50 protein-coding genes, 1 tRNA gene and 1 pseudogene are annotated in these 57,671 nt (G+C 39.6%); 16 read left to right on the top strand and 36 right to left on the bottom strand.

The window, feature by feature from the left end; genetic code table 11:
• Window positions 1-1,115: 1,115 nt before the first annotated feature.
• The gene (locus ACWIUO_RS09505) at window positions 1,116-1,277 is read right to left on the bottom strand and encodes a hypothetical protein (protein WP_454177662.1); all 162 of its coding nucleotides are present in this window, start codon (window positions 1,275-1,277) and stop codon (window positions 1,116-1,118) included.
• 588 nt (window positions 1,278-1,865) lie between these two features.
• Here ACWIUO_RS09505 and ACWIUO_RS09500 point away from each other — a divergent pair.
• Window positions 1,866-4,988: an efflux RND transporter permease subunit gene (locus tag ACWIUO_RS09500; RefSeq protein ID WP_454177661.1), complete on the top strand. Its 3,123-nt coding sequence runs from the start codon at window positions 1,866-1,868 to the stop codon at window positions 4,986-4,988.
• A gap of 103 nt (window positions 4,989-5,091) precedes the next feature.
• Window positions 5,092-6,129 carry a type I glyceraldehyde-3-phosphate dehydrogenase gene (gene gap, locus ACWIUO_RS09495; protein ID WP_454177660.1) on the top strand — a complete coding sequence of 346 codons (1,038 nt, stop codon included), beginning with the start codon at window positions 5,092-5,094 and terminating at the stop codon, window positions 6,127-6,129.
• 253 nt (window positions 6,130-6,382) lie between these two features.
• Here the strand turns inward: gap and ACWIUO_RS09490 are convergent, their stop codons facing one another.
• Window positions 6,383-6,511, bottom strand: coding sequence for a hypothetical protein (locus ACWIUO_RS09490; RefSeq protein ID WP_454177659.1), 129 nt, complete (start codon window positions 6,509-6,511; stop codon window positions 6,383-6,385).
• A gap of 3 nt (window positions 6,512-6,514) precedes the next feature.
• Here ACWIUO_RS09490 and ACWIUO_RS09485 point away from each other — a divergent pair, with 3 nt between their 5' ends.
• Window positions 6,515-6,652 carry a hypothetical protein gene (locus ACWIUO_RS09485; RefSeq protein WP_454177658.1) on the top strand — a complete coding sequence of 46 codons (138 nt, stop codon included), beginning with the start codon at window positions 6,515-6,517 and terminating at the stop codon, window positions 6,650-6,652.
• 18 nt (window positions 6,653-6,670) lie between these two features.
• Here the strand turns inward: ACWIUO_RS09485 and ACWIUO_RS09480 are convergent, their stop codons facing one another.
• Window positions 6,671-6,817, bottom strand: coding sequence for a hypothetical protein (locus ACWIUO_RS09480; protein ID WP_454177657.1), 147 nt, complete (start codon window positions 6,815-6,817; stop codon window positions 6,671-6,673).
• Between the two features lie 319 nt (window positions 6,818-7,136).
• Here ACWIUO_RS09480 and ACWIUO_RS09475 point away from each other — a divergent pair, with 319 nt between their 5' ends.
• The gene (locus tag ACWIUO_RS09475) at window positions 7,137-11,036 is read left to right on the top strand and encodes a hypothetical protein (RefSeq protein WP_454177656.1); all 3,900 of its coding nucleotides are present in this window, start codon (window positions 7,137-7,139) and stop codon (window positions 11,034-11,036) included.
• Window positions 11,037-11,324: 288 nt separating this feature from the next.
• Here the strand turns inward: ACWIUO_RS09475 and ACWIUO_RS09470 are convergent, their stop codons facing one another.
• Both ACWIUO_RS09470 and ACWIUO_RS09465 read right to left on the bottom strand, forming a co-directional pair.
• Window positions 11,325-11,492, bottom strand: a complete 168-nt coding sequence (locus ACWIUO_RS09470; protein ID WP_454177655.1) for a hypothetical protein — start codon at window positions 11,490-11,492, stop codon at window positions 11,325-11,327.
• An 18-nt stretch (window positions 11,493-11,510) separates the two neighbouring features.
• Window positions 11,511-11,735 (bottom strand): hypothetical protein, encoded by a 225-nt coding sequence (locus tag ACWIUO_RS09465; protein WP_454177654.1) that lies wholly within the window; start codon window positions 11,733-11,735, stop codon window positions 11,511-11,513.
• Between the two features lie 407 nt (window positions 11,736-12,142).
• Here ACWIUO_RS09465 and corA point away from each other — a divergent pair, with 407 nt between their 5' ends.
• Window positions 12,143-13,102 (top strand): magnesium/cobalt transporter CorA, encoded by a 960-nt coding sequence (gene corA, locus ACWIUO_RS09460; RefSeq protein ID WP_454177653.1) that lies wholly within the window; start codon window positions 12,143-12,145, stop codon window positions 13,100-13,102.
• 66 nt (window positions 13,103-13,168) lie between these two features.
• Window positions 13,169-13,891, top strand: coding sequence for a TerC family protein (locus ACWIUO_RS09455; protein WP_454177652.1), 723 nt, complete (start codon window positions 13,169-13,171; stop codon window positions 13,889-13,891).
• 401 nt (window positions 13,892-14,292) lie between these two features.
• On the opposite strand, the gene ACWIUO_RS09450 is transcribed toward ACWIUO_RS09455, so the two are convergent.
• The 4 genes from ACWIUO_RS09450 to ACWIUO_RS09435 all read right to left on the bottom strand — a co-directional run bounded on the left by ACWIUO_RS09450 (window position 14,293) and on the right by ACWIUO_RS09435 (window position 17,277).
• Window positions 14,293-14,988: a YggS family pyridoxal phosphate-dependent enzyme gene (locus tag ACWIUO_RS09450; RefSeq protein ID WP_454177651.1), complete on the bottom strand. Its 696-nt coding sequence runs from the start codon at window positions 14,986-14,988 to the stop codon at window positions 14,293-14,295.
• A 109-nt stretch (window positions 14,989-15,097) separates the two neighbouring features.
• Window positions 15,098-15,174, bottom strand: a tRNA-Arg gene (locus ACWIUO_RS09445).
• 54 nt (window positions 15,175-15,228) lie between these two features.
• Window positions 15,229-15,516 carry an HU family DNA-binding protein gene (locus tag ACWIUO_RS09440; protein ID WP_454177650.1) on the bottom strand — a complete coding sequence of 96 codons (288 nt, stop codon included), beginning with the start codon at window positions 15,514-15,516 and terminating at the stop codon, window positions 15,229-15,231.
• A 315-nt stretch (window positions 15,517-15,831) separates the two neighbouring features.
• Complete coding sequence (locus ACWIUO_RS09435) at window positions 15,832-17,277, bottom strand: phosphomannomutase/phosphoglucomutase (RefSeq protein WP_454177649.1); 1,446 nt, start codon at window positions 17,275-17,277, stop codon at window positions 15,832-15,834.
• 256 nt (window positions 17,278-17,533) lie between these two features.
• On the opposite strand from ACWIUO_RS09435, the gene ACWIUO_RS09430 reads away from it, so the two are divergent.
• The 3 genes from ACWIUO_RS09430 to ACWIUO_RS09420 all read left to right on the top strand — a co-directional run bounded on the left by ACWIUO_RS09430 (window position 17,534) and on the right by ACWIUO_RS09420 (window position 20,683).
• Entirely contained in the window at window positions 17,534-17,755 is a 222-nt protein-coding gene (locus tag ACWIUO_RS09430; RefSeq protein ID WP_454177648.1) for a hypothetical protein, read from the top strand.
• A gap of 38 nt (window positions 17,756-17,793) precedes the next feature.
• Window positions 17,794-19,071, top strand: coding sequence for a phospholipase A (locus tag ACWIUO_RS09425; RefSeq protein ID WP_454177647.1), 1,278 nt, complete (start codon window positions 17,794-17,796; stop codon window positions 19,069-19,071).
• Between the two features lie 274 nt (window positions 19,072-19,345).
• Window positions 19,346-20,683, top strand: coding sequence for an MFS transporter (locus ACWIUO_RS09420; protein ID WP_454177646.1), 1,338 nt, complete (start codon window positions 19,346-19,348; stop codon window positions 20,681-20,683).
• A 146-nt stretch (window positions 20,684-20,829) separates the two neighbouring features.
• On the opposite strand, the gene ACWIUO_RS09415 is transcribed toward ACWIUO_RS09420, so the two are convergent.
• Window positions 20,830-22,071: a peptidoglycan DD-metalloendopeptidase family protein gene (locus tag ACWIUO_RS09415; protein ID WP_454177645.1), complete on the bottom strand. Its 1,242-nt coding sequence runs from the start codon at window positions 22,069-22,071 to the stop codon at window positions 20,830-20,832.
• 238 nt (window positions 22,072-22,309) lie between these two features.
• Between ACWIUO_RS09415 and ACWIUO_RS09410 the strand changes: the two genes are divergently transcribed.
• Together ACWIUO_RS09410 and ACWIUO_RS09405 are read left to right on the top strand one after the other, a co-directional pair.
• Window positions 22,310-22,729 (top strand): hypothetical protein, encoded by a 420-nt coding sequence (locus ACWIUO_RS09410; RefSeq protein ID WP_454177644.1) that lies wholly within the window; start codon window positions 22,310-22,312, stop codon window positions 22,727-22,729.
• A gap of 6 nt (window positions 22,730-22,735) precedes the next feature.
• Entirely contained in the window at window positions 22,736-24,718 is a 1,983-nt protein-coding gene (locus ACWIUO_RS09405; RefSeq protein WP_454177643.1) for a lipoprotein N-acyltransferase Lnb domain-containing protein, read from the top strand.
• Between the two features lie 87 nt (window positions 24,719-24,805).
• Here the strand turns inward: ACWIUO_RS09405 and ACWIUO_RS09400 are convergent, their stop codons facing one another.
• The 11 genes from ACWIUO_RS09400 to hisA form a co-directional block, all read right to left on the bottom strand.
• The gene (locus tag ACWIUO_RS09400; RefSeq protein WP_454177642.1) at window positions 24,806-25,468 is read right to left on the bottom strand and encodes a hypothetical protein; all 663 of its coding nucleotides are present in this window, start codon (window positions 25,466-25,468) and stop codon (window positions 24,806-24,808) included.
• A gap of 41 nt (window positions 25,469-25,509) precedes the next feature.
• Window positions 25,510-27,234 carry an ABC transporter ATP-binding protein gene (locus ACWIUO_RS09395; protein WP_454177669.1) on the bottom strand — a complete coding sequence of 575 codons (1,725 nt, stop codon included), beginning with the start codon at window positions 27,232-27,234 and terminating at the stop codon, window positions 25,510-25,512.
• A gap of 133 nt (window positions 27,235-27,367) precedes the next feature.
• Window positions 27,368-27,586 (bottom strand): heavy-metal-associated domain-containing protein, encoded by a 219-nt coding sequence (locus ACWIUO_RS09390; protein ID WP_454177641.1) that lies wholly within the window; start codon window positions 27,584-27,586, stop codon window positions 27,368-27,370.
• 21 nt (window positions 27,587-27,607) lie between these two features.
• Complete coding sequence (locus tag ACWIUO_RS09385; RefSeq protein ID WP_454177640.1) at window positions 27,608-30,502, bottom strand: heavy metal translocating P-type ATPase; 2,895 nt, start codon at window positions 30,500-30,502, stop codon at window positions 27,608-27,610.
• Window positions 30,503-30,548: 46 nt separating this feature from the next.
• A complete protein-coding gene (locus tag ACWIUO_RS09380; RefSeq protein WP_454177639.1) occupies window positions 30,549-32,243 on the bottom strand; it encodes a 2-isopropylmalate synthase in 1,695 nt (564 codons plus the stop codon).
• Between the two features lie 120 nt (window positions 32,244-32,363).
• On the bottom strand, window positions 32,364-33,101 hold the full coding sequence (gene pssA, locus ACWIUO_RS09375) for a CDP-diacylglycerol--serine O-phosphatidyltransferase (RefSeq protein WP_454177638.1): 738 nt from the start codon (window positions 33,099-33,101) through the stop codon (window positions 32,364-32,366).
• A gap of 169 nt (window positions 33,102-33,270) precedes the next feature.
• Window positions 33,271-33,870: a phosphatidylserine decarboxylase gene (locus ACWIUO_RS09370; protein ID WP_454177637.1), complete on the bottom strand. Its 600-nt coding sequence runs from the start codon at window positions 33,868-33,870 to the stop codon at window positions 33,271-33,273.
• A 163-nt stretch (window positions 33,871-34,033) separates the two neighbouring features.
• Window positions 34,034-35,857, bottom strand: coding sequence for an ATP-dependent zinc metalloprotease FtsH (ftsH, locus tag ACWIUO_RS09365; RefSeq protein ID WP_454177668.1), 1,824 nt, complete (start codon window positions 35,855-35,857; stop codon window positions 34,034-34,036).
• A gap of 192 nt (window positions 35,858-36,049) precedes the next feature.
• Window positions 36,050-37,291 carry a 50S ribosomal protein L11 methyltransferase gene (locus ACWIUO_RS09360; protein ID WP_454177636.1) on the bottom strand — a complete coding sequence of 414 codons (1,242 nt, stop codon included), beginning with the start codon at window positions 37,289-37,291 and terminating at the stop codon, window positions 36,050-36,052.
• Window positions 37,292-37,380: 89 nt separating this feature from the next.
• Complete coding sequence (locus ACWIUO_RS09355; protein WP_454177635.1) at window positions 37,381-37,755, bottom strand: chemotaxis response regulator CheY; 375 nt, start codon at window positions 37,753-37,755, stop codon at window positions 37,381-37,383.
• Between the two features lie 224 nt (window positions 37,756-37,979).
• Entirely contained in the window at window positions 37,980-38,714 is a 735-nt protein-coding gene (hisA, locus tag ACWIUO_RS09350) for a 1-(5-phosphoribosyl)-5-[(5-phosphoribosylamino)methylideneamino]imidazole-4-carboxamide isomerase (RefSeq protein ID WP_454177634.1), read from the bottom strand.
• Between the two features lie 206 nt (window positions 38,715-38,920).
• Between hisA and ACWIUO_RS09345 the strand changes: the two genes are divergently transcribed.
• Window positions 38,921-41,056 carry an N-6 DNA methylase gene (locus tag ACWIUO_RS09345; RefSeq protein ID WP_454177633.1) on the top strand — a complete coding sequence of 712 codons (2,136 nt, stop codon included), beginning with the start codon at window positions 38,921-38,923 and terminating at the stop codon, window positions 41,054-41,056.
• Complete coding sequence (locus ACWIUO_RS09340; protein WP_454177632.1) at window positions 41,046-41,636, top strand: acyltransferase; 591 nt, start codon at window positions 41,046-41,048, stop codon at window positions 41,634-41,636. The genes ACWIUO_RS09345 and ACWIUO_RS09340 overlap by 11 nt, the downstream gene beginning before the upstream one ends.
• A gap of 166 nt (window positions 41,637-41,802) precedes the next feature.
• Here the strand turns inward: ACWIUO_RS09340 and ACWIUO_RS09335 are convergent, their stop codons facing one another.
• The 14 genes and pseudogenes from ACWIUO_RS09335 to ACWIUO_RS09270 form a co-directional block, all read right to left on the bottom strand.
• On the bottom strand, window positions 41,803-42,192 hold the full coding sequence (locus tag ACWIUO_RS09335; RefSeq protein WP_454177631.1) for a hypothetical protein: 390 nt from the start codon (window positions 42,190-42,192) through the stop codon (window positions 41,803-41,805).
• 10 nt (window positions 42,193-42,202) lie between these two features.
• Window positions 42,203-42,616, bottom strand: coding sequence for a hypothetical protein (locus ACWIUO_RS09330; protein WP_454177630.1), 414 nt, complete (start codon window positions 42,614-42,616; stop codon window positions 42,203-42,205).
• Between the two features lie 46 nt (window positions 42,617-42,662).
• On the bottom strand, window positions 42,663-43,262 hold the full coding sequence (locus tag ACWIUO_RS09325) for a hypothetical protein (RefSeq protein WP_454177629.1): 600 nt from the start codon (window positions 43,260-43,262) through the stop codon (window positions 42,663-42,665).
• Window positions 43,263-43,272: 10 nt separating this feature from the next.
• Complete coding sequence (locus tag ACWIUO_RS09320) at window positions 43,273-44,100, bottom strand: hypothetical protein (RefSeq protein WP_454177628.1); 828 nt, start codon at window positions 44,098-44,100, stop codon at window positions 43,273-43,275.
• 336 nt (window positions 44,101-44,436) lie between these two features.
• Entirely contained in the window at window positions 44,437-45,786 is a 1,350-nt protein-coding gene (locus tag ACWIUO_RS09315) for a peptidase U32 family protein (protein ID WP_454177627.1), read from the bottom strand.
• A gap of 101 nt (window positions 45,787-45,887) precedes the next feature.
• Window positions 45,888-46,583 carry a chemotaxis protein gene (locus ACWIUO_RS09310; protein WP_454177626.1) on the bottom strand — a complete coding sequence of 232 codons (696 nt, stop codon included), beginning with the start codon at window positions 46,581-46,583 and terminating at the stop codon, window positions 45,888-45,890.
• Between the two features lie 317 nt (window positions 46,584-46,900).
• Complete coding sequence (locus tag ACWIUO_RS09305) at window positions 46,901-47,341, bottom strand: methyl-accepting chemotaxis protein (RefSeq protein ID WP_454177667.1); 441 nt, start codon at window positions 47,339-47,341, stop codon at window positions 46,901-46,903.
• Between the two features lie 1,032 nt (window positions 47,342-48,373).
• Window positions 48,374-48,727: pseudogene (locus ACWIUO_RS09300) on the bottom strand (PDC sensor domain-containing protein); the annotation flags it as partial.
• Window positions 48,728-49,251: 524 nt separating this feature from the next.
• Window positions 49,252-50,475: a DegT/DnrJ/EryC1/StrS family aminotransferase gene (locus ACWIUO_RS09295; RefSeq protein ID WP_454177625.1), complete on the bottom strand. Its 1,224-nt coding sequence runs from the start codon at window positions 50,473-50,475 to the stop codon at window positions 49,252-49,254.
• Window positions 50,476-50,668: 193 nt separating this feature from the next.
• Window positions 50,669-51,385, bottom strand: coding sequence for a pilus assembly FimT family protein (locus ACWIUO_RS09290; protein ID WP_454177624.1), 717 nt, complete (start codon window positions 51,383-51,385; stop codon window positions 50,669-50,671).
• Between the two features lie 107 nt (window positions 51,386-51,492).
• Window positions 51,493-52,800 (bottom strand): hypothetical protein, encoded by a 1,308-nt coding sequence (locus ACWIUO_RS09285; RefSeq protein ID WP_454177623.1) that lies wholly within the window; start codon window positions 52,798-52,800, stop codon window positions 51,493-51,495.
• Between the two features lie 239 nt (window positions 52,801-53,039).
• Complete coding sequence (gene ilvA, locus ACWIUO_RS09280) at window positions 53,040-54,248, bottom strand: threonine ammonia-lyase (protein WP_454177622.1); 1,209 nt, start codon at window positions 54,246-54,248, stop codon at window positions 53,040-53,042.
• Window positions 54,249-54,361: 113 nt separating this feature from the next.
• Window positions 54,362-54,553, bottom strand: a complete 192-nt coding sequence (locus ACWIUO_RS09275; RefSeq protein WP_454177621.1) for a hypothetical protein — start codon at window positions 54,551-54,553, stop codon at window positions 54,362-54,364.
• Window positions 54,537-55,124 (bottom strand): bacteriohemerythrin, encoded by a 588-nt coding sequence (locus ACWIUO_RS09270; protein ID WP_454177620.1) that lies wholly within the window; start codon window positions 55,122-55,124, stop codon window positions 54,537-54,539. Before ACWIUO_RS09270 ends, ACWIUO_RS09275 begins: the two co-directional genes overlap by 17 nt.
• A gap of 320 nt (window positions 55,125-55,444) precedes the next feature.
• Here ACWIUO_RS09270 and ACWIUO_RS09265 point away from each other — a divergent pair, with 320 nt between their 5' ends.
• Together ACWIUO_RS09265 and ACWIUO_RS09260 are read left to right on the top strand one after the other, a co-directional pair.
• Window positions 55,445-56,029, top strand: a complete 585-nt coding sequence (locus ACWIUO_RS09265) for a DedA family protein (protein ID WP_454177619.1) — start codon at window positions 55,445-55,447, stop codon at window positions 56,027-56,029.
• 25 nt (window positions 56,030-56,054) lie between these two features.
• Complete coding sequence (locus tag ACWIUO_RS09260) at window positions 56,055-56,711, top strand: hypothetical protein (RefSeq protein ID WP_454177618.1); 657 nt, start codon at window positions 56,055-56,057, stop codon at window positions 56,709-56,711.
• 350 nt (window positions 56,712-57,061) lie between these two features.
• Here ACWIUO_RS09260 and ACWIUO_RS09255 read toward each other — a convergent pair whose 3' ends face one another.
• Window positions 57,062-57,220 (bottom strand): hypothetical protein, encoded by a 159-nt coding sequence (locus ACWIUO_RS09255; protein ID WP_454177617.1) that lies wholly within the window; start codon window positions 57,218-57,220, stop codon window positions 57,062-57,064.
• A gap of 31 nt (window positions 57,221-57,251) precedes the next feature.
• Between ACWIUO_RS09255 and ACWIUO_RS09250 the strand changes: the two genes are divergently transcribed.
• Complete coding sequence (locus ACWIUO_RS09250) at window positions 57,252-57,407, top strand: hypothetical protein (protein ID WP_454177616.1); 156 nt, start codon at window positions 57,252-57,254, stop codon at window positions 57,405-57,407.
• The last annotated feature ends 264 nt before the right edge of the window (window positions 57,408-57,671 follow it).

The following is a 57,671-nucleotide window of genomic DNA, read 5'->3' as shown; positions in this document are numbered from 1 at the left end:
CAAATGCAAAAAACTAGCGGGAATTTGGTGGGCTTTTTGCTGACATTTTTGATGATAATCTTAAGGGCTTTTGCAATCGCTAAAATGCGCTAAAACACGCTAAATGCCACGCTAAGCGGACAATGCCAAAATCAAAAAAAGCAAAATTTTACAAAAAATATTAAATGCGTATTTTAGGGGCTTTCAAGGCTTTGGGTTTGTGTTTTTGCAGTGCTTCAAAGTGCTAAGGCAAGGGCGTTTTAAGCGTGTTTTTTGCAGAGAAAAAAACTGCTATTGACAAAAATTGCAAAAAATGCTTAAATCGCAATCATAAAATCTTTGCAAAAAGATTGTGTTCTTTGATTTTTTAGATTTTGCAAGTTTGCAAATTCGCAATTTTTGTAAGTTCGCATTTATCGCGCTTTTATCGTGTTTTTTGGCTTGTTTTAGCCTGCTTTTTGTTTGCAGATTGCTTGCGTGTTTTTAGCGTTTTTGCCTTTTTGGCAAGACTTTTTAGCCCAAGCATTTGGCTTTTTTAGGGCTTTTGCTAGAGCTTATGCAGTTTGTAGCGATTTTTGCGTGGATTTTTTGCTAGATTTTCATTTTCTTTTTGTGTCAATTTTTGCAAAGAGTTTGAGGATTTGTGCTAAATATCGCAAAAAATTAAAAGCGTTTGTGTCAAAATTTGTGTCAATTTATGCAAAAACAAAAAATCTTACTCCCCATTTTACGCTACTTCAACCGCTTAAAAACCTTAAAAAGAATTATCTCTATCATTCTCCGCTTGTCGCAAGACAAACTAAGAATCTCTATTGTTTGATTTTTGAGATACTTCGGGCTACGCCCTCAGTATGACAAACTGCTTTTGTATAGGCAGAGTCATTGTTTGCAATGACAGAAGTTGCTTTGTAAGTCTTGTAATTTGACGATTGAGGGCTAGAAAGATTTAGCGCGTGAAAGCTGGAGAGTTTTAGCGCGGAGTTACTCTCTCTCTCTCGTTTTTGCGCTTGCGTGTTTGCTAAGCGCGACTTGCTTTACGCTTTGTGTGGTTGTCCTTGTGTTTTTCATCGTGTCTCCTTAGGATTTGCCTTAAGACTTTGACGCATTGTCAAAGTCTTAAGGTTTTTGGATTTTATCTATCTACCCCAAAATCTACAAAGTTTTTTGAAGTTTTTGTTTGCAAGGTTTTTTGGCAACATTTTGCAAGATTTTGCAAGATTGGCATAAAAATCTATACCAAAACTTTTTAAAACCTGCGTTATGCGTTTTTTTAAACCCTGCGTTTTTGAAACTTGCATTTAAAACCTTCGTTTTGAAACTTGCATTTAAAAACTCGGGTTTGAAAACTCACATTTAAAACCTGCAACTAAAAACTTCGCAAAAATCCTTTAGATTTTGCTAAAAGTAAATAGTGCGTAAATGTTAATTAAATCTTTCTTAAACAACCCTTAAATATTTTAAAACATAGTGAAAAAATGCAAAAAATTTGTGATTTTTACAAAAAAAAAAAAAACGGCACAAAAATGGGCGAAAAATGAGGGGTTTTGACACATTTGACACATTTGATACATTTTGACACATTTGACACAATAACGCAACTTTGCAAAATCGTTTTCATACAAAATCATTTTCATACAAAGGCTAAGTGATTTTGCAAAAATTTTTTTTGTTGGATTTTAGATTTTTTTCAATTTGGTAGATTTTGGTTTTTATATTTTAATAGATTTTAGATTTTTTAGCGATTTTTACGCTTAGCCCTTGACTTAGAGTTGCTATCAGGTTTTATAATTGCACTTGTAGATTTTATGCGTTGCACATTTGCTTCAAGCACCAAGACAGCGCAAATCTATCTCAACTATAAAACCAAGTAAGGAGAATCCACACAAATGTTTTCCAAATTTTTCATAAACCGCCCTGCGTTTGCGACCGTGGGGGCTATCATCATCATCATCGCGGGGCTACTTTGTATGCGCTCACTCCCCATCGAGCAATACCCCAAAGTCGTCCCCACCCAAATCACTATCCAAGCAAACTATCCGGGCGCAAGTGCCAAAACCCTCTCCACCAGCGTGGCAAGTATCATTGAGAGTAGCGTAAATGGCGTGGAGGATATGCTTTATATGAGCTCTAGCTCTAGCTCGGCAGGACAGCTTAGCATAAGCGTGTATTTTAGCAATGACGCAAACCCAGACATCGCGTTAGTGAATGTCAATAACCGCGTGCAAGCGGTGCTATCACAGCTCCCTAGCGAGGTGCAGAGACTAGGCGTAACGGTAGAGAGACGCTCTACCGCACCTATTGGAATGTATCATCTCTATTCGAGCAATCCCGTGCACGACCAGCTCTTTATCGCAAACTATGCCTTGCTCAATGTCATCGATGAGCTAAAGCGCATACAAGGCGTGGGAGGCGTGGAGCTGTGGAGCTTGCAAGATTATGCGATGAGGATTTGGCTAGAGCCAGACAAACTCCAGCAGTATAACCTCTCTCCGCTTGAAGTGCTAAGCAAAGTCCAAGAGCAAAACGCGCAGTTTGCGCCCGGACATTTTGGCAAAGAGCCTGTGAAAAAGGCAGAATTTACTTATAGCATTATCACCAAAGGGCTTTTATCCACGCCAGAGGAATTTGAATCTATCATTATCCGCGCAAATTCTGATGGCTCGACATTGCGCCTGCGCGATGTGGCGAGAGTGGAGCTAGGAGCGCGAGATTATCTCACGGACAATTATTATAATTCCACGCCTAGCGTGCCGATTCGTATCACGCTTCAGCCCGGGGCAAATATGCTAGAAGTAGCCGATAATGTCAATGCAACAATGGCAACTCTAAGCCAAAAATTCCCCGATGGTATGAGCTACTCAAACCCTTACCGCCCCACAGAATTTATCACCGCAAGCATAAATGAAGTGATAAAGACTTTTATCGAAGCTATCGTGCTAGTGGTGCTTGTGATTTATGTGTTTTTGGGTAATATTCGGGCGACTATTATCCCTGTGATTGCTATCCCTGTGTCTATCATCGGCACTTTTGCGGGGCTGTATGCCTTTGGATTTAGCATAAATCTTTTAACACTTTTTGGGCTTATTTTAGCCATTGGAATCGTAGTCGATGACGCCATCATCGTCATCGAAAATGTCGAGCGCATAATGCACCAAAAGCACTTAGGCGCAAAAGAAGCCACCATAGAATCTATGCGCGAAATCACAGGACCCGTAGTCGCTATCGTGCTGGTGCTAAGCGCGGTATTTTTACCCGTAACCTTTATGAGTGGCTTTAGCGGGGAGTTTTATCGTCAATTTGCCATTACCATTGTCGTATCGGTGGTGATTTCAGGCTTTGTCGCGCTCACGCTCACACCTGCGCTTTGCGCGCTATTTCTTAAAGGCGGGCATACTAAACCCATTAAGCCTATTAGAATCTTTAATCTCTTTTTTGAAAAACTTACCTTTAAATTCTCGATTTCGCTTGCTAATGCGCTAAAAAGAGGCTTGCTAATGCTGTGTCTTTTTTTGGTGATTGTGCTAGCGACTTTTGGGCTTTTTAAAAACACGCCAACTTCGCTCGTGCCAAACGAAGATATGGGAATCATCACGGTTCATACACTTTTGCCAGAGGGGAGCGCGCTCTCTCGCACTATTGAAACCCAAAAACACCTCATACACACAATGCAGCAAAATCCGCTAATCGCCGAGCAAACCACGATTTCAGGTTTTAGCTTTTTGGCAGGGAGTTTTAAAAACAACGGCGGAATCGCATTTGAGAGGCTTATTGATTGGAAAGAGCGCAAAGGTGCGGGGCAAAGCGACAAAGCAATAATCCGCGATATGCAAAAAGAGCTTGATAGCTACCCAAATGCGCGCTTTATCATCGGGCAAGCCCCCACGATTATCGGGCTTGATTCTAGCGGAGTAAATGCCTACATACAAAGCAGGGGCGGAGGCTCAGCACAAGAGCTGAAACGATATGTCGATGAAATCATCGCCAAAGCAAGCCAGAGGGCAGAATTTAGCAGGATTTTTACAAGCTTTGCGGTGGATACGCCTCAATACGAAGTAGAGCTCAACAGAGAAGCCACAAGCGCGCTCAATGTCAATATCAACGATGTGTTTTCTACGATGCAAATGACTTTTGGGAGCTATTATGTCAATAATTTTGAAGCCTTTGATAGAACATTTCGCGTGATGATGCAAGCAGATTCTAGCTACCGCACTTCGCCAGAGGATTTAAGCAAAATCTATGTAAAATCGCGCGATGGCAATTTAATCCCGCTTAGCTCGCTTATCTCATTTAAGCGAATCGTGGGGGCTGAAATCATCAATCGCTTTAATCTTTTCCCCGCAGCGCAGATTCAGGGGTTTTTAAATATGGGGTATTCTAGCGGGGAGGCGATGAAAGCCCTAGAGGAAGTGGCAAGCGAGGTTTTGCCTCCAGAATATGCCATAGCCTATGCAGGCTCAAGCTACCAAGAGAGGGCGAGCTCTAGCAGTGGCAGTGTGGCGTTTGTCTTTGGGCTTATATTTGTGTTTTTGATTCTCGTGGCGCAGTATGAAAAATGGCTAATGCCCCTAGCCGTGCTAAGTGCCGTGCCTTTTGGCGTGTTTGGCGCGATTTTAGCGACATTTTTGCGTGGGCTAGATAATGACATATATTTCCAAGTGGGCTTGCTTGTTTTGATTGCATTGAGTGCCAAAAACGCGATTTTAATCGTGGAGTTTGCCACGCATTTGCGCGAGAGGGAGGGACTAAGCATTGTAGATTCTGCTATTAGCGCAGCAAAGTTGCGCTTTCGCCCCATTGTGATGACTTCGCTTTGTTTTAGCTTAGGCGTGCTTCCTTTGGCACTCTCTAGCGGTGCGGGCGCGCTATCACGGCATTCTATCGGCACGGGGGTCATCGGCGGAATGCTTGCAGCGACCTTTATCGCGGTGTTTTTTGTGCCGTTGTTTTATGGCTACTTAGCGCGATTTGGGGAGATTTTAAACGCAAAAATCAAAGAAAAAATGAGGTAGTTTTTTCAATGATTTTTGGGCTTTTTGCAAAAAAGATAATGTAAAATTTCAAGCGTATTTTTAGATTTTATCAAATCTCACAAAATCTTTGCAAGGAGCGCGAATGAAAATAGCGATAAATGGCTTTGGCAGAATGGGGCAGTGCATTGCTAGGATTATTTTGCAAAGGCAAAAAGAGGGCGAAAATATCGAGCTTGTAGGCATAAATGACATCGCAAATGCTGAAAATCTAGCCTATCTTTTTGGCAGGGATTCTTTGCATCGCACTCCAGCTTTTTGCGCTAGATTAGAAAAAACGCAAAAACCAAAAAACACTCCAAACTACCTAATCATAGCACAAGAAGGCGGACAAACGAAAATCCCTCTTTTTGCTTGCCAAAATCCAAATGAACTAGATTTTGGCACACTTGGCGCAGAAGTGGTGGTGGAATCTAGCGGGATATTTCTAACCACTAAGCAAGTAGCCCATCATTTGCAAAAAGGCGTAAAAAAAGTCATCATTTCAGCCCCCGCCAAAGATGAAACAAAAACTTTCGTGCTAGGTGTAAATCACGCGCAATATAAGGGAGAATCTATCATTTCAAACGCTTCTTGCACGACAAATTGCCTAGCCCCTATCGCTATGATTTTGGAGCGTGAGTTTGGCATAGAGAGGGCTAGTCTAAGCACGATTCACAGCTATACAAACGACCAGCAACTACTAGATGTCCCACATAGAAGCGATAAACGGCGTTCTCGCGCCGCCGCGCTAAACATTATCCCCACCACCACAGGTGCTGCAAAGGCACTCTATAAAGTCCTCCCATCGCTAAAAGATAAGATTCACGGGCATTCTTTGCGCGTGCCTGTGCCAGATGTCTCTATGGTGGATTTAAACGCATATTTGGCAAAATCTGCTAGCGCACAAACCATAAATGAGCTATTTGAAGCGGAATCTAGGGGGGCATTAAAAGGGATTTTGGGAGTGGATAGGGATTTTGGTGTGAGTAGTGATTTTTTGGGGGATTCTCGTAGCTCGATAGTCGCGCAGGATTTGACATTCACACTTGGGAAAATGGCAAAAATAATGTCGTGGTATGATAATGAATGGGGGTATGCCACGCGCATAATCGATATGGCGAAATTTATCTTAGAGGGGTAGATTTAGGGGGTGGATTTTATGAGGTGGATTTGTGCTTGGGAGATGGATTTAGGAAAGTGGGGTTTGTGTTTGGGAGGGAGGATTTAGGGGGACGAATTTGTGCTTTAAAGGGGGATTTATGGCGTTTATTTGTCGTTTTTTTTTTTTTGATATAAATATAATTTTGCAAAATCCATAAAAAGAGGTGCTAAATGCAAGAAAATCTACTAAATAGCAAGCCAACCAAACGAGAGAGAGAGAGAGTAACTCTGCGCTAAATTTTTCTAGCCCTCAATCGCCAAATTGCAGGATTTACAAAGCGACTTCTGTCATTGCAGACAATGATTTCACTTCCGTCATTATAGGCAAGGATTCTGCTTCTGTCATTGCGAGCAAGTCGCAAGACTTGCGTGGCAATCTATATTCACAAAGTGAAAAACACACTTTTGACAAACCTAACAAAATAGATTGCCACGCATTAGATTCTGCAAAAATGCAGAATCTAATTGCTCGCAATGACGGCAATGCAAGTTTGCCCCAATAACAAAAGCATAACGGATTTTCATAAAAAACCACTTACAAATTTTCTAACAATACAAAAAATATTTTCACCACATTTTTGACATTTTCCACATTCATTTTCACTTTCCCACCAAAATCCACTATTTTTTACTTTTCCCACATAATGCTTCATCAAAAACCCACTCATTTTTCGCCCATTTTTGTGCCGTTTTTTTTTTTTTGTAAAAATCACAAATTTTTTGCATTTTTTCACTATGTTTTAAAATATTTAAGGGTTGTTTAAGAAAGATTTAACTAACATTTACGCACTATTTACTTTTAGCAAAATCTAAAAGATTTTTGCGAAGTTTAATGTTGCAAAACCTTGCAAATAAAACTTGCAAGCAAACCTTGCAAATAAACCTTCAAAAAAAAACTTTGTAGATTTTGGGGTAGATAGATAAAATCCAAAACCTTAAGGCTTTGACAAGGCGTCAAAATCTAAGGCAAATCCATAAGGAGACACGATGAAAAACACAAGGACAAACACACAAGGTGTAAAGCAAGTCGCGCTTAGCAATAGCGCAAAAACGAGAGAGAGAGAGAGAGAGAGAGAGAGAGAGAGTAACTCCGCGCTAAAACTCTCTAGCTTTCAAACAGCAAATCATCAGACTTACAAAGAAACCTCCGTCATTACGGACAATGACTCTGCTTCCGTCATTGTAAGCAAAGATTCCACTTCCGTCATTGCGAGCGAAACGCTAGTTAAGCGTGGCAATCTACAATGCAATACAGCAAACATAGATTGCCACGAAAATCCTAGCGGATTTTCTCGCAATGACGATGGGAGGGTGGATTGCCACGAATTTGCTAACGCAGATTCTCGCAATGACAATAAAAATTCCCCCTCCCTTTGCGGAGGGGGATTAAGGGGGTGGGTTTCTTATCCTAATACACATAAGCGAACTATCCAAAATCCTAATCCTTGTCATACTGAGGGCGTAGCCCGAAGTATCTCAAAATCTAAAAATGTAAGTAGGGATATTTCGCGCTCACGCACTCAATATAACAATAAGAGAGATGCTTCGTTTTCTACAAAATCGCAGTATGACGGCAACCATTCCGTCATTACGGACAATGATTCCACTTCCGTCATTGCGAGCGAACGCAGTGAGCGTGGCAATCCACAACGCAGAATAAGCAAAGTAGATTGCCACGCATTAGATTCTGCAAAAATGCAGAATCTAATTGCTCGCAATGACGATAATGTAACTTTCAATGACAAAGTTGCAAATTCTCGCAATGACAGCATTGTAAAATCTCATAGTTACAGGAAAACCCACCCCCAAGCCCCCTCCGCAAGGGAGGGGGCTTATTTTGGATTGCCACGCGCAACAAGTTGCGCTCGCAATGACGGCGTTATTTCCCCCTCCCTTGCGGAGGGGGCTAGGGGGTGGGTATCTTGTCATACTAAGCAAAGCGAAGTATCTCAAAATGTGCAAATAAATAGAGATATTTCACGCTCACGCGCTCAATATGACAATAAGAGAGATGTTTCGGTTTCTGTAAAATCACATTATGACAGCAAACATTCCGTCATTGCGAGCGAACGCAGTGAGCGTGGCAATCCACAATGCAGAATAAGCAAAGTAGATTGCCACGCAAATGCTAGCGCATTTGCTCGCAATGACGGCAATGCAAAATCTTTCAATGACAAGATTGCAAATTTTGCTAGTGCAAAATCTACCCACCCCCAAACCCCCTCCGCAAGGGAGGGGGCTTTTAATTCCCTAAGCAAATCGTCATTGCGAGCGAACGCAGTGAGCGTGGCAATCCACGAAAAAAACCCGACAGAAAACATAGATTGCCACGAATTTGCTAGCGCAAATTCTCGCAATGACGGCATTGTTTCCCCCTCCATTGCGGATTTGCACACTTCTTGTCCCCCCTCCCTTGCGGAGGGGGCTAGGGGGTGGGTATCTTTGGATTCCACCGCTGACATTATAGACAAAATAGATTGCCACGATTCTACGCTACGCGCAGAATCTCGCAATGACAAGAAAAAACGCCTAGCGTTGTCCCTAGCCACAAGTGCATTTGTAGCGGGATTAGCCACCATAGATAGTGCGGTGGCGTCGTGTGTAGAGAGTGGGGGCAATGTCATCTGCTCGGGCAATATGAATGCTACTGATGTATCTAGCTATATCACTAGCCACGCGGGCAGAAATGTGCTTTTGGGCACGCAAGACTCCCCTCTAAATGTAAGTGGCGACTTGACTCTTAATAGACAAGGCGCAATCCTACGCACGCAAAATTCCCTAAATGTAGGCAAACTTACCTTGCAAAATTTCAACGGCGTGCATATCGGTAATTCTTCACGCATAGACACACTAGAAGTATCAGGGACGATAGATGGAGTAAATATGACTCCCGGGGATAATTGGTATTCATTAAAAATCGGTGGTGGCACACTTATTAGTGGTTCGATTACAGGCAATGGCACTATTGGCGGACTAGCTATCGGCGATAGGGGTGTGATAAATTCTGGCTTTTACACAGATTTTACCAACTTCGCGGATGTAGGCACGGCAAATGGCAAAACAGGACCAAAAATCGCTGCAGGCAAATACATAGGTATCTTAAGTGGTTCTATTACGGTAGATGATAGTGGAGGCGATTGGAATGGTGGCTCTACCGTGGGACAGCATATCATAGGAAATGATAATCTTACCATAAGCGTGGCAGATGGCTCTATCGTCATAAACGCAGGGGATAGCATCGACCCAGACAAAATATATAAATATAGTAGTGTAGTAACAAAGGCTAAAGGACTCAATGACACAAGCAAATGCTTTAAAAACGAATACACACAAGGCTGTGTGGGATTACGACATTTGGTAGCTGGGACAGGTATCAAACTTAAGCAAGGTAGAAAAGCAGATGGTAGCCCTGATTATAATGGTTTTATGATAGAAGCAGATTTGGCGACTAGCTATGGTGCAAATATGTTTCGCGCTCTCACTCTAGGGAGTCTGCGTCGCACGATAATGACGCAAAATGTCCTAGATACGATGACGACAAAGACTTTCCATAGCGATAGATACTACAACCAAGAAGTAGAGCTAAGGCTATTGCAATATGATATGAGCAGAATGACAAATCGCTCTAGCAAATTTGCCAAAAACACACGCAAAAATCAAAAGCAAATCGATAAGACGCGTGAGAAAATCGCTAAGCTTACTTTGGAGCAAAGCAAAGGACAGAATCTAGACAAAGGGTATAACAACTTTGAAGTCATAGACCAACTAGATGCGATATTTATCCCTTATACGGGTAGGCGTGATTGGCGTTTCTTTGCGCTTCCTTATGCGACACATAGCTATGTAGATTTTGGGCTTAGCGATTCGCAAGAATACGCAGGTGGTGCATTGGCAGGATTGCAAAGGAATTTGAGGGCAAATGGAATCTTTGGCGGGTTTGTAGGCTATGAGTTTATCAACACCGACACAATGCTAAAAGGAAATATCCCAACCCGCGTGCAGACAAATAGCTTGCAAGCTGGGCTAAACTATTTCCAAACATTCTCTATCACCAAAAAAGTGATGGAAGGCTTTATCAAAGCTAGCATAAGAGGTGGGATTGACTTGCCAAACTTTACGATACAAGAGGGTGGATTTACAATGAGGCTAGAATCTAATGATAAATCCGCTATCCCGCTAGTGTATAATGTGGGCGCAGAAGTCAAAGGTGGGGTTACATTTTATCAATTTAAGCGAAATAGCTATGTAAGCCCTGAAGTATCTCTAAGCTATGATATGCTAGGCTCAAATAACACCAAAATCAAAAAACCAAATGTGCTGATGGGCTCAAACACATACTATCGCCCGCTTGGAGCTGATGAGACTTATGATGCGTTTATATGGCATCTGCCTCAAATCGGTGTGCATGTGCGCTACTACAAAATGTATGGCAACAAATTCCGCACAAACTTCAAAGCAGGCGTAAAGTATAATATGCTAAACAAGCAAGAAACCACCTTTAGAATCGCTAAAAACCTAATCGACAAAGGCACAATCACTTTGCCTTCGGTGTATGGGAATCTAGGGCTAGACCTAATATGGATGATAAAGAAAAACCACGAATTGTCATTTGGCTATGATGGGCTTTTCTATGCTTCTAGTTTCGCCAAAGAGAGAGATGCTACGGGTAAAAATGTCGCTACAAGTGATTGGTTTAACGGCGTAACGACAAATCTAAACTTCAAATACGCGTATTGGTTTGGCGGGAGCGACTATGTAACCGATAAAGACGGCAACGCCGTAGCTAGAAGCATAGCCGAAGGTGGCAAAAAGTCTAAGAAGTCCAAAAAGTCAAAGAAAAAGAAAGAAAAGAAGTCTAAGAAAAAGGTTTATTACATTGATGGGTAGGTCTTTAGTTTGGGCTTGATTTTATGGGGGGTAAATCTTGGGGGTTTTAGGTTTTTAGATTTATGGAGAGGGACAAAAACTTAGACTTTTGAGAGGGGATTTCCCCCTCCCGTGCGGAGGGGGACTAAGGGGGTGGGTAGATTCGTCATTGCGAGAATATTAGATTCTAGCAGAATCTAATATTCGTGGCAATCTATAAAAAAATTTTGTCATACTGAGCGAAGCGAAGTAACTCAAAAAATTTATTCGTCATTGCGAGCGGATTTTGTATAAAATCCGCGTGGCAATCTATTTGTTAGTTTTTGTCAAAAGCGTGTTTTTTTTTTTTTTTGGCATTTTATAGCGATAGATTGCCACGAAAATCCTAACGGATTTTCTCGCAATGACAGAAGTAGAATCAATGCTTACAATGACAGCGTGGGCGATAGATTGCCACAAATATTCTTCGCTACGCAAATTCTCGTAATGACAAAACTACCTACCCTCTCCCAACGGGTTGCGGGCGTTAGCCGAAGCGAACCCCCCTCCGCAAGTGAGGGGGGTTTTAATAGGTGTTGCAACTTTCTTAAGGGAGGGGATTTTTAATTCCCCAAGCAAATCGTCATTGCGAGCAAATGCGACAGCATTTGTGTGGAAATCTACTTTGCTTATTTTACATTGTAGATTGCGAGCGGATTTTGTATCAAAAACCACTCGCAATGGCAATCACAACAAAAAAATTTTGCTAAAAATCCAAAAAAAAAAAAAAAAATCCAAAAAACATACGGAGCAACGCGCAAAAAAAGCACGCAAGCAAAATAATAAAAACACATAGCCATTAACAAATCAAAATCAAAACAACATTAAAACAAAACAAAATCAAAAAAGTCAAAAAAATCAAAAACCGAAATAAAAATGCGTTTGTTAAAGCGCAAAAAATCCAAATCCAAATAACAAAAAATACAAATCTAATAAAATGATTTTTGCGATTTTGCTATAATACTTTTTTGATTTTTTGCGATTTTAATGTAATACTTAGATTTTATATAATATTCGCTTGCAATGCGATTTGTAACGCAAAATGCCGTTTTTAGCGCAAATGCAATTTTCACACAAGGAGGCTTCCAATGATGAATGTGTTTTTTAAGCAAGGCTCAATGGTCGTGCAAAAGAAAATCCAAGATAATTTTTCATTGCCAGAGGGTGCGATTTTGTGGATAGATTTGCTTCACCCCTCTGCTGCGGAGGTCTCTTATATCGCCAAAACTTACGCGCTAGATATTCCTACCAAAGAGGAGAGAGAGGAGATTGAAGAGAGTGCGCGATATGCCGAAGATGCGGACACGATAACGATAAATACTTATTTTCTTACGCGTGATGCGGAGCTAGAACTGCATAATGAAACCGTTACTTTTCTTTTGCTAAAAGGAATCTTATTTACCATTCGTTATGAGGATTTTAAGGTGTTTAATGAGATTCATCAAAGCGTGTTGATTAGTCCGCGTAAATTTGAAGATGGTTTTGACATCGTAAGCAGAATCTTTGAGGTGCGTGTCGAGCAAGATGCCGATATGCTAGAAGGTGCTGCAAAGCTAACCAAAATCCTGCGAAAATCCGCGCTAGAAGAGACTTCAAATGAACACGACCATATCGCAAGGCTTGCTAGATTATCTAGCTTACAAGAGCTAAATTTGAGCGTTAGGGATTCTCTTTTTGATAAAAGGCGGGCGATTATGGCGTTATTGCGCAGCGGCAAAGTCGAGCAAGACATCAAAAAAGAGCTTACAATCGTGCTAAAAGACTTAAATTCGCTAGTAGAATTTACCAATGTGAATCTAAGTATGCTTGATAATACCCAAAGCATTTTTACAAGCCAAATCAATATCGAGCAAAATAAAATCATAAAGCTATTTACGGTAGCGACAATGGCGATGATGCCCCCCACGCTGATAGGCACGATTTATGGTATGAATTTTACTAATATGCCCGAGCTTGAGCTGCCCTATGCCTATCCTGTGGTGCTAGTGGCTATGGTGGTTTCTACCGCGATTCCTATCGTGATATTTAAGAAAAAAGGCTGGTTGTAATCAAATGCGAAAATCTTGCGCTGATTTTTGCCATAGCGGGCATTTTATAATGCAATGGTTTTTGCAATGCTAGAGATTCTTGCTTCGCCACAGGCGTGGTTTGCGCTTGTTAGCCTTGTGCTTTTGGAAATCGCGCTTGGCGTGGATAATCTTATTTTTTTAGCCATTTTGGTTGCTAAATTGCCAAAAGAGGAGCAAAAAAAAGCTAGGATTTTGGGGCTTAGCTTTGCGGGGCTTACGCGCATAGCGTTGCTTGGGTTTCTTTTTTGGCTTACCAAACTTACAAATCCGCTCTTTGTCGCATTTGGATTAGACATTTCAGGGAGGGATATTATCCTTATTTTAGGCGGGATTTTTTTGCTATATAAAAGCACCAAAGAAATCCACGAGCTAGCATTTAAATCTAGCCACGCAAAATCTAACCTGCCAAAAAAGCCTAGCTTTTGGCTTATCATCGCACAAATTGGATTTTTAGATATTATTTTTTCGCTAGATTCTGTGTTTGCGGCGGTGGGTATGGCTAAGCATTTGGAAGTGATGATATGTGCGATTTTAGTCGCTGTGGTGGCGATGATGTTTGCTAGCGAGTGGATTTGCGCTGTGATAGAGGCTTATCCTAGCTTAAAGATTTTGGCATTAGGATTTTTGCTTGTCATAGGCGTGGTGCTTGTCGCTGATGGGCTACACTATGAAATCCCAAAGGGCTATGTATATTTTGCTATGGCGTTTTCGCTACTCATAGAATGCCTAAATATATTTGCAACTTCCAAACAAAACAAAAAATCCTAACAATATCGCTAAATATCAAAGAGTGAAAAATCTAAAAACGCATTTTTGCAGTAAAAATACACACTTTCTTTGCAATTTATATCTATTTTTTACAAAAATATATATTTCATTTAGAAATCATATACTTTTGTTTTTTAGAATTTCGCCTAAGGCTCATCACAGGGCTGGCAACTTGCCTAAAAAGTTGCATTGGTGCTAAACCAACAAACCCGACAGAAATGTTTTTCAAACTCCTTGTAAAAAACCGCGTGATGAGTCCTTGCTTCTTTTTTACTTTTTTACTCTTTCTTTTAATGCGTGATTCTGCGAAAATGTATTTTTTATTGTCATAAAATCATAAAAATTGCAAAAACTATATTTTTAGATTTTTTGTCGCAAAATCTAACGCGTTTTTACAAAATCTAATGCCTAAAAAGCGCAGAACCTATGCGAAGCATATTTGCTCCATTTTGCAATGCTAGCTCAAAATCCCCACTCATACCCATAGACAGCACGCTAGAGCCATATTTTTCTAGGCTGTCGTGCAGTTTTTTTGTGCGCGCAAAGCTATCCTCTATCTTGCTTTTGTCCTCGCTATGTGCGCCGATAGTCATTATCCCGCATAGATTTAGATTTGTTGTGCTTTCTTTGATTTTTAGAAATGCCTCTTTTGCGTTTTTTAAGTCAAATCCGTGTTTGCTAGGCTCATTTGCGCTATTTACTTGGAGAAGTATAGGTTGGATTTTGCCTAGTTGTTTGCATTTTTTATCTATTTCATAGGCTAGATTTAGAGAATCTATGGAGTGAATCAATGCGGGATTTAATGAGAGAAGGGTGTTTATTTTGTTGCGCTGAAGCGAGCCTATAAAATGCCATTCAAAATTCTTGCTAAAATCTATTTGGCTAATTTTTGTTTTCAAATCTTGGACTTTATTTTCCCCAAAAGAGTTTTGCCCCAAAGAGTGCATAGCCAAAATCTCATCTATGCTATGGTATTTTGAAACGGCGATAAGTTTGATATTGTGAGATTTTATGTCGTGTTTTTGTGCGTATTGTTTGGAAATTGTTTGGATTTTGTTTTGGATAGTTTTTAGATTTGTCGCAAAAGCGTCTATCATTTTTTTAAACCTTTTTTTACATTAGATTTTTTAGTCTTGCTTTATGTGATTTTGATTTGTTGTGGATTTTATTAAGAGTATTTTAGAGAAGTGAAAAGAAGTCAAAAAGTGGTGTCCTCGGCGGGATTTGAACCCACGACCTTACGATTAGGAATCGTACGCTCTATCCAGCTGAGCTACGGGGACAAGCCCCAAGCCCCAAATAAATGGGGCAAGCCCCAAATAAATGGGGGAAAAGACTTACTTTTTAGCCTTAGCTACAAGGTCTTTCAAGCTCTTACCGGGTTTAAACTTAGGAACATGTTTGTCCGCAGTTTTGTAAGTTTTGTTGCTTCCGGGAACTTTACCAGACTTGCCTTTTTGCAAAGCGGTTTCAAATTTACCAAAACCAACTAGCTCAACAGACTGTTTCTTGCTAAGAGCCTTTTCTACAGCTGCTACGAAAGCATTTACTGCGTCTTCTGCACTTTTTTTGCTTGAAAACTTGCCAGCGTCTTTTACAAGTTCTACAAACTCTGCTTTATTCATCGTGTCTCCTTTGAGGTGAAATTTAAAGCGTGCTTATTCTATACAATTTTTTTTCTAAAATCAAGGATTTTGCGCAAAATTTTACAAAAAAATGCGATTTTTCCCCTATTTTTAGGCTATTTTACGCGATTTTTGTCCTACATTGCCCTTTTTTGCCTAGTTTTTACCTCGCAGATTAAACATTATTTTTGGCAAGTTTTTAAACGATTAAAGGCGATTTTGCACTAGGGATTTCAACATAAAATCGATAACAAAAACAAAACTAAGCGCAAAAACCAACAAGATTCAAAATCACATAAAACAAAAAAAAAGCGACTAACACCCCCTTAGCACCGAAAAAATCGCGTTTTTATACTGCTCTAATTCCTCTTTAGATTTTGCTTCAAACCTCGTTACAAGCACGGGCGTAGTGTTGCTAGCTCGCACTAGCCCCCAGCCATTTTCAAACACCACCCGCACCCCATCAATGTCGATTATCTCACAGATTCGCGGAAACTTGCGATGTGATTCTGTATGTATGGTGATGTCTCGGCTATCGCGTGCTATCGCGCTTAGTCGCTCTTTTAGATTTGCGATTTGGGTAAATTTCGCTTCTTCAGTAGTGGAGATTTTTTCCTCATCGGTAGAATACAGCTTTGGCAATGACAAAATACTAGATTCTACCTCGCTAGGCGTAGAATCTAAAAACAACTCCAACGCCCTTAAAGCCGCATATAGCGCATCATCATAGCCAAAATACCTATCATTAAAAAACAAATGCCCGCTCATCTCTGCTGCCATTTGCGCATCTAGCTCTTTTAGCTTTACTTTTAGGTTGCTATGCCCTGTTTTATACATTATTGCCCTGCCAAATGAGTTTATCTCATCATACATTATTTGAGAGCATTTTACTTCGCCTATGATAGTCGGATTTGGCGTGGTTTTGGCGATATTTCGTGCAAACAAAATCGCCATTTCATCGCCTTTGTAGAGATGATTTTGCGTCATTAGCGCGATTCTATCCGCATCGCCGTCAAATGCGATTCCAATAGGGGTTTTATGCTCCCCCATATATTTCAAAATATCAGTTAGATTTTTCTTTTCGCTGGGGTCTGGGTGGTGGTTTGGGAATGTGCCATCAGGGTTTTCATATAGGCTTGTATGCTTGATATTTAGCCTTTTTAGCACATTTTCTAATCCCAACGCCCCCACACCATTGCCATAATCAAGCACGATTTGGTATGGAAAATCTTTTAGCCTAGCAAAATGCTCCACCAAAAAATCCTCATAGCTTTTTAGCGCGTCTAGATTCTGCGCTTTTTCACTCTGCGTGCCAAAATCCATAGAATCAATATTATTTGCCAACTCCTGCCCTATCTTTTTTATATCCTCGCCATAAAAAGGCTTTTTATCAATGGTGATTTTAAACCCATTATATTGTGGCGGATTGTGGCTACCTGTTATCATTACCGAGCTTGTGATATTTGCGTTTGCAAATTTTTCGCTTGCAAATGTCGCAAAATACGCCACAGGCGTTGGAATCATACCCATAAAATACACTTTGATTTTGCTTTGTATAAAGCCATCTTTTAGCCATTCATATAGTATGGGCGAATGCGTCCTAGCGTCATAGCCTATGGCTACGGATTCTCCCCCGTTTGTTTTGATATATTTTCCTAGCATTACGCCTATGCCTTGCACGACTTCTTGGCTTAGATTTTCCCCAAAAATCCCGCGAATATCGTATTCTCTAAACATATTCATATCCACTTTTGCACTCATTTTTGCGCTCCTTTATCGCCTAGATTTTGCCTCAAATTTTCCTACATTCTCACTAATGAGAATCTAATAAAAAATGATACTTACTCAAAAACACTTAAAAAACAAAGGATTTTTTGTATAATTTGCGAGTTTTTTTAAATCTTAGTTAAAAATCTAATCTATGGCGACCTATGGAAAAAGCGTAAAATCAAATCGCCAAAAATCCAAACACAAAACCTCACAAACCAATCTAAAAAAACTTCAAAAAAGGCAAAATATGGACAATACAGCACAAATCAAACACTTACAAAATCGCTTTTTGATTGTATTATTTGCGATATTTTTCTTTGGCACATTTTCTATGGGGGTAGATTTTAGATTGCCTGATTTTAGATTGGCTTGTGATTCTATCCTTTGTGTTGATTCTACATTGCAAAATCAACATATAAATCCGCAAAACGAGAGAGAGAGAGAGAGAGAGAGAGTAACTCTGCGCTAAAATCTATTGATTCTGTCATTGTAAGCGAGTCGCAAAACTTGCGTGGCACAAGCCCACAGCTACGAAGTAGCGATTCAGCGCGTAAGCGCGAGTGGGCGCAGTTGCGCAAGCAAAATCCACAATGCAATATAGAATCAATAGATTGCCACGCATTAGATTTTGCAAAAATGCAAAATCTAATTGCTCGCAATGACGGCAATGCAAATTTTTTCAATGACGACAACCATTCCGTCATTGCGAGCGAGCAACGCGAGCGTGGCAATCTATATCCACAAAATCCACAAAGCGCAAAACACGCTTTTGACAAACCTAATAAAATAGATTGCCACGAATTTGCTACTTTTGACAAAGTCGCAAATTCTCGCAATGACGCCAACCCAACGGACTGCGAAGCGTTATCCAAAGAAAAAACCCATTATGCAAAAGAAGGGGTTTATTCCCACGATTTTGAAACTTTTGACAACGCCACAGATTCTCACAATGACAACGATGACGACAATGCAAAAACTAACGATAGCAAAGTTACGCCAGATGCGATTGTCTATCCAAAAGAAAATACCGCGTTTTTGTGGCTAGAGCATTGGCGGGATACTTATTTTTTGTATATTTATAACCTAACGCCTATGAGAAATCCGCAATATATCCGTGGCGAGCTAAAAGGGCAGATAAGTTTCCGCGTGCCTGTGATTCCAAAATTTTTCCACAAAAATTTGAGTTTCTACCTTGCTTTTACCAACACATTTTATTTTCAGCTTTTCAATGAAAAAGCTAGCTCGCCTATGCGCGATAATGATTTTGAGCCAGAATTTTTGCTTACCTATCGCCCTAGTAGCATTTCTCCCAAAAGATTCCCTCTCAAAGAGATTACGACAGGGTGGCGACATATCAGCAATGGCGAAATAAACAAAGAACAAGGCGGAATCGCCGACAGAAGCAGGGGAAGCGATAGATTTATCATAAAGGCTAGATTTTCTAGCAAGCATTGGGGGTTGGATATAGAGGGGTTTTTGCCTACAAGATTTTATAGCGAAAATCGCGATATTTATAAATATTTAGGAATCCTTGAAGCAAAGGTAAATATGCGCTATGGCAGGCATTTAGCTGATATTAAAGTAGGCGGGATTTTGGGCATAGTCCAGCCCCCTTATAATGTATCTAAGCCCCACCCTACCCCATATTTGCGCACTAGCTACACTTATAAGATAAATGAATATTATGGGCTATATTTGCAATATTTTGTAGGCTATGGCGACATACTCTATGAATACAACACTTTTGCCCACAGAATCGGTCTAGGTATCCGCTTTGTGCGCTAAAAATAAGGCATTATAAGGCGTTGTTTTTATGGAAATCTTAACAAACTAAAACTTGGCAAACAAAATCTTGCCAAAATCAAATCTTGCGCTACCCACGCTATCTTGCATTTTTGTGCATTTTTGTAACCTTGACACAAAAAATCCGCGTCAAAAATATATAAAATTTGTTGTATTTAAAATCTATCGGTTATGATTTTTTAAGAATCTTAGATTCTAAATGATTCTAAAAGTTCGCACTTTTGCACTAAATTTTCACATAAAGGACATTAAAATAATGCAAACTTCACACAATACTTTACACAACACCTCAAACAACAATTCACGCAGGCACGATTCTCAAAACACACCAAACGACATACCAAAATCAGCCAAAATCCGCTCCATAATCGCCGCAAGCTCTGGCAATCTCGTAGAATGGTTTGACTTCTATATATACGCATTTAGCGCGGTGTATTTCGCGCATACATTTTCTACTTCAGCAAACCCAACCATTCAGCAAATAAACGCATTTGGAATCTTTGCGCTTGGGTTTTTTATGCGTCCGATTGGCTCTTGGCTTTTTGGCTCTTTGGCGGATAAAATCGGGCGAAAATCCTCTATGGTGATTTCAGTGGTGCTTATGGCATTTGGCTCATTTATGATAGCGTTTTTGCCTAGCAAAGATAGCGTGGGCGAATTTGCCGTGCTATTTTTGCTTATCGCTAGACTGATTCAAGGGCTTAGCGTAGGCGGTGAGTATGGCATCGCAGCGACTTATCTTAGCGAGCTAGCAAGCGAGGGGAGGCGCGGATTTTACTCATCATTTCAGTATGTTACGCTTATCGGCGGGCAGTTGCTAGCCGTAGCAAGCATAAGCATAATGCTATTTTTCTACACCGAAGCAGAGATGAAAGAGTGGGCGTGGAGGGTATTATTTGTCGTAGGGGGAATCTTAGCGTTAGGCTCGCTTTTTGTGCGTAGCATTATGACAGAAAGCGCGCAGGATTTAGACAAGCACGAAGATAGAGGCACGCTAAAAGCCTTATTGCAGAGCTGGAAGCCATTTTTGCTAGTGGTGGGTATCACTTCAGGTGGCTCTCTAGCGTTTTATACCATTACGACTTATACAAAAACTTTTATGATAAATTCTGCACACATAAGCACAGCTACTTCAAATAGCATTATGCTTTGCGCGCTATTTTTTCTTATGATTATGCAGCCTCTTTTTGGCTTGCTAGGGGATAAAATCGGGCATAAACGCTCGCTTATTATCTTTGCGGCTTTGGCGATGTGTGGAATCTATCCGCTATTTATGCTACTTGTCAAGGCTGGATTAAGCGGGAATCCATTTTTTGCATTTGGTGTGATAATGTCGCTGTTTGTGATTCTTAGCTTTTATACTTCAGTGGCTGGTATTTTTAAAGCAAAACTTTTTCCTATGCACATTCGCGCACTTGGCACAGGATTTGGCTATGCGATACCAAATGCGATTTTTGGTGGCTCGGCACAATATGTCGCGCTAAATTTTAAAAACGCTGGGATAGAAAATGGGTTTTTTATCTATGTAACCATAATGATGGCAGTCGTGCTAGTTGTCGCACTGCTATTGCCAAAAAAGGGGATTATAAACTAATGGTTTATGTTTGAAATGGGGATTTTATCGCAAATATGATTTTTGTCGCAAATGTGGATTTTATCGCATAGATTTTGCGTAAATTTTGCCTAGATTTTAGTTTTGCGGATTTTGATTTTTGGATTTTAGATTTTTAGATTTTGATTCTACTCAAATAGCGCGTTTAGCGTGGTGATAAAATGCAGGGCATCGACACTCACGCCCTGTATCATCATCGAAAAATGCAAATGCGCTCCGCTAACCCTGCCCGTATCGCCACTTAGCGCGATGATTTCCCCTTTTTTCACACTTTGCCCGACTTGGACTTTTAGCTCACTGCAGTGAAAATACGCACTATAAATCCCCTCTCCGTGGTCGATTATCACACTTTTGCCCGACATAAATCGCTCTTTTGCCAACGCCACTTTTCCGTCATTTGCAGCCTTTATGGGCGTGCCTATCATCGCGCGAAAATCAGTCCCCGCGTGGTAGCTTTTTACCTCGCCATTAAAGATTCTAGCATTGCCATAATGGCTCGTTATCACGCTTCCCAAAGGTAGCTCAAATTTTTCGCTCCATAGCCGTTTTGGCGTGCGCGTTAGGTAGATTTTGTTTGCTTCTTCTAGCTCGCGTGCTACGCGCTCTTGTTGCTCTTTGTTGGGGCGGACTTTTGAAGTATCTGTTACGGTGATTTGCTCTTTTTTATAGTTTGCCGCTTTTACTTCCAAAACTAACCCTTCTTTTAGCACGACTTTGCCTAAGTTTGCACGATAAGGCACGCTTACAAGTGCGATTTTTGAGCCTGCTTTTGTAGGGTGTGCTAGCCAAAAAATACTTTTTGTGCCAAATTTTAATGGCTTTGGATTTTCCTCATCGCTAGTAAAAATATATGTCGTGCCATTGTATGCGATATGTGGCGTTTGGGCGTTGATACGACTAGGGGAAGTAAGGGGGGTTTGGCTTTTGGGCGGGGCGGTTGTGGATTGGTTTTGAGCTGGATTTTTTGTAGGATTTTGGGGGGTTTTAGATGGATTTTGTTGATTTTTGGCAGTGGTGTTTTTTTGGTTTTTGGCAGGATTTTGTGTGGTTTTTTTGGTTTGATTTTGCGTAGCTTTTTGCGTGCTTTGTTGTGTTTGATTTTGCGTGCTTGTTTGTGTCGCGCTTTGTGAGGTGCTTTGTGCCAATACCAAGACACTAGAAAAAATCACACACACAATAATCCCGCTAAGTTTTTGAACTTTTTTTTGGATATTTATTTGCAATCTTTGCTTGCGTGAAGGGGTTTTTTGCAAAAGTTGCGTTTGCAAAAAATTGGTTTTAAGTAGTTTTGTTTGCAGTGGTTTTATTTGCAAGATTTTGCTTTGTAGATTTTGTAGTTTTGTTTGGATTTTGTTTTGTGGATTTTTCATTGTGCTTCCTTAGATAAAAATTACGCATAAAATCATACAAAAGAGATTATGCAAACGCGGATTATACAAAACGCTAGGCAATGTAAAAAAAGCGATTCTACCCAAAAATGCCTAACCCCAAAACAACAGCCAACCTCACAAAATCCCTCCCAACATTTTATCTGTTATCTTACCAAGCGTTTTTTTTTTTTTTTGTAGAATGCCCTTTGTTTTATATCTTATCTTAAAGGATTTTGCAATGCAATACTCAAAATGTGCAAAAAAAGTTGCTTTTGTCGCGCTTGTATCAAGTGCTTTTATCGTTGGCTCTATTTTTTCAGGCTGTGCTCTTACTTCAAATGGCACAAAACAAAGCGTTACCATTACCACTTCAAACGGCAAGCCTGTTTTGGCAGAAGTAGATGGACAAAAAATAAATATCCCAGCTGAAATCAAAATATCTCGCAAACACGGTGCCACAATTAGAGTGCTAGAAATGGATAATCCTAATTATGAAGATACATTACTTATCATCAAAGGAAAGCACAATGTAAGCGGTTGGTTTTGGGGAAATATACTTTCAATGGGGACTTTTGGCTCAACAACGGACGGCGCATCAGGGAGTATGTGGACTTATGGGAATCCAACATTTATCGTCCCTGTTTCCGAAAAGAAATAACCTAACTTGCTAGATTTTACTTTATCCTGCGTTTTGCGCAAATTTTTTCGCATTGTCCCTAGTGCGCTGATACTAGGGCAATGCTTTTTATATCATTGCTTTGCAGATGTTAGTTTATTGGCTACTAGCCAAAAAGATTTCACAAAAGATTCTAACCTTAAAACAAAATCTACTCAAAATCTTTCAAATGATTTATTAAATCCATTGTTTGAAAAACTACTTGCGTTGCCTATATACGCCACACAAGAATGGCGCACGCTTTTGCACTATGGCAAATACAAATCAAGTATCCACAAAACCTCCCCTTTTTTCCTACACAAAAAAGGACATAAAAATCCAAAAAGCGAGTATGAAGCTACATTGCAAAAGCTTTTTGCGCAAAATCTTAACACTATTTTTTATGTAGATTCTAATGCTAATTTTTATGCAGAATCTATCGCAGATTTTAGTGAGGATTCTAATGCAGAATCTATCGCGTGTGCCTATCCTGCGCGAATGCAAGCAATCAAAAAATATATCACGCAAAATGCCAATATTTATGGCATTAGCGATGAGTGGTTGCGTATTTTTGAAAAAATGATAGATACAAGCAAATGTAGCGATTTGCAAGATTTTTTAGATATTGTGCCTTTGGAAAAAGTCTTTATAGAATTTGCCGCAGAGAGTGATATATATCCGGGCTCATCTATGGGACATTTATTTTTGCATTTGCAAGGGACTATGCAAAAAGACATCAAAAGGGTGTTTGATGATATGCCTTTTTCACGCACCAAAGGGCAAATCCAAGATTATTCAATGAGCTATTATGCCACAATGAGCGAATTTTTTAACCCGCTAGATTATATCCGTGCGATAGTTGGAAATCTAAAAGGATATTACGCCCTATCGCCTTATGCTAGCACCGCTAGTCAATATCTAAACGATGATAAACGGTCGATTTATCGCTATGAAGTGAAAGCTAGCAAAGAGGATTTGGGGTTGTTTGCCCTGCATTTATGGGAGCTAAAAGATAAGCAAATCAAATATTCATTTATAAAACATAATTGCACAAATGGCATAGAAAAGATTTTGGGTGTGCTAGATTTGGAAAATATTTATCACTCCAAAAAGCTATTTAGCACGCCTGCGCAATATTTGCAACACTTAGAGAAAAAAGAAAAAATCGGACTAGATGAAGTGCTACTGCCTGAACGCAAAAAATCATTTGTCAAAAAATTTGGCACAAATAAAGTGTTAGAATCCTATAAAAACTCTAAAATCTCTTTTGGATACAGCTATCCAAATATGGCATTTTTGTCATTTTATCCTATTTATTCAGACATAAAAAACGCGGATAATGCTTATAAAGAATTTATAGAATCTAGGATTTTATCATTGCAAGCGGGGTTAGCTATGCTGCAAAATAGCAGGGGACAAACTTATGCAAAAGGATTTTTATCTAAAATCGAATTGTTGCATTTGCATTCTATAAATGACACTATCCGCACGCGCCAACCATCAAAATTGCTAAACATTTCGTTTTTGCCAAATTTTTATGATTATGATAAAGCCACCAAAACCTACGCAAAAGAGCCAAACCACCAAACAAGGCTATATCCAAATATCAATCTTGGGCTAGGATTTGGCACTTATGGAGGCAATCAACACTATCAAATCGCATTTTTTGCATTGCCTTTTTTAGAATATCGTTATGAGATAATCCATAATGTAGCGTTTGGATTAAAAAGTGGATTTATCGCTAAAATCCCTAGAGCAAAGATAGTGGCAGATTACACAATGTATTATGATATGGTGAAAAATAATCGCGGATTTGATAGTGGATTTTCCCTATTTTTGGGCATAAGCGTGTATAAAAATGTGGATTTGTTTGTGGAGGGGGCATTGTATCACAATCTATTTTCCCCGCATAATTATCAATATGGCAGGCAAATATCCTACCAAAAAAATGAATTTTTCGGGCTAAAAAGCGGGATAAGTGTGAATTTTTAGTATGCAAAGATTTTATGACAATCGTATGTCAATCATAAAATGCAAAATCTATTTACAAAATCTATTTACAAATTCTACTTGCAAAATCTACTTCATAGCTAGCACTTGAGATAGCCTAACAGGGCGAAACTGCGTCTCTTCGCAACTCACATTTATGCAAAATTTATTATGCGTTTTTTTTGTATGCGTATGTCCGTGGATATTTAGGGAGCATTCACTCAAGCGATACGCTTCATCTAGCACATCTCTAGCCTGCCAAAATCTATCATTTGATTTTCTATTCATCACGGGAAAATGGCTAAACATTACGCGCTCTTTGCCAATGTCAAGCACAATCGCGTTTGCATAAATATTTTTTACTTGCGCTTTGCCAAATTTTTCGACAAGCCTGCGCAAAATGTGCTTTTTGTGCGGGATTTGCAGTTTTAGCTTAGCGCACACTTGCCAATCCTCCATTTCTTGCACGCGCTCAAACTTCCCAATATCATTATTCCCCACAAGCAAGATTTTATCCCCGCTTAGCTTTGGCAGATATTTATACCCATCGCCAAAATACAAATCCCCCAAATGCAAGACTTTATCGCCTCGATTTACCACCGTATTCCACTCATACACGCTCAAATCCTCAAACACCTTAAAAGGGCTTTTTTTTAGCGCGACTTTGCGTGATGGCTCTTTTTTCATCACGGCTTTATGCCCAAAATGAGAATCTGAAATCAAAAAAGTATCAAGATTTATGTGATATTTCATTATTTATCTCTTATTTTGCCGCTTTTTTTTGCAACCTTATTTTATGATTTTGCTTCGTTGTTTTCTTGCTCTTTTTCTAGCATTTCTCGCAATTTTTCATCACGGAAAAACTCTTCAGGCGTGTTTATATGCGTGATAAGCCCATTTTCTAAATGATAGATTCTATGTGCTAGGGAAATGGTGCTAGGGCGGTGGGCGATTAAAATGATTAGCTTATCTTTTTTGATAGATTCTATGGTTTTTCGTATTTCTTCCTCTGTTTTTATGTCTAGCGCAGAAGTCGCCTCATCAAAAATTAGCACATCGCTATCTTTGTAAATCGCCCTTGCGATAGCGATTCTCTGTCGTTGTCCACCACTTAGATTTGTGCCAAACTCATCTAATTTAGAATCTATGCCATTTTCCATACTTTGCACAAAATCTAACATTTGTGCTTTTTTTAGCGCGTCTATCACGCGCTCTTTATCGATTTCGCTTCCATAGGCGACATTTGCCGCAATAGTGTCATTAAAAATAAAGATTCGTTGCGTAACAATGCTTACATTATCGCGCACAGATTTTTGCGTAAAGCCCTGCAAATCCTCTCCATTTATCAAAATCCTCCCCTCACTTGGGTCATAAAGTCGCAAAATCATATTTACCAAAGAGCTTTTGCCACTGCCAGATTTGCCTACAAGGGCTATGATTTCATTTCTTGATATTTCTATGCTTACGCCATTTAGCGCGGCTACTTCATCATAGCGTAGTTTGGCATTTTCTACTTTTATGGATTTTATGGGTTTTTGCAAAGTGTTTTTTCCATCGATTATAGTAGGACGCAAATCCATAAGATATGCGATTCTCTCCCCTGCCACAAGCGCGCTTTGAAATCCCATAAAAATCCCAACCAATCGCTTAATAGGCGTCCAAAGCATAAATAATGCCGCAGTAAATGCCCCAAACTCACCCACCGTCATTCTGCCCTGTATGACTTCATTGCCCCCTACAAAAATCACTATGCCAATGGCAATAGCCCCGAGCAATTCCATTAAAGGCGAGTTGATTCCGCCGATTAACGCGCCTTTTATGCCGAGTTTGAAAAGGATTTGATTTTCTTTTTTGTAATGCTCTAGCTCTAATTGTTCGCCATTATTTGCTTTTATGATTTCAGCACTGCTAAGCACTTCGGTTAGTTTTGAGGCAATATCAGCACCTTTATTCACGCCTTTGCGGGTCAATCGCTTGACATGACGCATCAAAATCAGCACAGGCACGACAGAAAAAGGAAGCACGACAAAGGAATAAAACGCAAGCATAGGGCTTTGATAAATCACTACTATGATAAGGGCTAAAATCGTAAAAGCCTCGCGCACCAAATCCGTGCAATAGTTTGTAACCGCAGCGCGCACCATTTCTATATCGCCCGTTACGCGTGAGAGTAGCTCGCCTGTGCGCATTTTGTTAAAAAACTGCAAATCTAGTCGCAACACATGCTCTAAGACATCTTCGCGGATTCTCCGCACAATATCTGAACCTATGTAAGTGATAAGAAAGCCTTGCGCATAAGCTCCAGCACCTTTGGCAAAATATGCTAGCACCACCAAAAATGGCACTAACTTTAACATATATGTGTCTTTGTTTAGAAATATATCATCTAGCGCAGGCTTAATAAGATATGCCGAGCCAGCCTGCCCAGCTGCGGTTATCCCGCTAGTTAAAATCACTAAAAAAAACAAGAAAAAATATTTTTTTATGTATGGATAAAATCGCGTATAAAAGGATTTTATCGTTACTTTGGGGAGTTTATCAGGTATCATTTATTGCCTTTTGTATTGCCTTTTTTGGATTTTAGAGTTAAATAAAATGCAATATTGTAGCACTATGGCTTTAATGCTTTTTTAAGATTTTGCGCATTTGGCATTATTCTAAGATTTCATAGCCAAAATCTAGGATTTCCTCTTTTATCATTTCTATGCTTGCAGGCGAGGTAAAATCGATTTTGACATTTCCATAGCCCTCATTTTTGATGATTTCTACTTCGATGTTTTTTACGCCTTTTATGCCTTTTAGCACTGCTTCTATCTTGCTAGCGCAGTTTTGGCAATGAATGCCACCGACTTTTAGACTAAGATTTTGCATTTGTGCTCCTTTTTGTAAAATCTATTTTTGTGATTCTTGCTCTTTTGGTGGCAAATTTTTAACATATTTTTGCCCAAATTTTGCATTAAATCTCCACAATTTTTGCGCATTTAAAACCACGCTAAGAGAGCTAGCACTCATCGCAAATGCCGCCAAACTAGGATTTAGCAGCACTCCAAATCCATACAGCACCCCACAAGCTATGGGGATACAAAGCGCATTATAACAAAAAGCCCAAAAAAGATTTTGTTTGATATTTGCTAGCACAGCCCTGCTTAGCAAAATCGCATAATAGATTTTGCCTAAATCGTGGTTATAAATGATAATATCCGCGCTTTTTTCGCTAACCTCGCTAGCCTCTTTAAAACTCACAGAAATATCGCTAGCTTGCAATGCCCCCACATCATTGATTCCATCGCCTATCATCATTATGATTTGAGTAGAATCTTTTTTTTGTGCTAGCCAATTTATGCGTGGCGTAGAATCTTTTTGCTCAAAATCTTTTTGCACAAAATCGTTTTTCGTAGAATCATTTTGTATAAAATCATTTTGCGCAAAATGATTTTGTGTGTCTTTAGAATTTTTTAGATTTTGGATAAATTCTAGCTTATCTTTTGGGCTAGCTTGTGCTAAAAAATGATTGATTTTGAGCGCGTTTGCTACGCGTCTTACATTTGGCAGGGCATCGCCACTTAGGATATGCGGTGTGATATGCTGGCTTTTTAGCGCGTCTATGAGGGGCAAGGCAGTAGGCTTAATGCTATCTTGCAGATAAATCGCTCCCAAAATCTTATAAGATTTCTCTTTTTGCACGCCCAAATACACGCAAATCGCCTCTTTTTGCGTGGTGGCTTCCAAACTATCTAGCCTCACGCTAGAATCTAGCTCATTAAAAAACTTCGCACTTCCAAGCGCAAAAATCTGCCCTTTTTGAAACATATCCAAATTAGATTTTATGTTAGATTTTGTAGATTTTGTGTCGCTAGATTTTGATGAAAACTCTTTGCTAGAATCTACGCTAGATTTTGCGCTCAAATCCAAAAAATCAAATCCTTTCAATGTCGCTTTTATCCCTAGCCCCGCATACGCTACAAAATCGCTAAATTCACATTTTAGAAATGTTAAGTTTTCTTTCAAATCGCGTGTGGCGTGCGTATCGCGTGTGGCGAGTTTTGCGTTTTTGGCGTGAGATAAAATCGCATTTGCGATGATATGCTCACTCCCACTCTCTAGCCCCGCGCTAAGTGCTAAAATCTCTTGCTTTGATAGTTCGCTTAAAGATAAGATTTCACACACTTTTAGCCTAGATTCTGTGAGCGTGCCTGTTTTGTCAAACACGGCGTTATTTACTTTTGAAGCGATTTCAAAACTTTGTGCGTTTTTAAAAAATATGCCATTTTTGTTTGCCAAAGCATTGCCTATCATCACGGCTAATGGCGTGGCTAGCCCCAAAGCACACGGACAAGAAATCACAAGCACGCTTATAAAAATCTCAAATCCAAAACTAAAATCCTTTGCCACACTCCAAATCCCCCCCGCAACAAGCGCAACAAAAATCACAGCTGGCACAAACACGCTAGCGACTTTATCGGCTATGCGCGAGATATTTGGCTTTGAAGTGATAGCTTCCTCTACAAGTGCTATCATCGCGCTTAGCGTGCTATGCTCCGCGCTAGAAGTAGCCCTCATCACAAACGCGCAAGAAGTGTTTAGCGAGCCTGCAAAAAGAGGGGAATTTATGCTTTTTGGCACGGGCAAGATTTCGCCACTTAGGCTTGACTCATCAATCGCACAACTCCCACTCTCCACCACCCCATCAACAGGGATAAAGCTAAATGGCAAAATCTTTAACAAATCGCCCTCTTTTATCTCCCCCACAGGCACAGATATTTCATTGTTTGTCAAATGTATATTGCTAGATTTTAGTTTTATAGCATTTTTTGCATTGCGCGACAAAAGGGCGTTTATGACTTCATTTGCCTCTGTTTTGGCATTAGATTCTAAGGTTTTGCCACAAAATACAAATGTGATAATCACGCAAATGCTTTCAAAATATAAATGTGGCACTTCGTGCAAATGTGCATTTTCAACGCCAAACAACAGCCACAAACTATACACAAACGCGCTTGTGGTGCTAATGGCGATAAGAGAATCCATAGTGGGAGTTTTGGCAAAAAGAGTGGCAAAACCTTTGAAATAAAAATCTCTGCCGATGTGTGCGACAACAAGCGCGCAAACAATCTGTGCGGTAATATTTACCCACACATCATCAAATGGCGAAATAAGCGAAAAATCGCTAAAAAACCCAAATGTTTCAACAAGCATTTCCACAAACATAGGAAACATTGAGAGATAAAGCACAAAAAGCGTGGTGATAATGCTAATAAAAACGCGGATTTTGGGGGGTAAAAACTTTTTATCAAGTGCGTTAAATGTGGCGATGAGGGATTTGATTTTGGTAAATATTTGAGCAAAAATATTGGAGGGATTTTGGGTTTGATTTTGGGCTAAATTTTTAGCTAAATTTTGGGTTGGATTTTGGGTTTGATTTGAAAAAATATTTTGGGTGGATTTAGGAAAATCTTGCGGGGATTTTGGGTTAGTTTTGTTAAATTTTAGATTAGATTTTGGGGTTTCTTGCGTGCTAGATTGCGCTAAATATGGGCTAAAACCTAGCTTAGAAATGATGGCAAAAATATCGCTTAAATCCGCTTTTTGATTGTCGTATTTAATGATAGCGGATTTTGCGATTAGGTTTATCTGTGCGGATTTGATGAAATCTCTGCGCTCTAATGCCCTCTGTATGCTCGCACTACACGCAGAGCAGCTCATACCATCGATATAAAATCTAGCAATGCAAAATCTATCGGCTAAACCCTCATTAGATTTTGCATTTTCTAAGCTAGCATTTTTCATCATAAAATCTTAAAATCCAAAAACTCTTTTTACGCAAAATAGGGCGTTATTTCAAAAACTCTTTCATCGAAATATAGCTATTTAGCGCGGAAATATAGGCTTTGGCAGTCGCACTCATCGTGTCAATGTCTATGCCGTGCCCCATCATCGCTCTTTTTGCGTCCTCAAAGGCTACTTTGACTACGACTTTTGCTAGAGCGTCTTTGCCTTTGCTTACGGATTCTACTTTGTATTCAAGCAAATGCCCGCTAATGCTACTAATCCTATCAATGCTTTTTAGCACGCAATCCACCGCTCCATTCCCAAGCGCACAATCATTATATTCGATTGCAGAATATTTCGCGTTAGATTTTTTAGAATCTTTTGCTTGCTTAGATTCTTTGGAGGGTTTTGAAGCGTTTTTAGATTCTAGTTTGCTTATGCTTACAGCAGCGCAGTATTTGCCACTGCTACACGCGCTCACTTGAAGCTGATTTAGGCTAAAGATTTGTGGGATATGTCTTGATTGTTCGCGCAAAATCGCGCTAATATCCTCATCAAAGACTTCTTTTTTGCTATCGCAAAGTTGCTTAAATTTTTCAAAAGCCACTTGGATTTCATCATCGCTTAATGAAAATCCTAAATCTTTGATTTTATCTCTAAATGCCGCCCTGCCCGAATGTTTGCCAAGCACTAAACCACTAAAACTAGGTATGCCAATATCGCTAGGACGCATTATTTCATAAGTTTGTGGGTTTTTTAGCACGCCATCTTGATGGATTCCACTCTCGTGCGCAAAGGCATTTTTGCCAACGATTGCTTTATTTGGCTGGGGGCGGATACCTGTGATGTCTGCAACTAGCTTGCTTGTGGCATAAATCTCTTTGGTGTTTATGCGCGTATCAAGCGCGGTTTTTTGCGCATTTGATTTTGTATTTGTTTTTGCGGATTTTGTGGATTTGTTTGCAAAATCTTGCACAAATAAATCCTTGCGCGTTTTTAGTATCATTACAATTTCTTCTAGCGCGGTATTTCCAGCTCTCTCGCCTAAGCCGTTTATGGTGCATTCTACTTGACGGACGCCATTTTGAATCGCTGCGATAGAATTTGCCACAGCTAGCCCCAAATCATTATGACAATGCGTAGATAACAATGCCTTATCCCCTACCCTATCTTGCAAAAACGCATAGATTTCGCCCATAAACGCCCCAATCTCATTTGGCAAGCGATAGCCCACAGTATCGGGTAGATTTATCGTGCTAGCCCCTGCTTCTATCACCGCTGGCAAGATTTCTTTTAAAAACCCTATATCGCTTCTAAGCGCGTCTTCACAGCTAAACTCTACATCTTCGCACAAAGATTTTGCCAATTTCACGGCATTTATCGCGCGCTTTATGACTTCATTTGGAGGGAGTTTTAGTTTGTATTGCATATGTATGGGGCTTGTGGCGATAAAAGTGTGGATTCGCTTTAGTTTGGCTGGTTTTATCGCTTTTGCAGCGGACTCTATATCGCTATCTAGTGCTCTCGCTAGGGAGCAAACACTCGTGGTGGTAAGCCTTTGGGCGATTTGGTTTATGGCTTCAAAATCCCCGGGACTAGAGGCTGCAAACCCCGCTTCTATCACATCTACGCCTAGTTTTTCTAATTGCAATGCGATTTGGATTTTTTCCTCGATATTCATCGAAGCCCCCGGGCTTTGCTCGCCATCTCGTAATGTCGTATCAAAAATGATGATTCTATCATTAGTTGTGTTTTTCATTTGATTTTCCTTTTTACAAAACTAGATTCTGCGTTTAGATTTTTGACATTTAAAAATCTAATTTTAGAATCTAACATAAAATCCGTGCCACGCTTTTTGCACAGATTTCACACAAAAACTCTAACATTTTTTAATAAGAACTTTGCACATAAGCACGATAAAACGCACAATGCCATAAAGCATATATATGCTTAATAACGCGCAAAAAATCTCCACATAAAATTTTGAACTAATAATCGCCGCAAGGGCGATTAGCAGGATAACAAATAGTTTTAGATTCCAGCGCAATTTTTTGAAACTAGGGTATCGGATATTGCTTACCATTAAAATGCTTAAAATAAATGCCAAAATAAGAAGCGCGTAGCTAAACTTGGGGGCTAAAAATCCATATCGCAAATCAAGCAAAATCCAAAGCACCAAAATCACTGCGGCACTCGGTATGGGAAGCCCTATAAATGTATTTGGCTCGATATTGCTTGTGGTTACATTAAACCTCGCTAATCGTATCGCACCAAAAATCACAAACAACGCACACACAAAGACACGATATAGCCCGTATTCGCCATCAAATCCATAATTTGCGCCAATCTGTGGAATATAATAATAAAGCAACATCGCAGGGGCAACCCCAAATGCCACAATATCGGCTAGAGAATCAAACTCCACGCCAAACTTGCTCGTAGTGTGCGTAAGTCTAGCCACCCTCCCATCTAGCCCATCAAACACCATAGCAAGCACGATAAGCCACGCGGCAAGCTCAAATCTAGTATTTGAAGCAAGCATCACGCTTACCACACCGCAAAAAATTCCCCCTGCGGTAAAAAGATTTGGTAGGACAAAAAGAGGATTGATATTCATTGCCTTATCCTTAAAATCAGATTCTAGCTATTTCGTGATTTTGGCATTATGCTTAATCTAGCTTATGCTGTTTTTGTGCTGTGATTTTGCGTCTTTGATAAAATCTAATCTTGCTATATTGATTTTTTAGCTCAAATCACGCTTTTTGTGTTGTTTTTGATTTTATGATTTAGCGTAGATTTCCCACTACGCTAACCCCCGCTTGGGTTTTATCCCCAATCCTAGCAATCATTTCGATATTGCCATAAACGCGCATTTTTACCTCTCCTACTTTCATAAACCCGATTCTATCGCCCGCTTTGTATTCGATAGGTGCATAAAATGAGGAATGCCTAAAAATGCGTGGCAAAAGCATAATCTCAAAATTTTTGCATTTAGCGTGCAGGGTTTCATTTAGATTTTCATTTAGCGGGGAAAAATACGCCAAAAGCCCCGCTTGCTTAGAGATATGAAGCTCTTTGCAGTTTGTGGGCGCACGCACCAACCCCACATCAAAAAATCCAACCTTAATATGTATGCAAATACCATTCTCTAATTGCTCAATATTTGTGATATAGCCATCTATGGGAGCTAGGATTATGTCTTTTCCCTGCTGTGTGGCTATGCGCTCAGGATTTCTATAAGCCCAAATCCAAGCCAACCCACCAACAATGCCGATAAACACACCAAATGAACCCCAACCCCAAAAAAACCAGCAAAACACTATCCAAACTCCAAACACAAAAAGTCCATTAAAACTCTCTTTGGTAATGATTTGTGTGTTGTTCATTTTGACTCCTTTTTTGGTTAGCATACTAGCCTATCTTTAAGCTATGCAGAGAAAATCTTACCACACATTGCTTGACTTTTTGGCTTCTTTATCGCAAAAATTATCACAAAATTTGAGTGCAAAATCAATGCAAGATTTACCATATTTAGATTTTTGCTAGATTTTATGCTTCCTCTTCTTGTGGGAGGATACGCGTTGGCATATTATTTTTTGTTTCAAAATCTGTGATGATTTCGCGCACACGCGAGCCATCGATGACTTCTTTGTCAAACAGCTCTTTTACCATTAGCTCTATCGCTCCATCATAGCTTTTTAGCGTCTTTTTGACTTCAGCAAAGCGAGAATCTAGCATACCCCGCACAAAGCTATCCACGCTCTCTGCCGTTTTTTCGCTAAATTCCCTAGAGCTACCAAAGCCACCACCCAAAAATGCGTTTCGTTGCTTTTCTAGCACCATTAGCCCATTTTCACTTGTCATACCATAGTAGCTTATCATCGCTTTTAATATATCTGTGGCGCGCTCTAAGTCATTGCTAGCACCTGTGGATATTTCGCCCAAAAATACATCTTCGGCTGCCCTACCCCCTAACAACACATCAACTTCTGCTAATAATTCGTGTTTTTGCATAAGGTATTTATTTTCTTCAGGGGTATTTAGCGTGTAGCCAAGTGCTGCCATACCGCGCGGGATAATAGAGACTTTATTTACCTTTGAAGCACCTTTTGTCATTTCAGCGATTAGGGCGTGTCCGCTTTCGTGGTAAGCCACTATTTTTTTCTCTTTTGGAGAGATTCTGCGAGATTTTTTTTCTAATCCTGCTATTCCGCGCTCTACCGCTTCTTTTAGGTTGCTTTGGGATACTTCTTTTTGATTATTTCTGCCTGCAAGAAGCGCGGCTTCATTGATGATATTTGCCAAATCCGCTCCTGCAAGCCCTGCGGTAAGTTTTGCGATTTCTTCCAAATCCACATCACGCGATAATTTCACAGCTTTGATATGGACTTTTAAAATCTCTAGCCTACCACTAAAATCTGGTTTATCTACCAATACTTGCCTATCAAACCTACCCGGTCGAAGCAATGCAGGGTCAAGCACTTCAGGGCGATTTGTCGCGGCTAGCACGATGACAGGGGCATTTTCACTACCAAATCCGTCCATTTCTGCTAGAAGTTGATTTAGTGTTTGCTCTCTCTCATCATTTCCACCTACCATTCCCCCTGCGGCACGAGATTTACCAATCGCATCAATCTCATCGATAAAAATAATGCTAGGGGCTTCTTTTTTTGCCATTTCAAACAAATCTCTCACACGACTTGCCCCAAGCCCTACAAACATTTCAATAAAACTACTTCCGCTCATCGAAAAAAACGGCACATTTGCTTCGCCTGCTACGGCTTTTGCTAGCAGGGTTTTACCCGTGCCCGGGGGTCCTACTAAAAGCACGCCTTTTGGGATTTTTGCCCCCACAGCAGAATATCTATCGGGGTATTTTAGAAAATCTACGATTTCTACGACTTCTTCTTTTGCCTCTTCATTTCCAGCCATATCATCAAATTTTACTTTTGGTTTTTCGGCATTTACGAGCTTTTTTGAGCTTCCCATACCAAAGATTCCGCCACCCATATTTTTTTGCATACGACTTGCCAAAAACATCCAAAGCCCAAGAAAAATAAAAATAGGCAAAAGCCACCCAAACATATCAGTCAAAAAATTGCTCTCACTAAATCCGCCATAAGAAATATTATGCTCTTCTAGCAACGGCACAAGCGATGGGTCAGCCACTTTTCGCGCCACAAAAGTAATCTTTGCACCATTAGAATCTATGCCGTTTGCTTTGATGAGAGTTTGCCCGATACTTACATTGCTAACCTGCCTGCTAGCAATAAGCTGTTTTAGCTCATAATACTCGACACTGCGAGTCGCGCCACCACCAAAAGCGGTGCTAAAAAGCGTGGATTCGCCACTGCTAAATTTCACCACAAACATAGCAATCACAGCAAATACGATAAAAAGTAAAATCGGATTTTGCTTCATCGGTGGTGTAGGTGGCTTTTTGCCACCATTTTGTGGGTTATTTTGTGTATTTTGTTCCATTTGTTTCCTCTTAAAAAATGTTTATTGTGTCAAAAGACTAGTCAAAAGACTAAAGGCAAAATTATAATATATTTTGGCAAGAAATTAGGCTAATAAAGCAAAATTTAGGCATACCCATTCATCTTTGTTTGTTTCATCAATTAGCACAAAATTAGAATCCTTAGCGCAAAAATGTGAAATGATAAGTCTTGCTTTTTCTTGTATGATACCTGATAGTATCAATCGTTTGGTGGATTTTGGTTGATTTTGTGTGGTGCTTGCGGGATTTGAAGTGTGCTTTGAAGTAGGATTTGAATCGTGCTTTAAAGCCCGCAAAAAATCATCGCGCAAAGGCAACAACACATCAGCTAAAATATTTGCACAAATAATGTCGTATCGATTTGTCATTGTTTCATCTTGCGCTAGAAGCCTATCAAGTGTGCTTATATACGCTTTTTCATAGCTTACGCCATTTTGGGCGAAATTTTTTTGCGCCTGCTCTATGGCGTATTTATCTATGTCGCAAACCTCGACTTTTGCTCCCATTTTTGCCATCGCGATACCTAAAATCCCACTCCCACAGCCCAAATCTAAGCATTTTTTATCGTTTAACCCCATCTCTAAATCAAGCCTATGCAAACTCTCCAAACACAAAAAAGTGCTTGCGTGATGTCCAGAGCCAAACGCAAGCGAAGGGTCGATAATCATTTCAACCATTTTTGCGCTATTTGCGCTATTTTCGCTATTTTTGTGGTTTTTTGCCTGCGCTGTGTTTGTGGTATTTGCAGTATTTGTGGCGTTTGTGGCGTTTGCCGATAGTTTTTTGGATTCTAGTGTTTTAGACAAAGGCTCGCACCAAGATGGACGGATATAAAATCTAGCGCATTGTATAGGGCTAACCCCCTTTTTATAAGCCTCTATCCAATCGATATTTTTGCATTTTTGGCTTTTGTAAGCAAAACCTATTTTTTCCTCTACTCGCGCGCTTAAAACATTTGCAAAATCTTTTAGCGATTCTAGCAATGCTTTAGGATTTGATTGTGCGCGGATAATGATGGCGTTTATGGTTTTAGATTTTGCGTTTTTTGTAGTAGTGTAGATTTGGCTAAAATCCGCATTGAAATAGTCCCATTTGCAACTTTTGTCATTTTTGCCATTTTTTATAGATTCCGCAGTTTTAATGTTTTTGGTAGTTTTGTTTGTAGTGTTTTTTGTAGATTCTTGCCATTCTTTCAAAGTGATAGTTTTTTGCTCAATCGCTTCTTTTGTGATTTCTAGCACAAAATCACAAAACACATCAAAATAATCCGTAGGAATAACGCAAGTTTCGTAATAATAAGAATTCATAATCTAGCATTTATACAAGAATCAATAAAGCGTGGCAAACACGACTCAAACGACTTTGCCCTATGTCTCAATGATGTCTCAATGTAAAATTAGTCATTTACCCCTAGCACGACTTCTAGCTTTTCTTTTAGCACTTGGGGGGTAAATGGCTTTACAATGTAGTTATTCACGCCTGCTTTTAGCGCGGTTATGACTTCAGATTTGCCACCCTCCGTAGTTACCATAATGATTGGAATCTCTTTGTATCTATCATCAGCGCGGACTTTTTTTACCAAATCTAGTCCATTCATTTCAGGCATATTCCAATCCGTAATCAAAACCCCTATACCCTCTTGCCCGTCCATAATCTCCCACGCTTGCACGCCGTGTTCAGCTTCTAAAATATCTTGGTAGCCTAGTCGCTCAAGAGTGTTTTTTATGATTCGTCTCATTGTGGAGCTATCATCTACGACTAATAATCTCAAGGGAAACTCCTTTAATCATTTGTTTTAGTTAAAGGGCAAATCGGCAAATTGCTACGCACCTTTTAAAATTATGGAATAATAGCATAAAAACCATTAAGATTTTCCTATTCTTAGCTTATTGTGTATTTTGCGAATATATGCGATTGGCAAATGCGACAAAATCACCAAAATCCCACAAAACCTAAAATCTATTTTTTTTAACGCTTCTATTCAATGCTTCTTTATCAACTATTCTTTTTAACACCTCTTTGCAATGCTTCTTTTAAGTCGATTTTGCCTTCATAAAAAGCCTTGCCGATGATAAGCCCCCCTTTTAGATTCTCTTTTGCAAAAGCCCTTCTTAAATCAATAACATCTTCTATGCCTTTGCACCCGCCACTTGCGATAGTTGGCTTGCCAGAGGCTTTGGCAATCGCTAGCGTAAAATCCACATTTACCCCGCTTAATGCCCCATCTTTTGAAATATCCGTGCAGATAATCGCCTCTATCGCAGAATCCGCATATTGCTTTGCTAGCGCACTCGCTTCTATCTCACTTACGCTTCCCCAGCCCTCTATTGCGACTTTTCCTCCCCTAGCGTCTATGCCAACCACCACAGGATAAATGCTTGCCACTTGCTTAGTAAATTCTACATTTTTTAGCGCGATAGAGCCTAGTATCACGCGATTTACACCGATATTTATGTATTTTTTGATAGATTTTTCATCGCGGATTCCCCCGCCCACTTGGATTTTTAGCGAAGTATTTTTGCGCAAAGATTCTATCAACGCTAGATTTTCTTCCCTGCCACTAAGCGCGCCATCTAAATCCACGATATGCACCCATTTTGCCCCGCTTTTTTCAAATTCGCTCAAAAAATCAGCCGCCTCCCCATAGATTTTTGCGCTACTAAACTCCCCTTGATATAGCCTCACAGCCTTGCCACCTTTTAAATCAATCGCAGGAAAAATTTCTAACATTTTTACCACCTTTATCAAATATTTTAAAAAAATCTTGCCTAGATTTTGCGTTTTGACTTTGCATTTATTTTTTTAGATTTTACGCAAGAATCGCAAAAAAAGCGCAAAATCAAAACCAAAATTATAGCCTTTTAGCAGGATTTCGACTAAGATTTAGGCAAAAATTGCTAAAATTTTGCGCATATTTTTTTAGCAATGGAGTTTTTATGCCATTAAAAAAGCAAAATTTAGAGCCAAAAAAGCCCAAAATCCAACATCTACAAAATCAAAACACACAACACATAAACAACGATTCTCTTTTTTCTCTAATCAAATGTTTTGAGTATCTCAAACCATACTACATTGACGCGCTTGACGCGCTTTGCGTGGTGCTACAAATCTGCTTGCTAAAAATCCACTACAAAAAAGACTACGCCAAATTGCTAAAAACAAAATCGCTAAAACTAGATAAAAACAGCGCAAGAGAGCTATTTCACACGCTTTTAGAATCAAAAATAGATTTTAGCCAAAATCCTAGCCAAATCCCCGCTACAAAATCCCCAACCACAAAATCCCACGCTACAAAATCAAATACAGATTCTAGCCACCCTAAATTTATCCCCCTAGATTCTAAAGCAAGTATGCAAAAGATTTTGCGCTTTATCGAGCAATGCTCCATTTCAAGCAAAAATCCTGCTTTTTGCAATGCCTTTATCGAGCGATTTTTAGACATTATCACGCAGAAAAAAACCTCAAACAAACTTTATTTTTACTCCACGCCTAGCGAGATAAACGAGCTTTTAGTAGGGATTTTGGACATAAAAGATGGCGAAGAAATATACAACCCCTGCTATGGCATAGGAAGCGTATTTTTAAGCCTAAAAAACCAAAATATCAAACTCTATGGCGAAGAGCTAGATTTTAAGCTAGCGTTTATCGCAAGGCTGGTTGCGCGTATTAGCGGGATAAAAAACACGCATTTAGGCATAAGCGATATTTTGGTAAATCCGCTTTTTAGAATCAACGCTTTGCAAAATCCTGTGCAAAAACCTGCGCAAAATCCCGCAAAAAATCTATCCCAAAATCTCACGCAAAAATACAACACGCAAAGTCAAAAAAACCTAAAAACTCCGCAAAATCCAAAATCCAAACAAGAATCTAGCGACTTTGTAAAGTTTGATAAAATCCTTTGCAATCCCCCGCTAAACGCGCAAATGAGCACAGAACACCTAAAAGATGATTCAAGGTTTGCAAAAACAGGCGTCTTGGTAAAATCCTACCCCGAACTAGTTTTTTTAACCCATTCCTTAGCGCATTTGAAGCAAAAAGGCGTTTTTATCGTGCGAAATCAGACTTTGCTAAAATCCGCATTGGAGGGCAAACTCCGCTCATATCTGTGCCAAAATGGGCTTATAGAGGCAATCATAGAGCTACCAAAAAATATTTTTCCTCATCAAAATTATGATTTTTCGGTGATTGTGATTTCTAAGGGCAACAAAGAGATTTTGCATATCAACACAAATAGCGAACATTTCTACACCAAAGACGGCAAGTATAATCGCCTAAAAAATATCGATAGAATCCTAGAAATCTATCGCTACAAAAAGCTAACCCCACATTCTGCCCTAACCCCGCTTAGCAAAATCTACCCAAAAGATTTGCGCGCCCAAAGCTACATAAACTCGCGCTTACAGCCATTAGCCCAAAACACGCTAAGTCATTTTAGCCACCATAATGCGATAAAACCCCACCTAAATCTTGCAAAAGATTTTAGTTTGCAGGATTTAGGGGTGGAGATTTTTCGCGGGCAAAGAGTGCAAGGCACGCAAAACGATGAGGATATTGAGTTTTATGATATTGGGATTGCGGATTTTGCGATTTGTGGCTGGACGCAGAGTTTTGGTAGCAAAAAAGATAGAGGCAATATCGCAAAAATCCACAAATATCACATAAAACCCTACGATATTTTGCTCTCCCTGCGTGGCATAAGCCCCAAAATCGCTATCGTAGGCACACAGGCTATGCACAAAAAAGAAGTGTGGCAAACCAAAAGCATAGACACTACACACGCAGACAAAATCCCAAGCGTGGTAAATGCAGGCATAATCGTGCTTCGCGCTCCAAGCGCGGAGGTGGCTATCGGGCTTTATTGCTATTTGTTTTCTACACAGGGAGAGGAAATCCTCTCAAGGCTATACAAAACAAACACCGATGGCGTGATAGACACCCAAAGCCTGCTAGCTTTGCGCGTGCCAAGCGACTATGACAAAAACGCCGCACAAAAAATGGAAAAACTAGACAACGCAAAAAACAAAATCTATGCGATAGAATGGGAAATACAGGGCATAAAAGATGGCAAATAAACAAAATCCAAACTCACAAAAACCAAGCGCGCAAAAACCAAAAACGCAACAACGCAAGACGCAAAATCCTAGCAACAATCCGCAAAAAAGAAAAAATCCACGCGATTTTGCGCGACAAAAAAGCAAAATCAACATTTTGCAAAGCGGGATTGTCAATATCACGCAGGGCAAAAACTTTTGCGTGGTAAATCCCACAAATCTATATGGCTGTCATTTTGGGGATAATTGCTTTGTGGGACCATTTGTAGAGGTGCAGAGCGAAGTAACAATCGGGCATAACTGCCGTATCCAAAGTCATAGTTTTATTTGCTCTCTTACGCGCATTGGCGATGATTGCTTTATCGGACACGGCGCAATGTTTATAAATGATTTGTTTAGCGAGGGTAAGCCTAGTGCTAGTAAATCCAAATGGCGTGGCGCAAACATAGGAAATCGCGTAAGTATCGGGAGTAATGCTACGATTTTGCCCGTGAAAATCTGTGATAATGTCGTAATCGGCGCAGGAAGCGTGGTAACCAAAGACATCACAAAAAGTGGAATCTACGCAGGAAATCCAGCCAAAAAATTACGCGATTTGTAGGAAATATCGCAAAATATAAGATTTTGCAAAATCTTTATAAATTTGTAGGTGGATTTTTGCGCATATTAGAATCTAACATTTATTCAAATGTTAGATTTTGTTATTTGATGGTAATTTTTTGGATTATGATTTTTGGATTGCGTTTTTTGTTAGGAATTTGTGGCTTTTATTGGCATTTTGGATAAGCAGGGACAATCACATATTTTGATTTTTTATCCCCATTTTTTATTCCTAGATTTTTTGCCTTTTGTGCGCTAAAAATCAAAAACTCCGAATTTACCGAGCTATTTTCATAGCTTGGGTTATCCTCATTTAGAATCTGCACTTCCTTGCCACCTTTGAATATTTTGCGTTTTACTTTGATTTGTGCTTGTTTTTTGTTGCAGTTAAAGCACACTTTTGCAGGAAGCCTAGCTTTTTGCCCATCGATTGTGATGATAGGACTGCCTCCATCAGAGCTTACCATTGTTACAAATGCTTTTGAACAACCGCTAAAAAGAAATGCCAATAAACCAAATGCTAATATTTTCAACACATTATTCAAAACATATTTCATTTTTGCCTCCTTATTTTATGTTGCATTTTTGCGGATATACGGGGATTATTAGTTGCTCATTGCTGTATTGATATGCAGCACCTGACACCAAATCAATATTAAATGATATAAGATAAAGCGGATATATAAACACAGGCCAGCTAGCTTTTGGATTACTAACTTTAGCACCAATGACGGCTGAATGCACCCTGCTATCTTTATAGCCCGCATTATCCACTGCTAGCACTTCGATAAGCACACCTTTTCGTGGTAGCTCTATTTCTGCGGGCAGTTGCACTTTTTCTTTGCCGATGGTTGCGACTACACTTTGCCTATCTGAAGTCATAAGTAGCACTTTTTGATTTGCCCCATCTATCATCGTAGCACAGCCACTAAACAAAATCCCAAAAATCACCATACATAACAAATATGTCCCTGTTTTCATATTTAAATTCTCCCTTGTGTTGATATTTTTATATTTCTTAAGTTTTTTACCAATCCCACTCGCCATCTTGTGAGATACTTTTTGAGCTGGTTTGTTTTTCCTCTTTTTTTGGTGGATTTTCAAACCTCTGCTTATCCTCAAGCCATTGTCTCATAAAATCACTTCTAATATGCTGTGATACATAGGTAGTGCATTCTTGCTTTTCGATGAGTGTGAATTTTGCGCTCGTGCTAAGCCCTCCGCTTAGCTCCATTTTGACACAATAGATTTTCCCAGCTTGTGGAGTGAAATAAATATGCTTTCTAGCACCCATTTTGGCAGAGATAAATACAGGCTCTCCACTTGGCACAATATCCATATAAAACGCCTCGCCCGGTCGCGTAAATCCAAAGAAATATCCCTCGCTAAAGTCATTATTTGCTTGCTCTAGCGTGTGTATAGTGGCATTGTAGCGAGTAGTGTAGTAGAGAGTTTTATTTGGCATAAAGCCATAGATTCTAGCTTTGTTTGGAGGTGGATTTTGTATGCCATTTATTTTTTCATTTAGCACAAATCCATAATCTTTGTTTGGGTCATATTTTTGCTTTGCTTGGGCTACACTAGAAAATAGCGCAATAACACAAAGGCTTATGATAAGTTTTTTCATTTTTGCTCCTTTATTTGTATTCATAGCGCGCACCCACGCTTGCACCGCGTGAAATCTTTGTGTGCAGATTTGGGGCTATGTGCGCTTGAGTGAAATTCCAACTAAGTGCGTGATATTTGCCAAAAACTTCGATTCCGTGTCGTTTCGCAAAGCTGTATCGTAGCCCTAGTTGTATGGGTAGGGTAGCAGAAATGGTTTTGTCTGTGGTGTCATAAATGCTTGTGTATGTTGGCGTGCAGATTCCACCGTAGTATGAATTTATACAATCAGGTTTTGCTTTTTCATACAAACCACCGATTAGAAAATCTATCGACACGCCAATCGTCCCAAAAAGTCGCAATGATTGATTTTTGTGTCGCCACACATCGCCAAAAAATCCCGTGTGATAATACATAGCGTATAAAAAATCGCTTTTGTTTGCTTCTAAACTCGTGCTGTAATAAGAAATCTCATAAAGCCCACCATTTTTCCAATTTATATCTATAAATTCCATTCCTACACCAAAAGTCCAGCCAAATCGTTCTTTTATGTAATAGTTTCCATTAAAATACAAATCTACACCGTGCGCTAAAGAATTGTCTTTGGTTAATTCTTGTCGCACGATTCCATCTCCAAATAGCGCAGGTTGTGCAAAACTTTGTCTAGCATTAAACCAGCTTGCGACATATCCTATCCCAAATTCAAAAGAAAAATTGCCTCTGTTGCGATTTTGCAGTTTTGTAGGCAGTTGTTTTGGTTGTTGGGTGTTTTGAAAATCTTGCGTAGTTGGTTGATTTGGTTGTGTAGTTTTAGTAGTCTTAGATGAAAAATCTAAAGTATTATCAGCGTTTGCCTGCACAAATGAAAGGCATACTAAAAGAAAAAGGCTATTTACAAGAGAGAGAGAGAGTCTTTGTGATTCATAGATAATCTCCTTTGGAAATGTTTTTATGCGTTTTTAGCTTCAAGCCAAAAAACAAGCAAAAATCATAACGCATAAAAATACAAAAAAAGTAAATTAAAAAAAATTTTGTTTTTTTATAAAGCAAAAAAGATTAAAAAAAACGCGTAATTTTTTGGCTTTAATCTATTTTATTGCTAGATTTTATGGTGGATTTTGGCACGATTTTAAAACACAAAATCTAAAAAAATCTATAAACGCTCAAAATCTAAAAACCCCAAAAATACGCAAAATCTACAAAATCCGTTCGCGCAAAAAGCTAAAAGGCGGGAGTGGCACGGGTAGGACAAATGCGTTTGTATTGCCGCTATGGATAGAATCTAGCTCTTTGCCGTTTTCTAGCAGGATTTTTTCAAATCGCATAAAGTATTTTTCGCGTCCATTTTCGGTTTTTTTGTAGATTTCGCCAAATGAGCCTTTTTTTTCGATGATTTTAGAATCTAGCGGAGAGACTATCTCTTTTGCCTCGCCTGCGCGGATAGTATGCCGACACATCGCTAGCTCCCCACACTCGCTTACTTCGGCATTTACTTGGTAGCTTCCCTCACTTATCGCGGTGAAGTGATTTTGCGTATCTAGTCGCTCAAATGGCTTTCGCACCAAAAATCCATCAGTAAATCCGCGATTTTTAAGCGTGTGTAGCTCATCTTGGTAGATTTGGGGGGCAAAGATTCCGCGCTCATAGTCGTTTAGTGCCATTTTGTAAGTGCGTGCGGTAATCCCTGCGTAATATGTGCTTTTGGTGCGCCCTTCGATTTTTAGCGCGGATATGCACTCGCTATCGATGATTTCTTTTATGTGGCTAGCTAGATTTAAGTCTTTTGAGTTAAAGATATGCGTGCCAAATCCCTCTTCTTCTTGCAGTCGCAAAAGCACGCCATTATCGGGGTTTTTGGCATAAAATTCATTTTCATCAAATTCTACTAGCTCGCCACTTTTTTTTGAACGCACAAAATATGTGTAGTCAAATCGACAATCATTTGCGCAACTTCCGCGATTTGGCATTCGTCCGTTTTGTAGCGATGAGATAAGACATCGCCCCGAAAACGCAAAACACATACTGCCGTGTATGAAAATCTCTAATTCAAGCTTGGGAATCTCTTTTTTGATGATTAGCGCGTCTTTTAGGCTTAGCTCGCGTGCGGCGACTATGCGCTTTACCCCCATATCATAAAACACTTGCGCATCAAGCACATTTAGCACATTTGCTTGGGTGGAGAGGTGGATAGGCACTTGCGGGGCTAGATTTTTACACAGCCTTACTATGCCCGGGGCGGCTACGATAAAGGCATCTGGTTTTAGCTCTGCCATTTTTAAGATATGGGATTTTAGGGATTCTAGTTGGGAGTTAAACGGGAATCCATTTATGGTTACAAAAACTTTTTTACCCTTTTTGTGTGCGTAGTCTATGCCCAAAGCAAAATCTTTTATCCCAAAAGCCTGCCCCGCACGCGAGCGCAAAGAAAACTGGCTAGGGCTACCATACACCGCGTCTGCGCCATAAGCTAGAGCCACTTTTAGTTTGTGTAGATTGCCTGCGGGGGATAGTAGCTGTGGGATTTGGGGGTATTTTGTATGTTGCATTTTTTGTGGTTTGATAAATCTTTGCGGTAAGTGTCGCTTCAAAATCTATGAGCTAGATTTTGCATTGCTTGGTTTTGTGTCATTGATTTTTTTTAGTTTTTCTAATTTTTTGCACCAAAAGAAGCGATTAGATTTTCGATTTCTTCGGCATTTGCCACATCGGCATTGTCATCGCCCTGTATATACACGGCACTTGATACGCGTTTGCTATCATCGATTTTGCTTTCAAAAAGGGAGTTCATATATTGTGCCAACGCACGCATCACATTGATAACGCGCTCGATTCGTTGTCTGTTAATATCTTGGAATTGCATTATATCCATCGCTTGTAGCATAGCATCAGAGCAGGCATTTGCCCCATCAATGATTTTGGCTACGCTATCTTTGGCACTCTTTGTGTTTTCAGCGGATTCTGCAAATGCTTTGACATTTGGGAATCTTTCTGTAAGTTTGGCAAAAATTTCTTCTTGTTTTGCTAGGTATTCTTTGAGGGATTTTGCAGCTTTTGCGACATCATCAGCGTTTGCCCCGATAATATCTAGCTGGTCAAACACTTCGCCCGCTTTTGCCTCCGTATCACGCGTAACATCATCAAGCTGATGGACGACTTTGTGATCGCTATTTGGCGGAGGTGGGGGCCACTCTTTGGAGGGCTCTACGCGAAAGTTGTTCGTGTCAAATTCATCTTTTGATTGTGTCTTGGATTGGCTAGATTCTTGTGTGGCGAAATCTATCTCGGCACTTTCAGCACTAGTAGCACCTGCACTCACTAGCGCGTCTAATTCTTCTTGAGTCATTATCGCTCCTAACGATAGAAGTTGCGCGATTATAGCATTTTTTTGAAATTTTTGGGTAGTTTTAGTTTTTTTTGTTTTGCTTTGCGTTTGCAAAATAGACATAATCAATTTAAAAAATATTGCGTAAAAACATTAAAAAATACACTTAAAAAATCCGCTTGTAAAAATTCTAAAAAAATCAAAAATCCTTAGAAAAATTTTATCGACTATAAAAACATTTATGAGAGGTTTTTGACGCTTGATAAAAAACGCTATCAAAACCTCTCAATACATAAAAAACGCAAAAAAGCGCAAAATCTAAACACAATCAAAAAGGCTTAGAATTTCTTTTTGTCCGTGTCATTAGCTATTTCTAGGGCGATACCATTTACGCGCTTAGTAACTTCGTTTGTGCTGTTTGCCACTTGCAAGTTTTGTTGAGTGATACTCTCAAACTGCTCAATCGCTTCGTTGATTTGCCCTAAGCCCTCTGTTTGTTCATTGATAGATTCGCTCATCTCATTTACTGATTGCACGAGGATATTTACATTTGCTTCGATTTCGCTTAGGCTTCGTGTGGTGCGCTCTGCTAGCTTTCGCACCTCATCTGCCACGACTGCAAACCCTCTGCCGTGCTCACCCGCTCTAGCTGCTTCGATAGCGGCATTCAACGCTAAAAGGTTTGTCTGCTCGGCTATGTCTTTTATCACGCTTACGATGTTTTTTATGTCTTCAGCTTGTTGTGTCGCTTCGTTTGTCTTGCTTGCAACATTTTGCATAGAAGAGTTGATTTGCTCCACTGCTGCGGCTGTTTGCTCCACAGAGCTAGCTTGGGTTTGTGATCCCTCTGTCAAAATCTGCATAGATTTGCTTAGTTCTTCAGCCTGCCCTTTTAGCTCTTTTGCGAAGTTTGCGGAGACTTTTAGCATATCCACGATAGAATCCCCTAGCTGATTTATGCTTTTTTCTAGCCCTTGAGGATTGTCGATTCTTGGCGTAAAGTCATTTTTTTGGTATGACGCAAACACTCTTGCAGGGTGCTCCAAATCCCCACCCACAAGGTTAAATAGCGTTTGAGACATTTCGTTGATTTTCTCTTTTAGCGTATTTACTTGAGGGTTGTTAGTGCTTTGTGTGATATTTTTGCCAAACCTACCCGCTTTTGCCTCATCTACCATATGCACCACTTCTTTTATCACGCTTGCGTCTTGCTCTAGGGTTTCTTGCGTGCGTTTGGTGTTTTCATTTAGCGCGATTCCCATAGCCCCGATTTCATCGCCCGCGACTATGATTTTTAGCGGTGGCGGAGGGGTATTTGTCTCGTGGTTTAGGTATTTAAAAAACGCTAGAAGTGTCGCAGAGACTTTGCCGATTCTCATTACCACGCGAGATTTGATATACCACGCCACAAGCAATGCGATAGCGATAAGCCCCACGATACAGCCTAGCACGATGACATTTCGCAAGGCATACACAGGCGCCATCACAGAATCTTCAGGCGCAGCCACTACCATACTCCAATAAGTCCCGCTACCCGGCGTTACCTCAAAAGAGCTGATACTCGCATAGCCAGATAGTCCAGCTGTGGTTTTGTAGATTTGCACGCTGTCTTGGTGGGATTTTACCACTTGTAGTAGCTTAGATACGGTGGCATCTTTATTTACATTTGCAAGATTATCCCCTTGCAGTTTCAAATCATTATGCACCAAAATCGTCCCATCATCTAGCAATACAAAAGGAAACGCCCCTTCTATATGCCCAGATTTTAGCTCTTCGATGATTCTCTCTCTAAATATATCTGTCTCTACAAGCGTGCCAATCACACCTATGACATTTTTATTAGCATCAAAAATAGGCACATTCACAGATACGCCATACATTTGTCTGCCATTGACTTTTTTAAACGCAGGCGGGCTTATAGCGACATTTTTGCTCTCCATCGCTTTTTTTAGCCCTTTAAAACTTAGCACAATATCATCAGCAGGCACTAAGACACCTTTTTGCGTGTGGTTAATGTCCTCTGTGAGAATCAAAAATTCTCCATTTGATAGCCTATGTTTTGGATTTACGATATTTTCACCCCTATACGCAGGGTCTTTTAGATACAGATATGTCCAGCTAGCCACGATATTACTATTTAGCGCACCTAGCAAGACATTTTGCATCATTTCTTGGCTATACGCGCTTCCGCTACCTCTTTGGATAAGCGATTCTAGCACGACATCAGTGGTTTTTAGCGAGCTAACCACATCGCCCATATATCCTTGCATATATTGAGAATATCGCTCTGAAATCGACTTGATTAGGGCGTTGCTCTCCTCCGTCTGTATGCTAGAAGAGCGCATATAGATAGTAACTGCCATCAAGCCCATAATCACCATAACAATGCCGTTGATAAACAGCACGACTTTTGTCCCAAGTTTCATATTTTGCAACATTGCCTTTTCCTTCCTTTTGTATTTGGATTTGAAGTGGTGGAATTTTTGCAAATTTTTCCTTAATTTAGGCTAACAAAACACAAAAAATACACCAAAAATACAAAATTTATTAGCACAAAATTAAGGACAAATCACAAAAGTTTTTCCAAACATTTCGCTTTGATTTTTATCGGCATTTTTTATAAATATTATGTAGTTTATTTGCGATATTTGTGCGTTAGATTTTGCTTATTTTTTGGATTTTGCAAAATCTATTTTTTGATAAATTCCTCGATTTTGTCGCCAATGTATTCGATATGCTTGTTTTTTAGATGCTCTCCCATAGGCAGACTTAGGATAGTTTTAGCGCGTCTAAAAGCATTTGGCGTAGGCAATATCCGCACGCGTTTATCATTTTTTAGCACCGCTATATCGCTAAGCGCATTTGGATAGTGGATACCGCATTCTATGCCATTTTGTCGCAAGAAATTATGCAGATTTTCCCTGCTTTTTTCTCCCTCCATAAGCCACTCTATCACAAAAAGATGCCACACATTTGATTCGCTAGATTCTGGCAATGCAAGGTATCCTTTTTGTGCTAATGATTCTAATCTAATAGCATACCTCCTAGCAGCCCTAGCGCGATATTCATTATGCGTTTGGAGCAATGCTAGCTTAATGTTTAGAATCTTTGCTTGGATAGAATCTAGCCTTGAGTTGTATCCTAATGCTATGTGATGATTTTTTACAAACGCGTCATTTGTGTATTCTTGCCCGTGATTTGCGATTTGCCTAGCTTTTTGGACTAGATTTATATCTTTTGATAGCACCGCTCCGCCATCGCCATACGCGCCTAGATTTTTACCCGGATAAAAGCTAAAAGTCGCTATATCTCCCACGCTCCCCACACTTCGCCCTTTTTTATCACTCCCTCCGTGTGCTTGAGCGCAGTCCTCGACAAACGCTAGATTATTTTGCTTAGCAAAATCACTCAAAAAATCCAAATCAAGCACCTTGCCATATAAATGCACAGCGATAAAAGCACTTGTTTTTGGGCTTAGATTCTCTTTTTTTATGCAAAATCCACCTTTTTCATCACAATCGATTATGGCAAGATTTAGTCCCGCATTTAGCACGGCTTCTGCGCAGGCAAAGTAAGTATTTGCGGGGATTAGCACTTCGCTATGAGGTGGCAAATCTAACGCCCTTAGCGCGATTTGAAGCGCGTCTGTGCCATTGCCCACGCCTACGCAGTGATTTTTATGATACGCGCTATGAAGTAGCTCCTCTACCGCTTCATCTAGCTTTTCTTTTGGCTTTTTAGGCGTTTGGCTAAAAACCAAACTACTAAAATTTTCCTCAAACTCCCTAACCGCGCTACCTAGCACAAATTCCGCGTTTTCGCATACGCTTTTTATGCCTTTTAGCACTTCTTTTTGCAAATCCTCAAATTGCGCTTTTAAGTCCAAAAATGGGACTTTTTTTACCTCTTTCATATCCTTGCCTTTTTTATGCTATTTGCATAGCGGTTATTTTGCGGGGGTTTTTAAGCCCCGCAAGCAAAAATTAAAATCGGCAAGTTTTTTTAACAAAATCTTTTTTGAAGTTTCGTTTTTTTGGATTTTTGCATATTTTTAGCGCGAGCCTAGCACACGCTTAATACACGCCCAAAACACACTTAATACACGCTTAGCATTCGCCATTTTGGGAGATAAAAGCATAGCCCGTATTTGGCAGGATACAGATGGATTTTTTTGCTTCTTTTTTATGTAGGGTGATTTTTAGCGGCGCGTTTAGAGATAGCGCATTTTTGCCACAATAAGGCTTGCCAAATCTATCAAACTTTATGCGAAAAGTCCCCATCTCTTGGCAGAAAAAATTAGAATCTAGCGAGATAAAATCTATCCCAAAAAACTCCCCCAAACGCACAGAAATTTCAGCATTGTTGCGACATTCTATGGAAATATTTATATTGCTATACCCTGATAGACAGCGTTTGTTTTTGCCACTCACAGCGATTATATCGCCTACACTTGGCTGCTCATCTCTATCAGTAGTAGGCGAAAATCTAGGCGTATCAAAAAATATGCTAAAACTTTGTGGCGTGTAGATTCCGCTTTGGTGAAATTGGATTTGCCAAAAGTTTTTATTTGATTCTGTGAGTTTATCTGGGCTAATTGAAGGGTGCATTTTGCTTAGCGTGCTAGCTTGAGAAGTATTTGCAAAATCTAGCGAATCATTTAGTGCCAAATGCTGTGTATAGCGAATATGAGAGAGAGTGTGCAAGGTGGCATTTTGCAAAGAAATATGCGTGTTTATGGATTTATTTGGCATAGCAAAAAAGACAAAAAGCCCCAAAATCACAACCCCAAAAACAATCTCTAACAAACTAAAAGAAGCACGCATAAAACTATCCAAACCCTTATCATTTTCATAAAATCGATTCTCTAAAATCTATGATTTTTTAAAATCCATTTTTTGCAAAATCGTTTTTTATCACAATTTGGCAAAATCTAAACACGGCAACCATTATGCAAAACCAAAAAAAATCTCTCCACCAACACACCAAAATAATTTATATCGATTTTTTCAGCTTTGTAGCCTTTTGGCTTAGAGTGATAAAGACAGGCGTTGTTGCCCACACCTATGTCATAAAATCCTAATCTCAAAGCAAGACTAGAATCTTGCGTCTTTATGGCAAAAACTTCGCGCTTTTTTAGCTCATTTGCCAAATCTTTTGCGACATAATAAGAGTAGGCAAAATTTGGCTTAGGCGAAAAAAGATAGGTGATTTTGTTGCCAAAAAGTAGTGAAGTCTCAAGCACAAGTAGCCCAACGATAAGGCTTAGGCGGATTTTGAATCGTTTTTTGTAAGGTTTTAGCCTCACGCGAATATCGCTAAAAAATCCAAACACAAGCGCAGGAAGCCCCACCAAAAGCAACGGCGTCCATTGCGTAATATCTACCTTTTGTCGCAATGACAATAGCAATATAAGCACCAAAGAGCTAGCCGCAATATACACCATAAGAGAATCCTCCCTCCTGCGTGCAAGTGCTGCATAAAGCGTATAAACATAATACAAAAACAAAAATGGCGAAAAAAGCATAGCCATACTTCCTAGCAAATCCAAGCAATACGCCTTTGGCACGCCACCGATAGAATCCTCATACAAATACATATTTATGCCAAATCCCAAAATCGAAGCGATAAATGTCTTTGTCTTGCCTTTTTTTATCGCAAATGCACCAAGTGCCACAAACACCGCACTAAAAGCAAAATCCAAAAACCCTGCCACAAAAATAATAATATAAGGCGGACGAGAATCGCGCATCTGCAAATAGCAGATAAGCAACAAAACAAACAAAATAAACCCGCTTTTATACAGCAAAATCGCGCTTAGATTTGTCGCGGGCAAAAGCGCGTATAACGCCATAAGTAGCAGCGAATCGCTAGGTTTTTTTAGGTAGATTCTGCCTAGATTATACATAAGTAGCATATTTAGACAATGCAATGCCACAAAACTCCCGCGAAGTGCGTAATCATTGCGCCCAAAAATCTCAAGGCACAAATTTACCCACGAAAAAAGATAAGAATCTTTTGCGTCTAAAAGCGCGTTTATTTCCTTGCTACTGATAGAGATTTGGGCTATCATAATGCTAAGTGTGGAGACACTTGCTAGCATAATGCACAAAAATCCCAAATCCACCAAATCATATTTGCGCTCCACCCTCTTGGTAGAATCCGCCCAAATCGCCACATAAAAATAGATTTTTTTAAGGATTTGACTTATTTTGGTTGTTAGATTTGTATCAGTTGCCATTTAATGTTTTTCCCATAAGTTTTAGAATCTTAATAAACGATTTTACGCCACTTTTTACACGATATTTTGCGACATTTTACAACGCTTTTTACGACACAATTTTACGCCAAGATTTTGCACCCCACAAATTGCACGACAACTTGCACGACAAGGCAAAATCTATTTTTGCCAAAATCAAATTTTTATCTATTTTTTGCAAAATCTCACACCATAGCCTTACAAAATTTTCTACAAAATCCCTACAAAATCTCGCTAAATTCATACCCATTTGCTTTTAGCTCTTTGCAGATTTGTTGCTTATGTGCCTCGCCCTTTGTCTCAATGGCTAGCGTGATATACACATCGCCATAGGCTAGGTTTATCGAAGTCCTATCATAATCAGTTTGGACGATATTTGCATTTGCATTCGCCAAAATCTCTGTCAACCGTTGCAAAGCACCGGGCTTATCCATAAGCACGATTTGGAGTTGCAATCGTCTATGGGTTTTGATAAGCCCTTTTTGAATGATAAGATTTAGCATTGTTACATCGATATTTCCACCGCTTAGCACTATGCCTACGCGCTCATTTGGCTTTATTTCTAGCTTGCGATGGAGCAGGGCTGCCACTCCGCTAGCCCCTGCACCCTCGACTACTAGCTTTTGATTTTCTAGCAAGTATAAAATCGCGCTTGCGATTTCCTCATCATCGACTTCAACTATCGCGCTTAAACCCTCGCAAATATATGAGAAATTTAGCGCATTGACATCGCGCACAGCTATCCCATCGGCAATCGTCCGCACCGAAGTAGAATTTTGAATCTTTTTGGCATAAAAGCTAGTCGCCATCGCATTTGCACCTTTGGCTTGCACGCCTATGATTTTGGTGCGCGGGCTTAGGGCTTTATACGCGCTTAGGATTCCGCCTACTAGCCCGCCTCCACCGATAGGCACAAGCACAAAATCTAGTTCCTGCTCTTCTATCATTTCTAGCGCGATAGTCCCCTGCCCCGCCATCACTTCCTCATCGGCAAATGGGTGGATAAAGCTTAAATCCCGCTCTTTTGCGATTTGGTAAGCCTTTGAGTATGCTTCATCATAGTTATCCCCGCTTAGCACGACTTCTGCGCCCAGCTCTTTTGTGGCTAGCACTTTTAGCAATGGCGTAGCCTCAGGCATAACTATCACAGATGGAATCCCAAAATGTGTCGCAGAATACGCCACGCCTTGCGCGTGATTACCCGCACTTGCAGCGATTACGCCTTTTGCGCGGGATTGCTCGCTCATTTGAGCGATTTTGTTAAACGCGCCACGGATTTTAAAAGCCCCCGTGCGTTGCAAGTTCTCTTTTTTTAGATATATATTTGCGCTTGTGAGTTTGGATAGCTTAGGCGCGTAAGAAAAAGCCGTGCGCTCAATCACGGGGGCTATGATTTTGTGGGCTTTTTGTATGGATTCTAGGGGTAGCATAGATTTTCCTTTATGGTGTTTTTGGTGTTTTCTTTGTGTTGTTTTTTTGTGGGCGTTTTTTGTGAAATCGTGTCCGCCTTGCTAGATTTTGTGCTAGATTTTGTGTTTTAAGATTATTTGCGGTAGCTAAAATCTAAAATTACAAAATCTAAATTTGCAAAATCAATATTTAAATCAATGTTTGATTCTCTTTTTTGATAAATTTTCATATTGGCTAGATTCCCGCATTGATTGATTCCTACATTGATTGATTCTTGCTTGGCTTGACTTTTGGGCTTGTTTTGTTTGCTAGATTTTATCCGCATCGCTTGATTGCCTTTCATCGCGGACAAATTTTATCGTCTGCCCGCAGGATTTGCAGTGAAACACCTTGCCTTTTTGGACTTTTTTGTGAATGGTATCAAGCAAGTGAAATTCCTCTCTGCATTGACAAGTGTAGATATGGAGCACCTCTTTATGCTCTTCTAAATTTTTTTGGGCTTCTTCTTTGTGGGAGGCTCGCCATTTTTCGATTTGCATATCTTCTCTTAATATATGCTCTATGAGCCAATCTTGCGTGATGATGGCTAGCTTTTGCTTAAAATCATAGCGGATATTTTGGATAAGGCTTGTCATATTTGAAATGATTTCTTGATGGGATTCTCTTTGTTGCTCTAAATTTGGATAGCCGATACTCTCCATATACGCTTCCTCATCGGCAAAATGCACCTTCATATACTCAAATAGCTCGGATAAAATCTGCTTTATCTCATCGCTACTAGCCTGCCTATTTATCAGCAGTCCCACGCGATAAGCGATGTCAAATAGCTTTTTGTGCTGCGCATCAATGGCGTCATTGTGAATGCTATATTTTTCGTCCCATTGAGGTAAATCCATATCCTAAACTCCGCTTTTGTTTTTTTATCAAATCTTTTTTGCAAAATGCTTTGCCACCAAAATCACTTCTACTCAAAACATTTCTTTGGGCAAATCATTCTCTCAAAAAGTGAATAATTATACATTAAAATGCAATTTTAAAATAGGCTTTTTAGAGTTTAAACTCATTTTATGAGATTTTGTTTTTTAAAATTTGCATAAAGTAGATTTTATATAGATATAATGCCTACTTTGTGTTTTTGCGCGTTTTTCGCGCTTTTGAGCGATTTGATTTATCACAAATACACTAAATCTTAAAAAACAAATATAAAAGGCAAAATATGGAATCTACTATAAATTCTTTTAAAGATTCTTTTGAATCGTGGGGATATATCGCGCTATTTATTTATTGTATGGGTAGCGGATATGTGGGGATTTTGGCAGCGGGAGTGCTATCTAGCATCGAGCAGATGAGCTTGCCTCTTAGCATATTTATAGCGACTTTGGGCAATGTATTTGGTAGCTCTAGCCTTGTGTATGCCGTGCGCTATGAGAAAAAAGAATTTGGCAAATATCTAAGCAAACATAGGCGAAAAATCGCGCTTATGCACCTTTGGCTACGCAAATATGGCGCGATTTTGATTTTTATCAACAAATACATATACGGAATCAAATTTTTAGTCCCTGTGGCGATTGGCGTTAGTCGCTACAATCTAAAAAAATTTTTGATTCTAAATGCCTTTGCCTGCGTGATATGGGCTAGCGCGCTAGGAAGTGTGGCGTTTTATAGCTCCAAATTTATCATTTCACTTTTTGATAAATATGGTCAATATTCATATTTAGCAGTCATCGCATTGCTTTTAATAGTGGCTATCGGGCTATTTATGCTAAACAAAATCTCAAAGCCAAAATTGCTAGAAAAATAGATTTTAGATTTTGGGCAAATGCGTAATGAAAAATACACATAAGATTTTAAGGATTTTTGCTTTTTGTGCGATGTTTTGGTGTATTTGCGGGATAGATTTTGCATTTGGCAAAACAGAATCTAGCGAGACAAAAAAACACCAAGAATACCTACGCACTTCCAAAAACAAATCAGGCAAAAGAGAAACTCCGCCTAATGAATCAAGCGAAGCCCTCCCAAATGCAAATGATTTTTTGCAATTTTTTGAATCAAACCTAGAAAAACGGCACAAAGAGATTTTGCAACACACGCTAGACAATCGCTTTTTGCGCTTTCGTGGGTATTCGCTGATTGATTACTCTGTGTATAAAAATCTATCGTGGCGGGAGCGACACAAAATCAAAAAACCGCTTGTGTTTTTTAGGGGGTTTTTGGATTCTGCGCCACTATACAGCGAGCAAGGGGGGGTGAGCGTATATGCTAGGCTTGCTAGCGATGAGAGTGTGCGGGTGTATCTAAATTTTCAGCCTAGATATTTTAGCGATTTGCAAACCATAATGGGCAATGGTAGAAAAAGCGAGAGAGAGACAGAGAGCGCACGAAATGCCAACATAAGAAACGCTAGCAAGGGGAGATTTTACGCGCTATGCGCCCTACCAAAGATAAACCGCTGTTTATTGCTAGGCATAGGCGAAAAATGGTAGAATCTGCTTGATTTTTTTTACAAATTTTACACAAAACTTCAAAAACCACACAAACTTCAAAAACCACACAAACTTCAAAAACTTAAAAAACTTAAAAAATTTCAAAATCAACAAAATGGCGATAAGGACGACAAAATAGAAACAAGGAAATTTTCTATCATTTCTACCATCTTTATCATTTTTATCGTTTCTATCGTTACAAACAATGATTTTTGTTTTAGTCATTGCGAGAATCTTCGACTTTGTCAAAAGTTGCAGATTCGTGGCAATCCACAAAAAATTTTTGTCATACTGAGGGCGTAGCCCGAAGTATCTCTAAAATGCAAAACTCAAACAGAGATATTTCGCCCTTACACACTCAATATGACAAGGGAAATTTCATCATTGCAAGATTCTAGGCTTTTGTGAAAAAGACTAGAATCGTGGCAATCAACCCTCCCATCGTCATTGCGAGCAAAAATGAGCGTAAGCGAATTTTTGCGTGGCAATCTATCACCATAAAATGCCAAAAACACGCTTTTGTAAAAACTGATACATAGATTGCCACGCCGTGCAAGCACGGCTCGCAATGACGAATCTACCCACCCCCTAGCCCCCTCCGCAAGGGAGGGGGCTTATTTGGATTGCCACGCGGATTTTATCAAATCCGCTCGCAATGACATTGCAAATTATCACAATGACGATTCCCCTCCATAAACCTAAAAAAAACCAAATAAACTCAAAAAAAAAAAAAAAAAAACAAAACAAAACAAAACAAATAAATCTAAAAAATCAAATAAAACTAAAAAAAACCAAATAAATCCAAACACAAAATTTACCCATCAATATAAATGGTTTTTTTCTTAGATTTCTTGGACTTCTTAGACTTTTTGGATTTTTCTTTCTTTGACTTAGATTTTTTGGCTTTTTTGGTTTTGTTGTTACCGATGACATTGCCGTTTTTATCGGTTACATAGTCAT

The organism is Helicobacter sp. T3_23-1056 (assembly GCF_053654535.1).
The sequence above is the reverse complement of the archived record's forward strand: the minus strand, read 5'-3'. Positions and strand labels throughout refer to the sequence as shown.

Bases quoted from the DNA above. Each gene is read 5' to 3' on its own strand.
- ACWIUO_RS09310 (WP_454177626.1), bottom strand. From the start codon at position 46,583: ATGACTCAAGAAGAATTAGACGCGCTAGTGAGTGCAGGTGCTACTAGT.
- ACWIUO_RS09380 (WP_454177639.1), bottom strand. From the start codon at position 32,243: ATGAAAAACACAACTAATGATAGAATCATCATTTTTGATACGACATTA.
- ACWIUO_RS09505 (WP_454177662.1), bottom strand. From the start codon at position 1,277: ATGCAAGTTTCAAAAACGCAGGGTTTAAAAAAACGCATAACGCAGGTT.
- ACWIUO_RS09315 (WP_454177627.1), bottom strand. From the start codon at position 45,786: ATGCAACATACAAAATACCCCCAAATCCCACAGCTACTATCCCCCGCA.
- ACWIUO_RS09335 (WP_454177631.1), bottom strand. From the start codon at position 42,192: ATGAAATATGTTTTGAATAATGTGTTGAAAATATTAGCATTTGGTTTA.
- ACWIUO_RS09290 (WP_454177624.1), bottom strand. From the start codon at position 51,385: ATGCGTGCTTCTTTTAGTTTGTTAGAGATTGTTTTTGGGGTTGTGATT.
- pssA (WP_454177638.1), bottom strand. From the start codon at position 33,101: ATGAATATCAATCCTCTTTTTGTCCTACCAAATCTTTTTACCGCAGGG.
- ACWIUO_RS09260 (WP_454177618.1), top strand. From the start codon at position 56,055: ATGAAAAATACACATAAGATTTTAAGGATTTTTGCTTTTTGTGCGATG.
- ACWIUO_RS09440 (WP_454177650.1), bottom strand. From the start codon at position 15,516: ATGAATAAAGCAGAGTTTGTAGAACTTGTAAAAGACGCTGGCAAGTTT.
- ACWIUO_RS09415 (WP_454177645.1), bottom strand. From the start codon at position 22,071: ATGAAAAATCCACAAAACAAAATCCAAACAAAACTACAAAATCTACAA.
- ACWIUO_RS09370 (WP_454177637.1), bottom strand. From the start codon at position 33,870: ATGAACAACACACAAATCATTACCAAAGAGAGTTTTAATGGACTTTTT.
- hisA (WP_454177634.1), bottom strand. From the start codon at position 38,714: ATGTTAGAAATTTTTCCTGCGATTGATTTAAAAGGTGGCAAGGCTGTG.
- ACWIUO_RS09430 (WP_454177648.1), top strand. From the start codon at position 17,534: ATGGACAATACAGCACAAATCAAACACTTACAAAATCGCTTTTTGATT.
- ACWIUO_RS09455 (WP_454177652.1), top strand. From the start codon at position 13,169: ATGCTAGAGATTCTTGCTTCGCCACAGGCGTGGTTTGCGCTTGTTAGC.
- ilvA (WP_454177622.1), bottom strand. From the start codon at position 54,248: ATGCTACCCCTAGAATCCATACAAAAAGCCCACAAAATCATAGCCCCC.
- ACWIUO_RS09385 (WP_454177640.1), bottom strand. From the start codon at position 30,502: ATGAAAAATGCTAGCTTAGAAAATGCAAAATCTAATGAGGGTTTAGCC.
- ACWIUO_RS09275 (WP_454177621.1), bottom strand. From the start codon at position 54,553: ATGCGGATAAAATCTAGCAAACAAAACAAGCCCAAAAGTCAAGCCAAG.
- ACWIUO_RS09400 (WP_454177642.1), bottom strand. From the start codon at position 25,468: ATGAAATATCACATAAATCTTGATACTTTTTTGATTTCAGATTCTCAT.
- ACWIUO_RS09270 (WP_454177620.1), bottom strand. From the start codon at position 55,124: ATGGATTTACCTCAATGGGACGAAAAATATAGCATTCACAATGACGCC.
- ACWIUO_RS09295 (WP_454177625.1), bottom strand. From the start codon at position 50,475: ATGAAAGAGGTAAAAAAAGTCCCATTTTTGGACTTAAAAGCGCAATTT.
- ACWIUO_RS09345 (WP_454177633.1), top strand. From the start codon at position 38,921: ATGCCATTAAAAAAGCAAAATTTAGAGCCAAAAAAGCCCAAAATCCAA.
- ACWIUO_RS09325 (WP_454177629.1), bottom strand. From the start codon at position 43,262: ATGAAAAAACTTATCATAAGCCTTTGTGTTATTGCGCTATTTTCTAGT.
- ACWIUO_RS09410 (WP_454177644.1), top strand. From the start codon at position 22,310: ATGCAATACTCAAAATGTGCAAAAAAAGTTGCTTTTGTCGCGCTTGTA.
- ACWIUO_RS09475 (WP_454177656.1), top strand. From the start codon at position 7,137: ATGAAAAACACAAGGACAAACACACAAGGTGTAAAGCAAGTCGCGCTT.
- ACWIUO_RS09435 (WP_454177649.1), bottom strand. From the start codon at position 17,277: ATGAGTGCAAAAGTGGATATGAATATGTTTAGAGAATACGATATTCGC.
- ACWIUO_RS09420 (WP_454177646.1), top strand. From the start codon at position 19,346: ATGCAAACTTCACACAATACTTTACACAACACCTCAAACAACAATTCA.
- ACWIUO_RS09305 (WP_454177667.1), bottom strand. From the start codon at position 47,341: ATGCAAAATGTTGCAAGCAAGACAAACGAAGCGACACAACAAGCTGAA.
- ACWIUO_RS09285 (WP_454177623.1), bottom strand. From the start codon at position 52,800: ATGGCAACTGATACAAATCTAACAACCAAAATAAGTCAAATCCTTAAA.
- ACWIUO_RS09450 (WP_454177651.1), bottom strand. From the start codon at position 14,988: ATGATAGACGCTTTTGCGACAAATCTAAAAACTATCCAAAACAAAATC.
- ACWIUO_RS09390 (WP_454177641.1), bottom strand. From the start codon at position 27,586: ATGCAAAATCTTAGTCTAAAAGTCGGTGGCATTCATTGCCAAAACTGC.
- ACWIUO_RS09340 (WP_454177632.1), top strand. From the start codon at position 41,046: ATGGCAAATAAACAAAATCCAAACTCACAAAAACCAAGCGCGCAAAAA.
- ACWIUO_RS09500 (WP_454177661.1), top strand. From the start codon at position 1,866: ATGTTTTCCAAATTTTTCATAAACCGCCCTGCGTTTGCGACCGTGGGG.
- corA (WP_454177653.1), top strand. From the start codon at position 12,143: ATGATGAATGTGTTTTTTAAGCAAGGCTCAATGGTCGTGCAAAAGAAA.
- gap (WP_454177660.1), top strand. From the start codon at position 5,092: ATGAAAATAGCGATAAATGGCTTTGGCAGAATGGGGCAGTGCATTGCT.
- ftsH (WP_454177668.1), bottom strand. From the start codon at position 35,857: ATGTTTGTGGTGAAATTTAGCAGTGGCGAATCCACGCTTTTTAGCACC.
- ACWIUO_RS09360 (WP_454177636.1), bottom strand. From the start codon at position 37,291: ATGAATTCTTATTATTACGAAACTTGCGTTATTCCTACGGATTATTTT.
- ACWIUO_RS09480 (WP_454177657.1), bottom strand. From the start codon at position 6,817: ATGAGTGGGTTTTTGATGAAGCATTATGTGGGAAAAGTAAAAAATAGT.
- ACWIUO_RS09330 (WP_454177630.1), bottom strand. From the start codon at position 42,616: ATGAAAACAGGGACATATTTGTTATGTATGGTGATTTTTGGGATTTTG.
- ACWIUO_RS09265 (WP_454177619.1), top strand. From the start codon at position 55,445: ATGGAATCTACTATAAATTCTTTTAAAGATTCTTTTGAATCGTGGGGA.